At 37.8% G+C, this 57671-nt stretch carries 62 protein-coding genes and 1 other annotated feature (1 of these 63 cut by a window edge); of the genes, 41 read left to right on the plus strand and 21 right to left on the minus strand.

Annotated elements, in window-relative coordinates; translation table 11 throughout:
* Window positions 1–115: 115 nt before the first annotated feature.
* Window positions 116–295 carry a hypothetical protein gene (locus ACLBXA_RS00720; protein ID WP_000424798.1) on the minus strand — a complete coding sequence of 60 codons (180 nt, stop codon included), beginning with the start codon at window positions 293–295 and terminating at the stop codon, window positions 116–118.
* 236 nt (window positions 296–531) lie between these two features.
* Between ACLBXA_RS00720 and ACLBXA_RS00725 the strand changes: the two genes are divergently transcribed.
* Together ACLBXA_RS00725 and ACLBXA_RS00730 are read left to right on the plus strand one after the other, a co-directional pair.
* Complete coding sequence (locus ACLBXA_RS00725) at window positions 532–1041, plus strand: MogA/MoaB family molybdenum cofactor biosynthesis protein (RefSeq protein ID WP_000117130.1); 510 nt, start codon at window positions 532–534, stop codon at window positions 1039–1041.
* On the plus strand, window positions 1038–1640 hold the full coding sequence (locus ACLBXA_RS00730) for a molybdenum cofactor guanylyltransferase (protein WP_000092360.1): 603 nt from the start codon (window positions 1038–1040) through the stop codon (window positions 1638–1640). Before ACLBXA_RS00725 ends, ACLBXA_RS00730 begins: the two co-directional genes overlap by 4 nt.
* Window positions 1641–1918: 278 nt before the next feature.
* Here ACLBXA_RS00730 and ACLBXA_RS00735 read toward each other — a convergent pair whose 3' ends face one another.
* The 3 genes from ACLBXA_RS00735 to ACLBXA_RS00745 form a co-directional block, all read right to left on the minus strand.
* A complete protein-coding gene (locus ACLBXA_RS00735; protein WP_001261652.1) occupies window positions 1919–3061 on the minus strand; it encodes a glycosyltransferase family 4 protein in 1143 nt (380 codons plus the stop codon).
* Window positions 3062–3073: 12 nt separating this feature from the next.
* Window positions 3074–3607 carry a phosphatase PAP2 family protein gene (locus ACLBXA_RS00740; protein WP_000868582.1) on the minus strand — a complete coding sequence of 178 codons (534 nt, stop codon included), beginning with the start codon at window positions 3605–3607 and terminating at the stop codon, window positions 3074–3076.
* A gap of 143 nt (window positions 3608–3750) precedes the next feature.
* On the minus strand, window positions 3751–4263 hold the full coding sequence (locus tag ACLBXA_RS00745) for a gamma carbonic anhydrase (RefSeq protein WP_086403252.1): 513 nt from the start codon (window positions 4261–4263) through the stop codon (window positions 3751–3753).
* Window positions 4264–4337: 74 nt separating this feature from the next.
* Here ACLBXA_RS00745 and ACLBXA_RS00750 point away from each other — a divergent pair, with 74 nt between their 5' ends.
* Window positions 4338–5141 (plus strand): alpha/beta hydrolase, encoded by an 804-nt coding sequence (locus tag ACLBXA_RS00750; RefSeq protein ID WP_063675885.1) that lies wholly within the window; start codon window positions 4338–4340, stop codon window positions 5139–5141.
* Window positions 5142–5181: 40 nt separating this feature from the next.
* On the plus strand, window positions 5182–6246 hold the full coding sequence (locus ACLBXA_RS00755; protein WP_001102476.1) for a tetraprenyl-beta-curcumene synthase family protein: 1065 nt from the start codon (window positions 5182–5184) through the stop codon (window positions 6244–6246).
* Between the two features lie 37 nt (window positions 6247–6283).
* Here ACLBXA_RS00755 and ACLBXA_RS00760 read toward each other — a convergent pair whose 3' ends face one another.
* From ACLBXA_RS00760 to ACLBXA_RS00775, 4 genes are all read right to left on the minus strand, one after another.
* Window positions 6284–7585, minus strand: coding sequence for a PepSY-associated TM helix domain-containing protein (locus ACLBXA_RS00760; protein WP_086403251.1), 1302 nt, complete (start codon window positions 7583–7585; stop codon window positions 6284–6286).
* Window positions 7586–7704: 119 nt separating this feature from the next.
* Window positions 7705–8379 carry an aspartate/glutamate racemase family protein gene (locus ACLBXA_RS00765; RefSeq protein WP_000579346.1) on the minus strand — a complete coding sequence of 225 codons (675 nt, stop codon included), beginning with the start codon at window positions 8377–8379 and terminating at the stop codon, window positions 7705–7707.
* Between the two features lie 354 nt (window positions 8380–8733).
* Window positions 8734–9306, minus strand: a complete 573-nt coding sequence (locus tag ACLBXA_RS00770; protein ID WP_086403250.1) for a class I SAM-dependent methyltransferase — start codon at window positions 9304–9306, stop codon at window positions 8734–8736.
* Window positions 9303–10262 carry a TIGR01212 family radical SAM protein gene (locus ACLBXA_RS00775; protein ID WP_000868035.1) on the minus strand — a complete coding sequence of 320 codons (960 nt, stop codon included), beginning with the start codon at window positions 10260–10262 and terminating at the stop codon, window positions 9303–9305. Before ACLBXA_RS00775 ends, ACLBXA_RS00770 begins: the two co-directional genes overlap by 4 nt.
* A 111-nt stretch (window positions 10263–10373) precedes the next feature.
* On the opposite strand from ACLBXA_RS00775, the gene ACLBXA_RS00780 reads away from it, so the two are divergent.
* The 11 genes from ACLBXA_RS00780 to ACLBXA_RS00830 all read left to right on the plus strand — a co-directional run bounded on the left by ACLBXA_RS00780 (window position 10374) and on the right by ACLBXA_RS00830 (window position 23075).
* Complete coding sequence (locus ACLBXA_RS00780) at window positions 10374–10637, plus strand: YtzC family protein (protein ID WP_000840869.1); 264 nt, start codon at window positions 10374–10376, stop codon at window positions 10635–10637.
* Between the two features lie 15 nt (window positions 10638–10652).
* Window positions 10653–10802: a hypothetical protein gene (locus ACLBXA_RS00785; RefSeq protein ID WP_001129340.1), complete on the plus strand. Its 150-nt coding sequence runs from the start codon at window positions 10653–10655 to the stop codon at window positions 10800–10802.
* Between the two features lie 136 nt (window positions 10803–10938).
* A complete protein-coding gene (locus ACLBXA_RS00790) occupies window positions 10939–11961 on the plus strand; it encodes a DUF418 domain-containing protein (RefSeq protein ID WP_086403249.1) in 1023 nt (340 codons plus the stop codon).
* 232 nt (window positions 11962–12193) lie between these two features.
* A complete protein-coding gene (locus tag ACLBXA_RS00795; protein WP_000165855.1) occupies window positions 12194–12955 on the plus strand; it encodes an ABC transporter ATP-binding protein in 762 nt (253 codons plus the stop codon).
* 16 nt (window positions 12956–12971) lie between these two features.
* A complete protein-coding gene (locus ACLBXA_RS00800; protein ID WP_000897786.1) occupies window positions 12972–14822 on the plus strand; it encodes an FtsX-like permease family protein in 1851 nt (616 codons plus the stop codon).
* 348 nt (window positions 14823–15170) lie between these two features.
* A complete protein-coding gene (locus ACLBXA_RS00805; protein ID WP_000454200.1) occupies window positions 15171–15737 on the plus strand; it encodes a tyrosine-type recombinase/integrase in 567 nt (188 codons plus the stop codon).
* A gap of 34 nt (window positions 15738–15771) precedes the next feature.
* Complete coding sequence (locus ACLBXA_RS00810) at window positions 15772–16269, plus strand: cation:proton antiporter regulatory subunit (RefSeq protein WP_001026053.1); 498 nt, start codon at window positions 15772–15774, stop codon at window positions 16267–16269.
* A gap of 3 nt (window positions 16270–16272) precedes the next feature.
* Window positions 16273–17496, plus strand: coding sequence for a cation:proton antiporter (locus ACLBXA_RS00815; protein ID WP_000380177.1), 1224 nt, complete (start codon window positions 16273–16275; stop codon window positions 17494–17496).
* Window positions 17497–17735: 239 nt separating this feature from the next.
* A complete protein-coding gene (locus tag ACLBXA_RS00820) occupies window positions 17736–18929 on the plus strand; it encodes an MDR family MFS transporter (protein ID WP_001137549.1) in 1194 nt (397 codons plus the stop codon).
* Window positions 18930–19116: 187 nt separating this feature from the next.
* Window positions 19117–19336, plus strand: a binding site (T-box leader).
* A 65-nt stretch (window positions 19337–19401) separates the two neighbouring features.
* On the plus strand, window positions 19402–21810 hold the full coding sequence (gene leuS / locus ACLBXA_RS00825) for a leucine--tRNA ligase (protein WP_000009441.1): 2409 nt from the start codon (window positions 19402–19404) through the stop codon (window positions 21808–21810).
* Window positions 21811–22013: 203 nt separating this feature from the next.
* Window positions 22014–23075, plus strand: a complete 1062-nt coding sequence (locus ACLBXA_RS00830; protein ID WP_447617078.1) for a hypothetical protein — start codon at window positions 22014–22016, stop codon at window positions 23073–23075.
* A gap of 43 nt (window positions 23076–23118) precedes the next feature.
* Here the strand turns inward: ACLBXA_RS00830 and ACLBXA_RS00835 are convergent, their stop codons facing one another.
* The 5 genes from ACLBXA_RS00835 to ACLBXA_RS00855 all read right to left on the minus strand — a co-directional run bounded on the left by ACLBXA_RS00835 (window position 23119) and on the right by ACLBXA_RS00855 (window position 28113).
* Complete coding sequence (locus ACLBXA_RS00835; protein ID WP_001262632.1) at window positions 23119–23541, minus strand: pyrophosphohydrolase domain-containing protein; 423 nt, start codon at window positions 23539–23541, stop codon at window positions 23119–23121.
* Between the two features lie 97 nt (window positions 23542–23638).
* Window positions 23639–23824, minus strand: coding sequence for a hypothetical protein (locus ACLBXA_RS00840; protein ID WP_000038780.1), 186 nt, complete (start codon window positions 23822–23824; stop codon window positions 23639–23641).
* 92 nt (window positions 23825–23916) lie between these two features.
* Complete coding sequence (locus ACLBXA_RS00845) at window positions 23917–24996, minus strand: Ger(x)C family spore germination protein (protein WP_000411348.1); 1080 nt, start codon at window positions 24994–24996, stop codon at window positions 23917–23919.
* Complete coding sequence (locus ACLBXA_RS00850; RefSeq protein WP_000049080.1) at window positions 24972–26066, minus strand: spore germination protein; 1095 nt, start codon at window positions 26064–26066, stop codon at window positions 24972–24974. The genes ACLBXA_RS00845 and ACLBXA_RS00850 overlap by 25 nt, the downstream gene beginning before the upstream one ends.
* 16 nt (window positions 26067–26082) lie before the next feature.
* Entirely contained in the window at window positions 26083–28113 is a 2031-nt protein-coding gene (locus ACLBXA_RS00855; RefSeq protein WP_081252910.1) for a spore germination protein, read from the minus strand.
* A gap of 152 nt (window positions 28114–28265) precedes the next feature.
* On the opposite strand from ACLBXA_RS00855, the gene ACLBXA_RS00860 reads away from it, so the two are divergent.
* Entirely contained in the window at window positions 28266–29390 is a 1125-nt protein-coding gene (locus ACLBXA_RS00860; RefSeq protein WP_081143853.1) for an alpha/beta fold hydrolase, read from the plus strand.
* A 49-nt stretch (window positions 29391–29439) separates the two neighbouring features.
* Here ACLBXA_RS00860 and ACLBXA_RS00865 read toward each other — a convergent pair whose 3' ends face one another.
* A complete protein-coding gene (locus tag ACLBXA_RS00865) occupies window positions 29440–29622 on the minus strand; it encodes a hypothetical protein (RefSeq protein WP_000051780.1) in 183 nt (60 codons plus the stop codon).
* Between the two features lie 197 nt (window positions 29623–29819).
* On the opposite strand from ACLBXA_RS00865, the gene ACLBXA_RS00870 reads away from it, so the two are divergent.
* From ACLBXA_RS00870 to ACLBXA_RS00895, 6 genes are all read left to right on the plus strand, one after another.
* Entirely contained in the window at window positions 29820–30125 is a 306-nt protein-coding gene (locus ACLBXA_RS00870) for a rhodanese-like domain-containing protein (protein ID WP_144514169.1), read from the plus strand.
* Window positions 30126–30203: 78 nt separating this feature from the next.
* On the plus strand, window positions 30204–30428 hold the full coding sequence (locus ACLBXA_RS00875; RefSeq protein WP_086403247.1) for a spore germination protein: 225 nt from the start codon (window positions 30204–30206) through the stop codon (window positions 30426–30428).
* 20 nt (window positions 30429–30448) lie between these two features.
* The gene (locus ACLBXA_RS00880) at window positions 30449–30772 is read left to right on the plus strand and encodes a hypothetical protein (RefSeq protein ID WP_001110864.1); all 324 of its coding nucleotides are present in this window, start codon (window positions 30449–30451) and stop codon (window positions 30770–30772) included.
* A gap of 116 nt (window positions 30773–30888) precedes the next feature.
* Window positions 30889–33744, plus strand: coding sequence for a BclA-related collagen-like exosporium protein (locus ACLBXA_RS00885; RefSeq protein WP_063675872.1), 2856 nt, complete (start codon window positions 30889–30891; stop codon window positions 33742–33744).
* Window positions 33745–33944: 200 nt separating this feature from the next.
* Window positions 33945–34958 carry a GTP 3',8-cyclase MoaA gene (gene moaA / locus ACLBXA_RS00890; RefSeq protein ID WP_001157112.1) on the plus strand — a complete coding sequence of 338 codons (1014 nt, stop codon included), beginning with the start codon at window positions 33945–33947 and terminating at the stop codon, window positions 34956–34958.
* A 16-nt stretch (window positions 34959–34974) separates the two neighbouring features.
* The gene (locus ACLBXA_RS00895) at window positions 34975–35988 is read left to right on the plus strand and encodes a molybdopterin-synthase adenylyltransferase MoeB (RefSeq protein ID WP_001158115.1); all 1014 of its coding nucleotides are present in this window, start codon (window positions 34975–34977) and stop codon (window positions 35986–35988) included.
* A gap of 37 nt (window positions 35989–36025) precedes the next feature.
* Here the strand turns inward: ACLBXA_RS00895 and moaC are convergent, their stop codons facing one another.
* On the minus strand, window positions 36026–36511 hold the full coding sequence (gene moaC / locus ACLBXA_RS00900; RefSeq protein ID WP_000094146.1) for a cyclic pyranopterin monophosphate synthase MoaC: 486 nt from the start codon (window positions 36509–36511) through the stop codon (window positions 36026–36028).
* Window positions 36512–36594: 83 nt separating this feature from the next.
* Between moaC and ACLBXA_RS00905 the strand changes: the two genes are divergently transcribed.
* The 7 genes from ACLBXA_RS00905 to ACLBXA_RS00935 all read left to right on the plus strand — a co-directional run bounded on the left by ACLBXA_RS00905 (window position 36595) and on the right by ACLBXA_RS00935 (window position 41309).
* A complete protein-coding gene (locus tag ACLBXA_RS00905) occupies window positions 36595–37884 on the plus strand; it encodes a molybdopterin molybdotransferase MoeA (RefSeq protein WP_000229703.1) in 1290 nt (429 codons plus the stop codon).
* On the plus strand, window positions 37848–38369 hold the full coding sequence (gene mobB / locus ACLBXA_RS00910; RefSeq protein WP_002081993.1) for a molybdopterin-guanine dinucleotide biosynthesis protein B: 522 nt from the start codon (window positions 37848–37850) through the stop codon (window positions 38367–38369). Before ACLBXA_RS00905 ends, mobB begins: the two co-directional genes overlap by 37 nt.
* Window positions 38366–38830 carry a molybdopterin synthase catalytic subunit MoaE gene (gene moaE, locus ACLBXA_RS00915; protein WP_000185946.1) on the plus strand — a complete coding sequence of 155 codons (465 nt, stop codon included), beginning with the start codon at window positions 38366–38368 and terminating at the stop codon, window positions 38828–38830. The genes mobB and moaE overlap by 4 nt, the downstream gene beginning before the upstream one ends.
* A gap of 2 nt (window positions 38831–38832) precedes the next feature.
* Window positions 38833–39066 carry a molybdopterin converting factor subunit 1 gene (gene moaD / locus ACLBXA_RS00920; RefSeq protein WP_000621773.1) on the plus strand — a complete coding sequence of 78 codons (234 nt, stop codon included), beginning with the start codon at window positions 38833–38835 and terminating at the stop codon, window positions 39064–39066.
* A 93-nt stretch (window positions 39067–39159) separates the two neighbouring features.
* On the plus strand, window positions 39160–39573 hold the full coding sequence (locus ACLBXA_RS00925; RefSeq protein ID WP_000717657.1) for a DUF3888 domain-containing protein: 414 nt from the start codon (window positions 39160–39162) through the stop codon (window positions 39571–39573).
* 79 nt (window positions 39574–39652) lie between these two features.
* Window positions 39653–40510: a glucose uptake protein GlcU gene (gene glcU / locus ACLBXA_RS00930; protein ID WP_000350863.1), complete on the plus strand. Its 858-nt coding sequence runs from the start codon at window positions 39653–39655 to the stop codon at window positions 40508–40510.
* Between the two features lie 13 nt (window positions 40511–40523).
* A complete protein-coding gene (locus ACLBXA_RS00935; protein ID WP_000286680.1) occupies window positions 40524–41309 on the plus strand; it encodes a glucose 1-dehydrogenase in 786 nt (261 codons plus the stop codon).
* Window positions 41310–41379: 70 nt separating this feature from the next.
* On the opposite strand, the gene ACLBXA_RS00940 is transcribed toward ACLBXA_RS00935, so the two are convergent.
* On the minus strand, window positions 41380–41874 hold the full coding sequence (locus ACLBXA_RS00940; protein WP_000451446.1) for a CarD family transcriptional regulator: 495 nt from the start codon (window positions 41872–41874) through the stop codon (window positions 41380–41382).
* A gap of 254 nt (window positions 41875–42128) precedes the next feature.
* Here ACLBXA_RS00940 and ACLBXA_RS00945 point away from each other — a divergent pair, with 254 nt between their 5' ends.
* Together ACLBXA_RS00945 and ACLBXA_RS00950 are read left to right on the plus strand one after the other, a co-directional pair.
* Window positions 42129–42365, plus strand: coding sequence for a DUF2553 family protein (locus tag ACLBXA_RS00945; RefSeq protein ID WP_000533804.1), 237 nt, complete (start codon window positions 42129–42131; stop codon window positions 42363–42365).
* 1 nt (window position 42366) lies between these two features.
* Entirely contained in the window at window positions 42367–42549 is a 183-nt protein-coding gene (locus ACLBXA_RS00950; RefSeq protein WP_000621751.1) for a sporulation protein Cse60, read from the plus strand.
* A gap of 34 nt (window positions 42550–42583) precedes the next feature.
* Here ACLBXA_RS00950 and ACLBXA_RS00955 read toward each other — a convergent pair whose 3' ends face one another.
* Window positions 42584–42811 (minus strand): DUF3973 domain-containing protein, encoded by a 228-nt coding sequence (locus ACLBXA_RS00955; RefSeq protein WP_000498990.1) that lies wholly within the window; start codon window positions 42809–42811, stop codon window positions 42584–42586.
* Window positions 42812–43232: 421 nt separating this feature from the next.
* Between ACLBXA_RS00955 and ACLBXA_RS00960 the strand changes: the two genes are divergently transcribed.
* Entirely contained in the window at window positions 43233–43664 is a 432-nt protein-coding gene (locus ACLBXA_RS00960; protein WP_447617079.1) for an SRPBCC family protein, read from the plus strand.
* A complete protein-coding gene (locus tag ACLBXA_RS00965) occupies window positions 43665–43988 on the plus strand; it encodes an ArsR/SmtB family transcription factor (protein WP_000098837.1) in 324 nt (107 codons plus the stop codon).
* A 38-nt stretch (window positions 43989–44026) separates the two neighbouring features.
* Here the strand turns inward: ACLBXA_RS00965 and ACLBXA_RS00970 are convergent, their stop codons facing one another.
* Both ACLBXA_RS00970 and ACLBXA_RS00975 read right to left on the minus strand, forming a co-directional pair.
* On the minus strand, window positions 44027–45466 hold the full coding sequence (locus ACLBXA_RS00970) for an MDR family MFS transporter (RefSeq protein WP_001228024.1): 1440 nt from the start codon (window positions 45464–45466) through the stop codon (window positions 44027–44029).
* Window positions 45467–45669: 203 nt separating this feature from the next.
* Window positions 45670–46941 (minus strand): BaiN/RdsA family NAD(P)/FAD-dependent oxidoreductase, encoded by a 1272-nt coding sequence (locus ACLBXA_RS00975; protein WP_000558871.1) that lies wholly within the window; start codon window positions 46939–46941, stop codon window positions 45670–45672.
* A 294-nt stretch (window positions 46942–47235) separates the two neighbouring features.
* Here ACLBXA_RS00975 and ACLBXA_RS00980 point away from each other — a divergent pair, with 294 nt between their 5' ends.
* Together ACLBXA_RS00980 and ACLBXA_RS00985 are read left to right on the plus strand one after the other, a co-directional pair.
* On the plus strand, window positions 47236–48888 hold the full coding sequence (locus ACLBXA_RS00980) for a putative polysaccharide biosynthesis protein (protein ID WP_447617080.1): 1653 nt from the start codon (window positions 47236–47238) through the stop codon (window positions 48886–48888).
* A gap of 41 nt (window positions 48889–48929) precedes the next feature.
* A complete protein-coding gene (locus ACLBXA_RS00985; protein WP_001234948.1) occupies window positions 48930–49658 on the plus strand; it encodes a pseudouridine synthase in 729 nt (242 codons plus the stop codon).
* Between the two features lie 79 nt (window positions 49659–49737).
* Here the strand turns inward: ACLBXA_RS00985 and ACLBXA_RS00990 are convergent, their stop codons facing one another.
* Window positions 49738–49959: a DeoR family transcriptional regulator gene (locus ACLBXA_RS00990; RefSeq protein ID WP_000805512.1), complete on the minus strand. Its 222-nt coding sequence runs from the start codon at window positions 49957–49959 to the stop codon at window positions 49738–49740.
* 357 nt (window positions 49960–50316) lie between these two features.
* Here ACLBXA_RS00990 and pepV point away from each other — a divergent pair, with 357 nt between their 5' ends.
* From pepV to ACLBXA_RS01010, 4 genes are all read left to right on the plus strand, one after another.
* The gene (gene pepV / locus ACLBXA_RS00995; RefSeq protein WP_001274235.1) at window positions 50317–51723 is read left to right on the plus strand and encodes a dipeptidase PepV; all 1407 of its coding nucleotides are present in this window, start codon (window positions 50317–50319) and stop codon (window positions 51721–51723) included.
* Window positions 51724–51842: 119 nt separating this feature from the next.
* Window positions 51843–52388: an RNA 2',3'-cyclic phosphodiesterase gene (thpR, locus tag ACLBXA_RS01000; protein WP_000373845.1), complete on the plus strand. Its 546-nt coding sequence runs from the start codon at window positions 51843–51845 to the stop codon at window positions 52386–52388.
* A 211-nt stretch (window positions 52389–52599) separates the two neighbouring features.
* A complete protein-coding gene (gene pulA / locus ACLBXA_RS01005; RefSeq protein WP_000921756.1) occupies window positions 52600–54741 on the plus strand; it encodes a type I pullulanase in 2142 nt (713 codons plus the stop codon).
* A gap of 227 nt (window positions 54742–54968) precedes the next feature.
* Entirely contained in the window at window positions 54969–55766 is a 798-nt protein-coding gene (locus tag ACLBXA_RS01010; protein WP_002081999.1) for a phosphotransferase family protein, read from the plus strand.
* Window positions 55767–55769: 3 nt separating this feature from the next.
* On the opposite strand, the gene ACLBXA_RS01015 is transcribed toward ACLBXA_RS01010, so the two are convergent.
* A complete protein-coding gene (locus ACLBXA_RS01015; RefSeq protein ID WP_001122235.1) occupies window positions 55770–56048 on the minus strand; it encodes a YtzH-like family protein in 279 nt (92 codons plus the stop codon).
* A gap of 229 nt (window positions 56049–56277) precedes the next feature.
* Between ACLBXA_RS01015 and trmB the strand changes: the two genes are divergently transcribed.
* Complete coding sequence (trmB, locus tag ACLBXA_RS01020; RefSeq protein ID WP_001239383.1) at window positions 56278–56931, plus strand: tRNA (guanosine(46)-N7)-methyltransferase TrmB; 654 nt, start codon at window positions 56278–56280, stop codon at window positions 56929–56931.
* Window positions 56932–57000: 69 nt separating this feature from the next.
* Window positions 57001–57671, plus strand: partial view of a YtnP family quorum-quenching lactonase gene (locus ACLBXA_RS01025; protein WP_447617081.1) — the 5' portion only. Its footprint extends 184 nt past the window's final position; the window shows 671 of its 855 coding nt (coding positions 1–671); its start codon is at window positions 57001–57003; its stop codon lies off the right edge, out of view.

The raw sequence follows: 57671 nt of genomic DNA on the forward strand, positions 1-57671 counted from the left end.
TTCATATTAGTCATGCCACTTGCTGGAAAGGGCATATGAATCAAGCCTTTTCATACGTTTGTATTTCCTTTTTACATGATTTACAAAGGGTGGGTTTCTTCTGGAACATATGTAATCAACCGTTCATTTGACGTGCTTTACCTGCGCAAAAGGCACTGCTTAGTAAAAATAGTGTCGCGAATATAATGCTTACTAATGTAGCGTATGGAATTGCGCCTTTTAAGGAAAAGCCGACAGTGATTGAAGCGATGAATAAGAGGATAAATGTTGTTGTTAATTTTTTATATAGTTCCATAATATGTAGACCTCCAATTTATTTTTTAGTACAAGTTTTAAAATTGAATTCTATTATGTAGAAAATATAAGGAGTAGCTAAAGATGTGTAGTCTAGGAGTATAAGAAAGTGCACTTTCCTTTTTGTGGATTAGTATACTTATATTGTATCATGTCGCATGAGTGGCTTCATACATAATTGTGTAAAGATATGTATGATAAAATGAAGAAAAGTCTTTAAGAAAGGAAAGATAAAAAATGAGTGTAACTGAACATAAAAAACAAGCCCCAAAAGAAGTGCGTTGCAAGATTGTTACGATTTCCGATACACGTACGGAAGAAACGGATAAGAGCGGACAACTATTACATGAATTGTTAAAAGAAGCGGGCCATACAGTAACCTCTTATGAAATTGTAAAAGATGATAAAGAAAGTATTCAGCAAGCAGTGTTAGCTGGTTATCATAAGGAAGATGTAGATGTTGTATTAACAAATGGCGGTACTGGTATTACGAAGCGTGATGTAACAATTGAAGCAGTGTCAGCTCTATTAGATAAAGAGATTGTGGGGTTTGGTGAGTTGTTCCGCATGATTAGTTATTTAGAAGATATCGGGAGCAGCGCAATGTTAAGTAGAGCGATTGGGGGTACAATTGGGCGCAAAGTAGTTTTCTCGATGCCAGGATCGAGCGGGGCGGTTCGCCTTGCGATGAATAAATTAATTTTACCGGAATTAGGCCATATTACATTTGAGCTACATCGCCAATGAGTAGGTGGGCTGGAATTGTATTAGCGGGCGGTATGTCGAGTAGATTTGGTGAGCCGAAAGCGTTAGCGAGCTGGCAAGGTAGTACTTTTATTGAGCATATTTTGAAAGAGATGACAAGTGCGCTCCAAGAAGTTGTAGTCATTAGTCATTCTGATATAAAAGAGCGAGTAGAGCAATTCGTACAAGTTCCTGTTATAGAAGATATCCCGCACTATAAAGGGAATGGACCGCTGGCCGGTATTGTATCAGGAATGGAATACATAGAAGCAGATTGGTATGCTATTATGCCTTGCGATGCGCCAAATGTTTCGCATGAATGGTTTACCATTTTACTGGAGCAAACGAGCAATGAATATGATGCAGTTGTACCTATTATTAATGGAAGAAAACAGCCGCTACTTGCAGCGTATCATAACCGCGTGAAAGAAAAGATTTATGCTTTACTTCAGGAAGAGAAAAGAAGTATGGGGCAGCTTTTATCACAATGTAATGTGAAGTATGTTGCTGGAGAAGATGTACAAGCGAATACAGATTGGTTTATAAATGTAAATACAAAAGAAGAATATGTGCAGGCTCAAAAAGACCTTTCAAATGAATGAAAGGTTTTTTGATATACAGAATTGGGGAACAATTGCTGTATAAAGGTATGTGAGTAAGTTGATTTTAAGGGGAATTCTTAAAATCATTATACAGCAAAAACACTGTATAACCATATATTAATTTTTATGGGTTTTTATTACAAGTCTGTTTAGTTATGTTTATTTTTGCTATAATGAATATGGAAATAAATGATATTTCACCTTATGTATCATTCATTCAACTAAAATTTACAAGTGTGTAATAAACTCCCTTCGTTTTTTGAAGGGAGTTTTTCTGTTCAAGCAAGTAACTCTGATGCGGTATGCTGAAGGACTTCTTCATACTGGTTAAGTAAGCCGCGAAAGATCTCATCCCAGCTTTTTGATTTTGCAAAAGATGAAGCTGCTATTCCCATCTGCTCAAGTTTTTCTTCATTTTGCAATAAAGAATAAATGGATGATAGAAATGCATCCTCATTTTTAGGGGGACAAAGAATTCCCGTTTTTCCATCTGTAATAATATTTTTAACCCCGCCACTATTTGCACCAATGACAGGTGTGCCACATGCGAGTGATTCAAGTACGACATTTCCGAATGTTTCAGTAGCTGATGGAAATACCATTATGTTAGAACAAGCATATGCTTCAGCTAAATCTGCACTTTGTAAATAGCCAGTAAAAGTGACATTTGTTTGTGGAACAGCTTCACGCAAATTTGTTGCTAGAGGTCCGTCTCCTGCGATGAGCCAATGAATGTCGTTTCGAGTATGCGATGTTTTAACGATAAGGTTTTGCAACGTATCAATATCTTTTTCAGGAGCAATTCGTCCTACATAGGAAAGAACGTACTTCGCTGTAATATTATATTTTTTTCGGAATAGGTCTGTATTGTAAGCTGGATGAAAGAGTGTGCAATCTACACCACGTCCCCAAATGGAGAGGGCCTGAAAGCCTTTATTTTTTAATTGATGTAATGTTTCAGAGGAGGGAACAAAATTTTTTTGCATATGACTATGAAACCATTTTAAATAGTTCCAAAGCATATTGGAGAGAAATTCAATTTTGTAATAGCGTAAATACGCATCGAAATCAGTATGATAAGAACCGACAACTGGGATGTTTAACTTTTTGGCGTAATACAGTCCACAAAGTCCCATGTTGAAAGGTGTGGCAATGTGAATAATGTCAGGTTTAAAGGAATGAAGTTCCCGTTTAATACGCGGAGTAGGAAAAGAAAAGCGACATTCTGGATATAATATTGTTAACGGGATACTTCTCATCTTGTTCACATTAGCTACGAAATTATCTTCAGCTGTATGCTGAGGGGCGAAAACAGAATAGGCGATCTGTTCTTTCTGAAAGTAACTTGTTAATCGTTCTAACGTTTTCGCAACCCCGTTAACTTGTGGCGTAAAAGTATCGGTAAAAATGGCGACTCTCATCATATCACTCCTTTATGTGAAAAGTGGGATGAATTGATAAAAAGAGATGATGCCAGAGCAAGTGCCAAGGCACATGCCGACGAACACATCTGACGGATAGTGAAGTCCTAAATAAATACGTGAAATACCGACGCATAATGCTAACGGTAATAGGAAAGCAAGTAAGCTTGGATTATAGCAAATAAATGGAATGAAGACAGAGAAAACGGCTGTTGTATGACCAGACGGGAAAGAGTGGTCTTTTAATGGATGGACTGGATATTTCGCATCCTGAATTGTTAAATAAGGACGTTTTCGTGGATACCACCTTTTTAATATTTGTACAGGAATATGGCTAATTGCTAAAGAAATAGCAGTAGCGATTGCTGCTTGGTGTAAAGTCCCTTTTGCAAAAATTAAAAAGAAAAGTGTAAGTGCAATGGAGAAAGTAGCACCACCGATATGGGTAATATTGCTGAAAAAGATGTTTAATGTTTTTTGATCAAAGTAGCGATTAATTCCTTTAAAAATGTAACATTCTATTTTATATAATCCACTGACCTTCATGAAAATTCTCCTCCCTCGTTTACATATATATGGAGATATTAGCTTTTATTTTAATAAGATTTTATTGAGGGAGTAATAATATTTTGTAAAGAAAAAGTTAGATTTTATATAAAAAAAGCTGCCAATCTTATGGCAGCGGAAATTTACTTCTGTAATGATTTATAATATTGACTTTTTTCAACGTATTGCGTACGAATACGCTCCATATCTTTACGGTCTTCTTCTGTTAATTCACGAATGACTTTCGCGGGACGACCGAAAGCTAACGTGTTTGGTGGAATTTTCTTTCCTTGTGAAACGAGGCTTCCGGCACCGATAAAAGCTCCTTCGCCAATTTCAGCACCATCTAATATAATGGATCCCATTCCAATTAAAGCATCCTTTTTAATATGACAGCTATGTAAAATAACTTGATGCCCAACTGTAACATCATCTTCTAAAATAAGAGGATACTGAGGGCTTTGGTGGAGTGTACATTGGTCTTGTACATTTACTCGGTCTCCAATGATTGTTGCTGACACATCACCACGGATGACTGTATTAAACCAAATACTTGATTCCTCGCCAACGGAAACATCGCCTGTAATCGTAACATAGTCAGCGATAAAAGCACTACTCGCAATTTTCGGATTTTTTTCTTTGTAAGGATATATCATGTAAAGTCTTCCTTTCCTAGAGACTAGTTTTAGTGTATCAAATTATGAGAAAGAGTGAAATGGAGGAGGTCCATATGTGGAATTATGAAGCAGAGGAAGCGAAAGCTGTCATTGTTATCGTGCACGGCGCAATGGAATATCACGGACGTTACGAAGCCGTTGCGGAAATGTGGAATCACATCGGCTACCACGTCGTGATGGGGGACCTTCCGTCACATGGAACGACTTCAAGAAATAGAGGACATATTGATTCATTTGATGAATACATAGAGGAAGTTAAATTATGGGTGAAAGAAGCAAGAAAGTATAGGTTACCTATTTTTCTATTCGGTCATAGTATGGGTGGTCTTATCGTCATTCGTATGATGCAAGAAACGAAGAGAGAAGATGTAGAGGGTATTATTTTGAGTTCGCCTTGTTTAGGGGTAGTGACTGGACCCTCTGCTCCGCTTCAATTTGCTGCAAAAATATTAAATGTTGTGGCTCCAAAATTGCAATTTGCAACGAATCTTACGGTGGAAATGTCAACAAGGAATCATGAAGTGAGAGATGCAATGGAGAATGATTCATTGTTCTTGCGCAAAGTATCAGTACGTTGGTATAGTGAATTGATTAAGTCTATCGAAATTGCTCATAAAAAAATAGACGATTTTCCAGACGTTCCGCTCTTGCTAATGCAAGCATGTGAGGATAAACTTGTAGATAAAACACGTGTCCGCATGTGGTTTGATAATGTTAAAATAAGTGATAAGGCATATAAAGAATGGCCGAATTGTTATCATGAGTTATTAAATGAGTATGAGCGTGATGAAATTTTGAATTATATTCAGTCATTTACTGAAATGCATGTCAATAATATAGTAAAAACAAACAAATAAATCATTATTTGTACATTTAATAGAGGAGATGAAGGAAGAAGTGAACGTACCGAGTAATCCCATAACGCTCATGGCGAAAGTATACCGTGATGTGTTTCCGGTTGTACACCATGAGCTAGCGATGTGGAAAGAGCGTGCCTACCATATTCCGAATGATGAGCTTCATAGTCAGGCAATCGCAAGTATTGAGCATAAAACGTTTCATTGTGAGGGTGGTGGCATTTTATCGCTGCTAGCAAATGAACACCGAGAGGAATGTATTCGTTTTATCGTAGCGTATCAAACAATCAGTGACTATTTAGATAATTTATGTGATCGCAGTACATCACTTGATCCGAATGATTTTGCCGCTCTACATGAATCAATGTTAATGGCACTATCACCTGAAGTGGAAGGTGGCGGTAATTATTATCGTTATCGTGATGATCAAGATGATGGTGGTTATTTAGATGAACTTGTTGAAACGTGCCAAGATGTTTTAAAGAAAACAAAGCACTATGAAAAAATTGCTCCTGTTCTGCATGAACTTGCTTGTTATTATTGTGATTTGCAAATTCATAAACACGTGAAGTTAGAAGAAAGAGAGCCGCGCCTGAAAACTTGGTTTGAAGCACATAAAGAAAACTTACCTGAGATGAGTTGGTTTGAGTTTTCAGCATGTGCCGGTTCTACACTTGGAATTTTCTGTCTTGTAGCATATGCATTTCATGATGAATTACATGATGAAGATATTGCGAAAATTAGACAAGGGTACTTCCCTTACGTACAAGGACTTCATATCTTACTTGATTATTTCATCGATCAAGAAGAAGACCGTATAGGCGGGGATTTGAATTTCTGTAGTTATTATGAAAACGAGCAAGCTATATTAGATCGTATGAAACACTTTGTAGAAGAAGCAGAGAAGAGCATTGGTGATTTACCTCATGCGAAGTTTCATCGTCTCATAAGCCGAGGATTACTTGGTATTTATTTATCAGATCAAAAAGTATCAGCACAAAAGAATATGCACAAAATGGCACGGCGCATTGTAAAATACGGAGGCCTCACTTCACGATTCTTCTATTGGAACGGGAAGATGTACCGAAAGAAAATGGCGCAGTGATGAAGAAAACCACTCATGTAGAGTGGTTTTCTTTTTATTATGATCGTATTTTTGAAAATACATATATGAGAAGTTCAATCGCAAAAATAACTAAAACAGATAGTCCGAATAAAGGCATGACAGCGCCTAGTATAATCATCATGATAAAGAAAACGAGTACGCTTTTCTTATCTCTTTGCTTTGGAGGTGCTGCTAATTTTCCTTTTGGCTTTCTTGCTAACCACATTTTTACTCCGTAATAAATAAGAAGTAATAGAGATAATGTCGTTAGTAAGCATAATATTTTATTTGGCCATCCGAATAAATGTCCTTCGTGAAGTGGGATGCCGTAAGTGAACCATTGTGCAAGTAATCCATAATCACGATAGTCCGTTTTTGAAATGAGTTCCCCGCTATATTGATCAAAGTAAGCTGTTATCTCTTCACTTGGTGCAACATGCATACCTGTAATACCAGAACCGCTCGATTTCGAAACAGTGAATACACCTTTCGGATCAGCTGGTAGTGAAATAACATATGGCTTCTTTATTTCAATTCCTTTTTGTAATTCATCGACAGAAATTGCTTTCGGTTCATTTGAATTCGATTCAGGAGGAGCTTCTTTTCTTGTTGCCCACGGCAATTCTTTTACCTTTGATTCAGGCGGTGCCATGTACAATTTTGGATATCCGAGTGATTCATTAGAAGATGCAATTTTATAAATTTGGTTCCCCATAAATCCTGACCATGGCAATCCAGATGCGATTAGCAGAAAGAGAGGAATTGTAAATATAATACCGATAATAGAATGACGTCTTTTTGCCTTTTCTCGCTTATTGGATGATGGTGTGTTTTTGAATTGGCGTATACTCATGTACAATCCGGTTACAATTAAAAAGATTGTCCAGCATGCCGCAAGTTCTACAGTATAGTTGACGACAGTGCCACCAACTAAAAGAGAACTATGTACTTCCCGCATGATATTGGCAAACGTTTCACTTGCGTTTTGATCCCCAACAATTTGATTATTACTATCTAAATACACATATTTTTGTTGCCCAGTATACTCATTTGCAATCGTAAGTCTCGTATTATAATCCCCATTAAACTCACTAATTTTCGCCACGCTATAATGTGGATATTTTTTCTCTGTTAAGGAAATAGAATCAGCCATCGAAATAGATTCTGTTTGAGCGCTCTTTCCAAAATATAAATCTTTATAGATGAAATCTTCAACTTCCTCCCGAAATAAATACCCAATTCCGCTCAGTGACAAAGTAATAAGAAGCGGCGTAATAAAAAGTCCAGCATAAAAATGCCAACGCCAAAAAATGTAATGAAGCGAACGATTTACTTTCATACTTTCAGTTCCCCTAACCTTCCTTATATGAATAACTACTTATTTAATATAGCGAGATTAAGTGTGATTACTTTGAAAGAATTGTGAAGAAAGTTAAAAGTTTTTAGGGGTTTCAACGTTTATAAATGTTTCTTCTTATTTGATAAATACATTTCAACAACAGCATCAGCAAGACATTGAGAGGAATCAACAAAATCCTCACTAGCCACTACATTCAAATCAGTGCATGCGATAATTGCAGTATCTATTTCATCTCTCAGTTGTAAAACGAGCGTATTCCACAATTCGCGAGCTTCTTCAATCTCTCCAGATTTAATGCAAGTAATAATTTGATTAATGCTTTCCTGCCATTTTTCATGATGAATGTATTCTATATTACGCTTTGCAATCCCATCTTGGTAAATCCTAGCTTGAACAGTTGCTTCTGTTGCGAGAAGAGCGACTCTTTTTGTATTTTCAGGAATTGCTTGTAACGTTTCATCGACTATATTTAAAATCGGGATAGAAAGCGAACGCTGTAATTCTTCAAAATAAAGATGCGCCGTATTACACGGCATGGCAATAAAGCTTACGCCAGTACTTTCAAGTTTTTGTGCTCCGTCAATAATCGCTTTTTTCATCGCTCCGTGATCAATAGGGCGATCCATGTAAAACGGTGTTGGACACGAATAAATCATCATATGAGGAAAGTCCATATCATGCTTTGCTCCGTATATTGTTTGGCACCTTGCTACAACTGTATCGACGAATGGTCCAGTTGATTTTGGCCCCATTCCTGCTAGTATTCCGATCATTGGTTTATCTCCTTTAAGATTGTATATATCCATTATATAGGAGAATAAAAAAAGACGTGCAGTGAATGCACGTCTTTTTTTGTTACGTTTTGTCGAACAATCGATATATCCGAGAAATCGTTGATATATTGTAAGTTATGATAGATATATCGAAAAAATCGTTGATATATCCCGAGTTACGATAGATATAATTGAAAAATCGTTGATATATTACCCCGCATTAACGGGCAGTAAAACTCCCACCTTAAAATTCGCCTGGAGCAAAGAGGTTAGGTGGGAGATAAACTGCCCATAAATGCCCGATTGGTTCAACTAATAATCAGTGGGGATGCCCCCACTGATTAAAGTTTCACTTTATCGCTTTTCAATCGCCACAATAAATGGCGGGTTATTTTGCTGGTTAATGAAGCCATATCGTAGTACGTGAGCTTGTTTTTGGTCTAGTTTTTCAGCAAATGTAAGTACAGCGTCGCGTTCTACTTGTCCTTCTGGATGTCCGTGGTAAATGACAAGAACGATGATACCTTCAGGTGCCATTACTTCTAATAGTTGTTCGATCGCTGAGATTGTTGAGTTCGGTTTTGTAACGATATGCTTGTCTCCGCCTGGAAGGTAACCTAAGTTGAAAATTGCGCCTGTTACTTTTCCTTTTTCATTTTCTGGTAATACGGATAGAAGAGTATCGTGACTATCGTGAACTAAAACAGTACGTTCAAAAAGTTCTTTTTCTTTTAGACGAGTTGTTGAGCTTTCGATTGCCTCTTTTTGAATATCAAATCCAAATACTTTTCCGCTATCTCCAACGATTTCAGCTAGGAAGCAAGTGTCATGGCCGTTTCCTAAAGTTGCATCTACAGCGTAATCGCCTTCTTTTACTGCCGTTTGCAGAAGCGAGCGAGCAAACGGTAATACACGTTCTAATTTCATTTTTGTTTCTCCTCATTTGCATATTTTCCTTGCCAGCTTCCGCGGCGTACAAATTCTGCATCGATGGAATTTAATACTTCCCATTTATTTAAGCTCCACATTGGGCCAATCATTAAATCAGGCGGACCGTCACCTGTGATGCGGTGCACAATTACGTCTTCTGGAATCATTTCAAGTTGGTCAACAACGAGACTTACGTAATCTTCAAGAGAAAGGAACTCGAGTTGTCCTTTTTCATATTGCTTCACCATTGGCGTTCCTTTTAATAAGTGAAGTAAATGAATTTTAATTCCTTGTACGTCAAGCTTTGCTACTTCACGAGCTGTTTCCATCATCATGTCGTAATCTTCAAGTGGAAGACCATTAATAATATGAGAGCAAACTCTAATGCCATGCTTACGTAATTTATTTACACCTTCCACGTAAGATGGGTAATCATGAGCGCGATTAATAAGGTTTGCAGTTCGTTCGTGAACAGTTTGTAAACCGAGTTCAACCCAAAGGTATGTGCGTTTATTTAAGTCCGCTAAATATTCAACGACATCGTCTGGTAAGCAATCTGGACGAGTCGCGATAGAAAGACCGACAACGTCTTTTTCTGCTAGAAGCGGTTCGAATTTTTCTTTTAAAACTTCAAGTGGTGCATGTGTATTTGTGTACGCTTGGAAATAAGCAATACATTTTCCGTCTTTCCACTTTGAGCGCATTTTTTCTTTCATTTCATGATATTGCGTTATAACATCATCGCGGCGATCACCAGCGAAGTCACCAGATCCGGCAGCACTGCAAAATGTACAACCGCCGTAAGCAACTGTACCGTCCCGGTTCGGGCAATCGAAGCCAGCATCTAATGAAACTTTAAAGATTTTTTCACCAAATTCATTTCGTAAATGGTAATTCCATGTATGATAACGTTTATTGTCGTTTGTATATGGAAAAGGGTTTTGAACCTTCATTACTTTCCCTCCTAAGCCGAGTCAAAATGAAACAAAATCCATTATAACATACTCATAAGGTAGAGATGGAAGGGACACACTAAAGGGGAATTGAAGCAAGGAGGGACAATTATGGCAGAGCGTCAATCACTTGAATCGTATATTACACAAGCGGAACAAGCGGTGGAATATGCGAAAGAACAATTAGACCAAGGTATGAGACAAGAGCATTACAATACGATGGAGTATTCGGATGCGCAGTTACAATTAGAACAAGCATATAACGATTTACAAACGATGCAACAACATGCGAATGATGAGCAACGTGAGCAGTTAAATAGAGCACGTATGGCAATTCGCCAATTGCAACATCAAATGATTATTACACCGCACTAATAAGGAGTGAATGTAATGGCGAAACGTTCAGATCAAAATAATCCAGAGCAAAAAACGCAAAATGGACATAACGCTGAATTTTCGAATGAGCTTGATCCGATTGTTCAAGTAAAACAGCGTAATAGTAAAAAAGGACAACCGCAAAAATCGAAACAATCAGAGTAAACCAGGTCGAAATATGACCTGGTTTTATTTTGTTATATGACAATAATGTAAGATTACTGTAAGGTTTGTCGATAGTTGTGAGCAACTTTCTCCAGTAGAGTAAGGAAGGATTAAATTTTATACAAGGAGTTGCTTTATGGGGAACAATATTACAAACAAGCGAATTGATGAGTTAGATTACATTCGTGGCTTTGCACTACTAGGGATTATTTTAGTAAATATTCTCGCACTACTTAACATTAAAATTCCAGATCCTAATACAGTGGATGCTAGCTATCAAAGATTTTTATATTTATTTGTAGAAGGTCGTTTCTTCTCAATCTTCTCATTCTTATTTGGAGTGGGATTCTATATCTTTATTTCAAGAGCGATTGCGAAAGGGAAAAATGGCTATGTTTTATTTTTACGTCGCTTAGTAGCATTATTTATTTTTGGTTTAATTCATCACATGTTTCAGCCTGGAGAAGCATTAGCGTTATACGCAATTTGCGGGTTAATCGTTTTACCGTTTTATAAAGCGAAAAAAGAAGTGAACTTAGTACTAGGACTTATTTTGACAATTGCCTTCAGTGTAATGGGAGTTAAAGAGTTATTACCACTTGGCTTAATTTTATTAGGGCTTGCTGCAGGACAATATCGTGTATTTGAAAATCTCACGCAAAATATAAAGAAAGTCGCTATTTTTACAGGTGTTATGTTTGTTTTAAGTGTCGTAGCTGTATGGTATCAATACGGGCACGTTCCTGCTGAACCATTTATAAATATGATACTTGAGAATGATGATGGAACAATGAATGCTGCAGGCCAATTTTTAAAAATTGGTGTTACAGTAGGACCTATTATTTCAGCTTTCTATGTTGGAGCTTTAATTTTATTACTTCAATTAAAATCGGTTCAAACATTGTTAGCACCACTGAAATATTATGGACGAATGGCTTTAACAAATTATATTGGACAAACTGCAATGATTTTAATTGCGGGCAGTGTATTTAACTTTGCAGAAAACTTAACGTACATGCAGACGTTATATGTGTGTATTGCAATTTATGCAATTCAAATTTTGTTTAGCGTAATTTGGATGAAGGTCTTTAAAATGGGTCCACTAGAATGGATTTGGCGAGTTGTTACTTACTGGACGGTAACACCTTTAAAGAAATAAAGAGAGAAGTGGGTTGTTCCTTTTGTGGAACAGCCCATTTTTATTGTCATCTTTTTCGGTAAGTCGATATTACTTGTCGAATCGCTAATAAAATTTTCATTTATCAACGAACCTTACACACTCATCTTTTTTATATTACAAAAGTGTAAGGTAAATGTAATGTTAACAAATAGCAGTTCACTTCCAAAAAGCGCAAAATAGGTAATGGAAAAACAAGCGTAGGAGGATATATATGACGAAACCAGTTGTAGACGTGAAAAACGTCCAAAAAGTGTACGGTAAAAAAGGTGAGAACCAATCACATGCGTTAAAAGGTGTTTCATTCTCAATTCAAGAGGGTGAGTTTGTTGGAATTATGGGGCCATCTGGTTCTGGTAAAACGACATTGTTAAATGTAATTTCAACGCTTGATAAAGCAACGGGCGGCGTTGTTGAAATTGCAGGTACGGACATTACGAAAATGAAGCAAGGTGAACTTTCTGATTTTCGTTCACAAAAGTTAGGATTCATTTTTCAAGACTTCAACTTATTAGAGAACTTATCTATTTATGAAAACATTGCACTTCCACTTTCTCTTCAAGGTGTTTCATCACGTAACATTGGACCAAAAGTAGAAAAAGTAGCGGGTATGCTAGGGATTACAGAAATTCTTCAAAAGTATCCATCTGAAGTATCTGGTGGGCAGAAACAACGTTCAGCAGCAGCGCGCGCACTTGTGCATGAGCCAGCAATTATTTTAGGGGACGAGCCAACAGGAGCACTTGATTCTAAAAATGCAGCGAGTTTACTTGATGCGATGACAAACTTAAATGAAGAACAAGGCGTATCTATTATGATGGTTACACATGATCCGTATAGTGCAAGTTATTGTCAGCGAATTTTATTCATTCAAGATGGTGAGCTGTATAAAGAAATTCATCGCGGTGGTACGCGTGAAGAGTTCTACAAAGAAATTTTAGATGTACTTGCAGATTTAGGTACACAAAAAGCGTAAGAAAGGAGGTTCCAGTATGTTATTTAAACTTTCCATGTCGGGGCTGAAAAGTAAGCTGAAAGATTATATCGTCTTACTTGTCGGTCTTGTCATGTCGATTTCAATTTTTTACATGTTCCAAACGTTAGCGCTGAATAAAGCGTTTATCGAATCTAACTCAGTTATTCAATCAATTGGATTCGTATTCCAAGCAGGTTCATTTTTACTAGCTATTATAACGTTCTTCTATATTTTATATGCGAACTCTTTCTTATTATCTCTTCGTCAAAAAGAGTTCGGTATGTATATGATGCTAGGAGCAAAAAAGCATAAAGTTACATTACTTATGTTTATTGAAACGATCGTATTAGGCGCTGCGTCTCTTGCCATTGGTATTACAGTTGGTGTAGGACTTGCAGAGGGTATCGGACAATTATTAATGAAACAATTAGAATTTGCTGGTGAAGGCTATAAAGCATTTTACCTGCCATCTATGACTGTTACTTGCATCTTCTTCTTTGCGCTATTTGTATTATCAGCAATTATGAACAGTATTAAATTATCACGTATTTCTGTACTGCAACTTGTACATGCAGATGCACAAACAGAACGTGTTGTGGTAAAAGGAAAAATGACAGGTTTAGTTGCATTCCTAGCGGTTATTTTATTAGGTATTGGTTATGCAGCTATGATTAATATGGAAACATTAAGAGAAATGGGAATCCTTATTGCATTAGTTACAACAACAGCAGGTACTTATATGCTATTTGGATCACTCCTTCCAGTTATTATTAAAAAGTTAAAGAGTAATAAAAAGCGTAGTGAAAAAGGACTTAATGCTTTTACATTTGCACAATTAAATTTCCGTATTAATAGCTTAACAAAGGTACTTGCAACAGTAGCGATGTTAGTTGCTCTTGGAGCTGGTGCAATTTCAGGTGGTATGGCATTTAAAAATAACGTTATAAAAACGGTTGATGGATTTGAAATTTACGATTCAATTGTTCATAATCCTACAGCTGAAGAGAAGAAAATTTTAGATGGTATATCATTTAAAAATAAAGCTGAGTACCGTTATAAAGTAGACGACAAATATATTTATTATGTAAAAGAAGATTTAGAGAAACATAAGCCATTTATTCGAGATGGTGTAGGTAAAGAAAGTTTCGGTAAATATAAAGAAGTTTCAGGAGAAGCTCCAGTAGGTACAGTAGCAGGAGTGAGGTCAGAACAAGATAAAAATGAAAAAACAATGCCGGAAGAATGGGATGAGGCATTTAGAACAATCCAACCATATTATATATACCAAGATCGTGCCATTAAAGTTGTAGATCAAAAAATGTATGATACTGTAAATGGTAAAGAAGGAATCGTATTTACTGGAAAAACAGACGATTTCGTAGCATACACAAAAGAATGGAAAAAAATTGACGAGTTGCAGCTAGCTAAATATAAAAATGTAAAAGCTGAGCAAATGAGTAGTAAATATCAAGTGTATGACATGTTCTACGGTGTTGCGAGCGGAACAGTGTTTATGGGCTTCTTCCTTGGAATTGCTTTCTTAGCAATGATGGCAAGCTGTCTTATGTTCAAAATTCTTTCTGGTGCATCAAAAGATATTACGCGTTATCAAATGCTTCGTAAAATCGGTGTACGCCGTGAATTATTAACGAAATCAATTTATAAAGAGTTATTCTTAGTATTCTTATTCCCAGCAATTGTGGGTATCGCTCACGTATTAGTTGGTATGAATATTTTCGGATTTATTTTAGTCGATCCGTACTTCCGTATTTGGATACCAATCGTAATTTTCGTAGTTATTTACACGATTTATTACCTTATTACAGTTCAATTGTATAAAGGAATTGTTCTTCCGAAAGAAGATTAATAAAAAACCGAGCGAAATTGCTCGGTTTTTATTATTTTCAGAAAAAATACTTTAATGTTACTGAAATATATAATATAATGTAAATAAGTAACGTAATATAAAAGTAGAAGCAGCTGGATAAGGAAAGGAGGAATCCAATCTATAGAAAGAAGCTGAACTTTTATCCCCTATTTCTTTTCTAACCACAACGTATTTGTACAATCGTAAATTTCCAAATTGAAAATTGCTTGGATCACAAAAGTATATTGTGAAAATAATGGATAATACATGGAAATCTCATAGCATGATAAGGTAAAATGGACAACATGATGAGAAAATTACCGTTCATAAGATGAGGAGAATACATGTATGGAAGTTGTAGAGGCATTAAAAGATATAAGCCAAATTGAGGCTATGAAAAAATATTTAAAAGAGCACTCCCAGCGAGACTATCTTTTATTTGTTATTGGAATTAACACAGGATTAAAAATTACAGAACTACTTGGCATGAAATTTGAAGATGTATTAAATGAAGACGGGACTGTTAAAGAGTTTTATTCTCTTCCTGTGAAAGATGAAAAATTTAAACAAGATATTTATTTAAATACAAAAGTAAAAGAAGCGCTTTTAGATTACGTACAATCTATTGGCGTTAAAAGAGAAAATTACGTATTTCAATCTAATAAAACGCCAAATTCAATTACGCGCCAACAAGCGTATCGTGTAATTCATAATGCTGCAGAAGCAGTTGGAGTTGTTGGTAAGATCGGAACGAATTCAATGCGAAAAACGTTTGGATTTCATGCGTACAAAAGAGGGATAGCGATTGCGCTATTGCAAAAACATTTTCATCACGCGACTCCATCAGAGACGCTAAAGTATTTAGGTATCTCAAAGGATGAGACCTTTAAAACGGAGATTGATGTCGATTTATAAAAGCCGTAACTAAAAAAATTAGGAGGCGGAAAATATGAATATTAGAGAGAGTGAACTGCCAGGTATTGGATGTAAGTTTGAAGTGATTACAAAAGGTAATGAAAAGATGGTTATCGTTATTCATGATGATGGCCGAAGAGAAATGTACCATTTTGATGCTGATCATGAGGAGAGTATTTCAAGCGTCTCTCTTCGTGATTCTGAAGCGAGACAAATTGCAGCTATATTGGGCGGAATGGTGTATAGGCCACAAGCTTTAGATACGATTGAAATGGCCTTTGAAGGATTATCAATTGAGTGGTTTAAGGTGGAAAATAATGCACCAGTCGTACAAAAAACAATTGGTAGTTTACATGTCCGAAACACATATAATGTAACGATTATTGCCATTTTGAAAAAGAATATGAAGAAGTTCTTTAATCCAGGCCCAGATTCTATCATTGAAGCTGGCGATATGCTTGTATTATCAGGTGAAAGACATGAAGTAAAAAGAATTATTAATGAGTTGCTTTCAGTAGGAGGGGATTCATAATCGATGGATACTTTAATCTTTGAAGTTGGGACTGCGTTAGTATTAGTCGCTTTTGCAGCTATTCTCGCTGCAAAGTTAAAGTTCTCGATTATTCCGTTTCTCATTATACTCGGTATGCTAGTGGGGCCTCATGCCCCAGATTTAGGGCTTATCGATTTAAGATTTATTGAAAGCGGAGAAGTTATTTCCTTCCTTGGCCGTGTTGGCGTTATATTCCTCTTATTCTATTTAGGCTTAGAATTCTCAATTAAAAAATTAATTAAATCAGGAAAATCAATTGCTTTTGGGGGAACTGTTCATATATCGCTTAATTTTATATTAGGTTTACTTTACGGATATATAATGGGTTTCCCCTTATTAGAAACATTAATTATTGCTGGGATCATAACAATTTCATCGAGTGCAATTGTTGCGAAAGTAATTGTTGATTTAAGAAGATCTGGTAATAAAGAGACGGAACTAATTTTAGGAATCATTATGTTTGACGATATCTTTTTAGCGGTATATTTATCAGTCGTTTCAGGATTAGTACTCGGAGGGGCAACGTCATTTGTAGGTGCTCTCACATCCATTTTAATCGCAGTAGGGTATATGTTACTATTCTTTGTAGTTGCTAGAAAAGCTACAAGGTTTTTAAATAAAATGTTAGATATTTCGTCCAATGAAATTTTTATTATTGTAATATTCGCTATTTTGTTCTTTGTAGCAGGATTTTCAGAAACGATTCATGTTGCAGAGGCGATTGGAGCATTATTACTAGGACTCGTCTTTTCAGAAACGGAGCATAGTGATCGAATTGAACAGCTCGTTGTTCCGTTTCGTGATTTCTTTGGAGCTATATTCTTTTTCAGCTTCGGTTTAAGTATAGATCCATTTTCACTTGGAGGAGCAGTGTGGTTGGCATTAGGAGCAGTTTTTATTACTCTTATCGGTAATTTTACCGCTGGAATGGTTGCGGGGCGTAAAGCGGGATTATCGCATAAGGCTTCTACGAATATTGGTTTAACACTTGTATCACGCGGAGAGTTTTCCATTATCGTCGCGAATATTGGAATTGCGGGCGGCTTAATGGCAACGATTAAACCATTCTCAGCCCTGTATGTTTTAATATTGGCATCGTTAGGACCTTTGTTAACGAAAGAATCTGGGAGAATATATTCCGTATTAGATAAAATATTTAAATGGAGCGCTAAAGAACGTGCGAAGCGAGAAAAAGAAGTTGGATAATATAAATAAGGGGAGACTGTATGAAGTTCATACAGTCTCCCCTTATTTATATATTGTTACTGATGTCGTTTTTGTCGGTAAGTCAATATATTTTCAAACAGGGATCAGTATAATTTCATTTACCGATGAACCATTATCTGAATTTCATCAACTATTAATCAGTTGCCTTCCTATTTAAAAACGACTACAATTTTACTGTTATATATATGAACGAAAAAAATAGAATAGGAGGGGAAACTATGCCAAGGAAAGTATGGCTATTAGTAGCTGGGATGATTATTAATGTCACGGGTGCTTCTTTTTTATGGCCTTTTAATACAATTTATTTGCATGATCACCTAGGAAAATCTTTATCTGTGGCCGGAATGGTATTAATGATCAACTCGCTTACTGGTGTAATCGGAAACTTGCTCGGCGGTGTTTTATTTGATAAATGGGGCGGTTATAAATCAACTTTAGTAGGAATTGTTATTACACTTGTATCAATTTTAGGTCTTGTGTTCTTCCACGGTTGGCCGTTATATGTTGTGTGGCTAGCGTTAATCGGCTTCGGTTCTGGAATGGTCTTCCCATCGATGTATGCGATGGTTGGTACGGTTTGGCCAGAGGGCGGAAGACGGGCATTTAATGCGATGTACGTTGGACAAAATGTTGGTATTGCGATTGGAACAGCGTGTGGTGGATTAGTTGCATCATATCGTTTTGATTATATTTTCTTAGCGAATTTTATTTTATATTTTGTTTTCTTCTTAATTGCTTTTATTGGATTCCGTGGTATGGAAGACAAGAAAGAGCCAGGAGTGCAAAAGGAAATCGAAACGAAAAAAGGTTGGTCACTTACACCTGGATTTAAAGCACTTCTGATCGTGTGTGTAGCATATGCTTTATGCTGGGTTACATACGTACAGTGGCAAGGAGCGATTGCAACACATATGCAAGAATTGAATATTAGCCTTCGTCATTATAGTTTATTATGGACGATAAATGGAGCTATGATTGTTTGTGCGCAGCCACTTGTTAGTATGCTAATTCGCTGGATGAAGCGTTCTTTAAAACAGCAAATTATGATTGGAATCTTCATTTTTGCGGCGTCATTCATTGTGTTAAGTCAAGCGCAGCAATTTACGATGTTCCTCGTTGCGATGGTAACATTAACAATCGGTGAATTATTTGTGTGGCCAGCAGTTCCGACGATTGCAAATATACTTGCACCAAAAGATAAACTAGGTTTTTATCAAGGTGTTGTAAATAGCGCGGCGACTGTAGGGAAAATGTTCGGGCCGGTCGTTGGCGGAGCGATTGTTGATTTATACAATATGGAAGTATTGTTTATAGCAATCATGGTAATGCTTGTAGTAGCGCTTATAGCAACGAGCATGTATGATAAACGAGTAAAAGTAGAAGAAACAGTTGAAGAAAAAATTGCAGTTTAGTTTGACGGAACATGTAACATGTTTTAGAATATATTTAAATAAAACAACCTTTAGAACAAGGGAGATAGCTCGGCTGTCTTAAGACGAATTCGTTAGTTATTAAAAGTAACGATTAACCGAGAAGCCCCGCTTTAAGTAAGCTTTTTAGAGATACTAAGTGGAGGGTAGTTCACATTAACTCATATGTGTAATAACAGTGAGAAGGAGTAGTAGTAATAGAAGCTGGTTTAGAGAGTTGACGGTCGGTGCAAGTCAATCCACGTTTCGTTATGAACTCGCCTTTGAGTTGCAGTTGTGAAACTAATAGTAGCAATTGCCGTTAATCCACGTTACGGATCTAAGCGAATGTATATTTTTACATTAATTTAGGGTGGTACCGCGGGAATCTATAACCTCTCGTCCCTTTCTAGGGATGAGAGGTTTTTTGTATTTTGGGCGGTGAAAATAAATAGAATTTCAAGGAGGGTATCTCATGAGCTTTAATCATCAAGATATTGAGAAGAAGTGGCAAGGGTACTGGGAAGAGAATAAAACATTCCGTACGCCAGATGAGACAGAAAAACCAAAATTTTATGCACTAGATATGTTCCCATATCCATCAGGTGCAGGCCTACACGTAGGACATCCAGAAGGTTATACAGCGACAGATATTTTATCTCGTATGAAGCGTATGCAAGGGTATAACGTTCTTCATCCAATGGGATGGGATGCATTTGGTCTTCCAGCAGAGCAATATGCACTTGATACTGGAAATAGCCCAGCTGAATTTACAGAGCATAATATTAATACGTTCCGTAACCAAATTAAATCACTAGGTTTCTCTTATGATTGGGACCGTGAAGTAAATACAACAGATCCAAACTACTATAAGTGGACACAATGGATCTTCTTAAAACTATTTGAAAAAGGCTTAGCTTACGTTGATGAAGTACCTGTAAACTGGTGTCCAGCACTTGGTACAGTACTTGCAAATGAAGAAATCATTGACGGTAAGAGTGAGCGTGGTGGACATCCAGTTGAGCGTCGTCCGATGAGACAGTGGATGTTAAAAATTACAGCTTACGGAGATCGTCTATTAGAAGATCTAGATGAGCTTGATTGGCCAGAAAGCTTAAAAGATATGCAACGTAACTGGATCGGTCGTTCTGAAGGTGCAGAAGTACACTTCAATATCGATGGTACAGACGAGAAGTTCACAGTATTCACAACGCGCCCTGATACACTATTTGGTGCAACATACTGTGTACTAGCTCCGGAACATGCACTTGTTGCAGAAATTACAACAGCAGAACAAAAAGAAGCGGTAGAAGCTTACATTAACGCTGTAAAAATGAAGAGTGACCTAGAGCGTACAGAACTTGCGAAAGAGAAAACTGGTGTATTCACTGGTGCTTACGCAGTTAACCCAGTAAACGGTGAGAAATTACCAATCTGGATTGCTGACTATGTTCTTGCAACTTACGGAACAGGTGCCGTAATGGCAGTTCCAGCTCATGATGAGCGTGACTATGAATTCGCATCAGTATTCAATCTTCCGATGAAGGAAGTTGTAAAAGGCGGAGATATTACGAAAGAAGTGTACACAGGTGATGGTGCACACGTAAACTCAGCATTCCTTGATGGATTAAATAAAGAAGAAGCAATCGCAAAAATGATTGAATGGCTTGAAGTAACGAGCGCAGGAAATCAAAAAGTAACGTACCGTCTGCGTGACTGGTTATTCAGCCGTCAACGTTACTGGGGTGAGCCAATTCCGGTAATTCACTGGGAAGATGGGACAATGACAGCTGTGAAGGAAGAAGAATTACCATTAGTTCTTCCGAAAACAGAAAACATCCGTCCTTCAGGTACAGGTGAATCACCACTTGCTAACATTGACGAGTGGGTAAATGTTGTTGATCCTGAGACTGGTAAAAAAGGTCGTCGTGAAACAAATACAATGCCACAATGGGCTGGTAGCTGCTGGTATTACCTACGTTACATCGATCCAAACAATAGCGAAGCACTTGTAGATCCTGAAAAAGTAAAACAATGGCTTCCAGTTGATATTTATATCGGCGGAGCAGAGCATGCTGTACTTCACCTACTATATGCTCGTTTCTGGCATAAAGTATTATACGATATCGGGGTAGTTCCAACGAAAGAGCCGTTCCAACAATTATTCAACCAAGGTATGATTTTAGGTGAAAACAACGAGAAAATGAGTAAATCAAAAGGTAACGTTGTAAACCCTGATGATATCGTAGCAAGCCACGGTGCAGATACACTTCGTCTATACGAAATGTTCATGGGACCATTAGATGCTTCAATCGCTTGGTCTGAAAATGGTCTTGACGGAGCTCGTCGTTTCCTAGACCGCGTATGGCGTCTATTCGTTCAAGATAACGGTGAATTAAGTGAGAAAATTACTGACGCACCAAATAAAGAGCTTGAAAAAGCTTACCACCAAACAGTGAAGAAAGTAACAGAAGACTATGCAGAGCTTCGCTTCAACACAGCGATTTCTCAAATGATGGTATTCATCAATGATGCATACAAAGCTGAAACACTTCCGAAAGAATATGTAGAAGGTTTCGTAAAAATGATCGCACCAGTTGCACCTCACATCGGGGAAGAGCTATGGAGCAAACTTGGATATAATGAAACAATCACATATGCAAGCTGGCCAATATTTGATGAGTCTAAACTTGTAGAAGATGAAGTTGAAATCGTTGTTCAAGTTATGGGTAAAGTTCGCGCAAAACTAACAATGAGTAAAGACGCATCAAAAGAAGAAATGGAACAACTTGCACTTGAAGCAATTCAAGACCAAATTGAAGGGAAAACAGTTCGTAAAGTAATTGTTGTTCCTGGAAAACTTGTTAACGTTGTTGCAAACTAATTCATTCTAAATAAAAGCTCAGAGCATTTATGCTCTGAGCTTTTTTGTGTAGAAAATAATCTCTGAATCACTTTAGTCTAAGTTTTCAATTATTCCACTACGTATAAATAAAAGAGCGGAATTCCCATACAGACAAACACCTATTTTTCTATAGGAAATATGATAAAAAAGGTAGGCTAAATTGAGTAGAAGAGGTGAAAGGAATGAAAGGGATGGACAATAATGCACCACATGGCTTCTTCGGAGGTGAATCGGATAGTTATGAACAAATGATGTTAATGGGAGGGGCTGGCCAACAAGGAGACGGTGGAATTCCGAGCTGGATGGGTGGAGCAGCAGGAGGGTTCCAAACATCGGTAGCTGGCATGCAAACTGGAATGCCTACATCAATGGGGGGCTTTTCGACATCAGGGGGTGGAATGCCTACAGTAACAGGAGGATTTCCGACATCAGTAGCTGGCGTACAGACAGGATTTCCAGTAGGAGCACCAACTACATTTCCTTCTTTCGTTGGAGGAGTGCAGACAGGATTCCCGGTACCGGGAGTGGGTGTTGTAGCTGGAGGAATAGGTGGGTATCCGCAAGTTGTTCACGGTCATCATGGACATCACCATCATCAAGGCCAACATGGTCATCATGGACACCATCATCACCAAGGTCACCACGGTCATCATGGACATCATCATCACCAAGGTCACCACGGTCATCATGGACATCATCATCACCAAGGTCACCACGGTCATCATGGACACCATCATGACCAAGGTCACCACGGTCATCAACAACAAGTACATCACCACGGTCACCACCACATTCATCCGCAAGCTGTTCTTTATCAAACTCACCAAGGCCATCAAGGCCATCAAGGCCATCAAGGCCATCAAGGCCATCAAGGCCATCAAGGCCATCAAGGCCATCAAGGCCATCAAGGCCATCAAGGCCATCACGGCCACCAAGGCCACCAAGGCCACCAAGGTCACCAAGGTCACCAAGGTCACCAAGGTCACCAAGGTCACCAAGGTCACCAAGGTCACCAAGGTCACCAAGGTCACCAAGGTCACCAAGGTCACCACGGTCATCAAGGCCAACATGGTCAACAGCACCAACAGCACCAACAGCACCAACAGCACCAACAATACCAACAATATCAACAGCAACAATCTTCTCCTTGGGCAGGTGGAATTGGAGCAGGAGCAGCAGGGGCAGCGGCAGGAGCAGCTAGCATTAGTGGAGCAGCAGGACACGCGGGACACGTGGGTCATTAATGAATTGCAGAAAAAAGACATAATAAAAAACTGCTAGGAAATCCTAGCAGTTTTTTTCAGCTTCTTTGCGCTGACGTTCGATTTCAGCACGAAGTTGTGGTTCTGGTGCTTGCCAGCCTTCTGGTTTTAGAATTTTGCCATCGCCTTCACGGAATCGGGGTTTTCCATCAGGGAATAGTTTTGCCATGTTTGCGTTATTTACAATTTCAAATCCTTTATCAGGACGTACGCCCATTTCGGCAAACGTTCCGAATGCAAAGTAAATAAGGTCAATCAGTGCATCGTATTGATCTTCAACAGTCGTTGCTTCTAGAAATTCTTCTAGCTCTTCTTGCATAAAACTTGCACGAATTTTTGCACGCTCTTCTGTTAGTTTTGTTGGAGTATTTTTCACAGGATGTCCGAACTCTTCATGCATTTTTGCAACAAGTTCGAATCCTTTATCTAAACCTTTTTCGTTTGCCATGTTGTTTCATCCTTTCTCGTTTTCTGCCGAATTTCATTGTAACATAAGGTGATTATGAAATGAAAAGAACATCTTATCGAAATAAGATGTTCGCTTGTTATTCTTCTTTTTTTATTAAAAGGGATAAAATAAGATCGATGCCAAAAATACCGACGAGTAACATTGGTATAACGACAAGTAAATAACGTGTGAAGGAAACATTTTTTAAGTATGTATGAGCAAATAAAAAGACGCCGAGAAATAAAATACCATTTAAAATAGGCTTTACTAATTTTTTAGACATAAGCTCCCCCATAAATATCTTCTCTCTCTATTTGATAATAAAAAACTCCTCTCTCCGTTGTATCATGCTGGAGAGAGGAGTTCAATCATTTCTCATTCAATTACACCAGAATTTGTAATGTCTACGGTGTATTTTATAGTAACTGGAACATCTTTGTACATTTGTTTCCACTCCTCTAATTTGAATGGGCGATAATGTTGCTTATATTTAGCTCCTAGCCCAAGAGGATCGACATCTAAAGATTTAAACTGCTTAATTAATTTCTTACCTTGTGTCTCCAATTGTTTTTGAACGACCTTCTCAATCTTTTTTGTGTTCTTAGCATTCTCTAAGTTAATCTGTTTCGATACTTCTTGAATACGAGCCTCAAGTTTAACATGAATGGAAAAGGAAGGCTTACCATTTTTTATTTTTATATCGTATGTTGGAATAGAACGAATATTATTAATCATTACGTACCCAGGATCTGCTTTAAATTCATGTGAATCTAACTTATGTTTTTCTAAAAGTCCTTTGAATATAAACATATCTTTTTCCGCGATTTTACCAACATATTTATCCTTTTTAAAAAGACCAATTCCCGTGATTTTTATTTTATCACCATGTTTCTTTAAAATTGGAATATAGTAGTCTTGCCCTTCTTGATAATAACGGAAAGCTCCTACATGCAGATTATCTGTTGGTAAAGGACCGGTCTCCATATTATGTTCTAGCATTTTTTTTATATAAATTGCAACGTTGGATGAAGTCGTGTACTTTCCTTTTAAGAGTTCAGTACCATTACCTTCAAGTAAAGCAACATATAAGGCATTCCCAATGTTTACATCACGAATTAATGTATCGAAGGAAGCAACCATTCCTTTCTTAGCAATTCGGGTGGTAAATAGAGCAACCCGCATTTGTCCGCTCGCAAATGGTTGAGAAGACTCTAAAGATGTGTCAGCTTTTACTTGTTTTACCGCATTTGCTGTTCCTTCAAAAACTTGAACTTTGTTCCCTTTTTGCTGAATAGGACAAACAAATGTTACCTTTATTTTATTATCTTTTGCTACATCGAAGACAGTTCCTTGGATAAGGTGTACGTCATCGATAATATTTTTTTGTAAACATCCAGTTAGACTAAAGAGTGTTATACAAGAGATAAGTATTAATTTATTTTTGATTTTTTCCATTTTCTTTTCACCCACACAATAATAAATAGAATTGGGATGTATACATAAATGAGCCAAAAGCTTCCTTTTGATGCATTACTAATAAAATTATTAATATCGTGTCTGTTTGTTAAAAGTTGTGAAACAATGAGGGTGATAAACATAAAAGCGATTAAAACACCTCTTTGTTTTACACGGAATATTTCGTGCGTTGCTCTCGTTGCCGCCCACAAAGGTAGAATGAAACTTGTAATAATAACGAGGGCATAAGCTGAAATTGCGATATATTCTAGCCTTTCTATGAATGGTAATTGAATAACTTGGGTCATAGAAAGTTGGGCCCATATCGTTTTTAATAATTGTTTTTCACTAAAAAACGAAAAGGCTAAAAGGGTGCTAAATAAATATAGAAGGTTTGAAAATAGTGCCCCATATTGAGCAAATTTATGAGATTGTTTAGGGTTTTTCACAAATGGATAAACCATGAGGTAAATCTCAAAACCAGTCATACTGTAGATTGACAGTTGAGCGGATTTTAAAATATCTGAAAAAGAATGTGTGAAAATAGGTAGTAAATTCTCCCAATGTGAGTATTTCAAAACAAATAAGCTTAGAAATAAATACCCTAGCGTACCACCAACAGAGATGACGCAAATGCCAGTAATGACACGAAATCCAGAAGAAATGATGTAATAGCTAACTAGGCATAAAAAGAGTGTTAACATAAAGGTGGAGGCAGTTGGGAACATCCATACTTGAATAATTTCAACGTATGTTCGAATAACCGAAATACTGACGATTAAAAAATAAGTTGCAAAGATGATATTAAAGACGTTTCCTATCCACTTTCCAAAGGTTTGTCGTTGTAAATCAATTAAATTCCCGTTTGTTTCTTTTAATAAAAAATACATCATCCATATAAGAATTTGGATACAGAGTCCTGTGATTAGAACGCCCATCCAGCCGTCGTATCCAGCGGCCTTTGCGGTGATTCGAGCAAATCCGAGAACGCCAGCTCCAAACTGTGCACCGTGAATTAAGAAGAAAACAAAGGTAGGAGATATTTGATATTTTTCTTGAACTTTACTCATCAATGCACCTCATCTCTTAATCATCAAAGTCTGATCTATGTTTTGTTGAAATTCCTTTAGCAGCTTTTTTTACATGTTGTGGTCTTGCCTGCACATCTCTTGTATCAATCATTGTTAATGGGAAACGAATCCAAGAATCTTTAACCGATTGTTGTCTTGTCGGATAAAACAAAGCGTACGGCTTGCGTAAGGAAGTAAGTCTAAATAGATGAGTGAATAAAAAGATAAATCCAAGAGAAATACCGAAAAGTCCACCTATTTCTGCAAATATGAGAAACGGGAAGCGTAGTAATCGAACAGCATTCCCCATTTTATAAATAGGTGTAATAAAGGAAGCAAGTGCTGATAAGGCAACGATAATTAATAAAATGTTACTCGTTAAACCAGCTTGTACAGATGCTTGTCCGATTACGATACCGCCTACAATACCGAGCGTTTGACCAACTTTCATCGGTAACCTCGCGCCAGCCTCTCTTAATAAATCGATTGCGAGTTCTAAAAAGAGTGCTTCAATTAAAGGTGGGAATGGTACTTGCGCCCTTGATAAAATCAAAGTTTCAAGTAAATCACTTGGAATAAGTTCATAATGATAATTTAAAACTGCAACGTATAACGGTGTAGCACAGATAGAAAATAGAACAGCGATAAGGCGTAAAATGCGTGAAAATGTAGCGTATAACCAAGAGACGTTATAGTCTTCTGGTGAAATGAAAAAATCGAAATAGGATACAGGTGTTAGTAAAACACTTGGAGAACCATCCACAAAAATAGCAATTTTCCCATCAATGAGTGCTTTTGTCACCCTATCAGTACGTTCTGTATTGATATAGAGAGGGAAAATCGACTTTTCACCCATAAGTTCTTGTATATAAGCGCTATCATTAATTTGATCATATTCAAGAGCACGTAATGACTCCTCGAGAAAATCTATATTATCTTTTTCGGCGAGGTTGTCTAAATACATCATGACAACTTTCGTTTTGGAAAATTCGCCGACAATCATTTCTTTTGTTTGTAAATCTAAAACAGGAAGGCGTTTTCGTACTAAATTAATATTCGTATCAATAGCTTCTACAAAGCCTTCTTGTGGACCGATAACTGTTGATTCATTTAATGGAGGGCTTGGTGCCCGGTAAGTATCAATTGCAATGTTTGCAAGCATACACTTTTGATCTTGCTGATTCAATTGAATAATCGCATGTCCCTTTAAAACCATGTCCTCAATTTTTTGTAAGTCGTTCGTAATTGTAATGCCGCTCATCGGAATATGTTCTTTTAGTTGTTCTAGAGAAGCACAGGGTTTCTCTAAAAGAGTGGGCATTAAATATTTCTGTAATTTCTCTCCATCAAGTGAAGGGCGATAGTAAGAAATCCAATAAGGCATCGTTTCATCGTCAGATGTATGGTAATTAATAAAATCACTAGACTTTTTAAGTTTCTCTATTAAATCTTGTAGAGAATGAATACGGTCTTTTTCTGGTTTGGTAAAGTCATAAATACTATTACCTCCAGAGCTTTGTTGCTTACTTTGAGAAGAATCACCTTGTTTAGCACTTTGTTGCTTATCCCGAGAAGAATCATCTTGCTTAGAGTTTTGTTGTTTCTCTTGAGAAGAGTCATCTTGCTTAGAGTTTTGCTGTTTCTCTTGAGAAGAGTCATCTTGCTTAGAGTTTTGCTGTTTCTCTTGAGAAGAGTCATCTTGTTTAGAGTTTTGCTGTTTCTCTTGAGAAGAGTCATCTTGCTTAGAGTTTTGTTGTTTCTCCTGAGAAGAGTCATCTTGCTTAGAGTTTTGCTGTTTCTCTTGAGAAGAGTCATCTTGCTTAGAGTTTTGCTGTTTCTCTTGAGAAGAGTCATCTTGCTTAGAGTTTTGCTGTTTCTCTTGAGAAGAGTCATCTTGCTCGTTATTTTTACCTTTAGTATGTTTCATACTTCTAGTCTGTTCTTTGTTATCGTCATCTGGATTGTTAGACTGCTGCTCCCAGTTATCGGCTTCTTTTGCCTCTGTTGTATTTGATTTTTTTTTCTTACGAAACCAATTCCAAATCATATGTATGCCCTCTTTAATTGTGTAATATAGTGCTATTTTGTGGCTAATTTTGTATATTATTCATTTATTTATGAAAAGAAGGAGGAGATTGGTTTACATAGAAAAAAACCTTTAGTAAGCATTTCATACTATAACGGGGAGAGGGAGAGTCTGTGCAAATTGTAAAAAAGGAGAAGTTTGTTTTAAAAGAATTTACGTTTGAAAATGGTAGGGAAATTCCTGTTCAAATGGGGTACGAGACATATGGTACGTTAAATAGAGAAAGGTCAAATGCAATTTTGATTTGTCATTACTTTAGTGCAACAAGTCACGCAGCGGGGAAATATACAGTGCATGATGAGGAGCTTGGTTGGTGGGATGGGCTCATCGGACCTGGAAAAGCAATTGATACAAATAAGTATTTTGTTATATGTACAGATAATCTTTGTAATGTGCAGGTGAAGAATCCATATGTGATTACAACGGGACCGAAATCAATTAATACAGAAACTGGAGAAGAATATGCAATGGATTTTCCGGTTTTTACATTTCTTGATGTAGCTCGTATGCAATATGAGTTAATAAAAGATATGGGAATCGTAAGGCTACACGCTGTAATGGGACCTTCAGCAGGAGGAATGATTGCGCAGCAATGGGCTATTCACTATCCTCATATGGTAGAGCGGATGATTGGTGTTATTACGAATCCACAAAATCCAATTATCACCTCAGTAAATGTAGCGCAAAATGCGATTGAAGCAATTCAACTAGATCCAAGTTGGAAAGATGGAAAATATGGAGAAGAGCAGCCGATAAAGGGGCTTTATTTAGCAAATAGAATGATGTTTATGAACGCGTTTGATGAGCATTTTTATGAAATGACATTTCCTCGTAATAGTATAGAGATAGAACCTTATGAAAAGTTTTCTACATTAACATCATTTGAAAAAGAGATAAATAAAGCGACATATAGAAGTATAGAGTTAGTAGATGCAAATTCATGGATGTATACTGCGAAGGCAGTTTTATTGCATGATATTGCACATGGGTTTTCTTCACTAGAAGAATCTCTTTCTAACATAGAAGCGAATGTACTTATGATTCCGTGCAAACAAGATTTGCTTCAGCCGCCACGTTATAATTATAAAATGGTAGACATTTTGCAAAAACAAGGAAAATATGCGGAAGTGTATGAGATAGAAAGTATAAATGGGCATATGGCAGGAGCATTTGATATTCATTTATTTGAAAAGAAAGTTTATGAATTTTTAAATCGGAAAGTATCTAGTTTTGTGTAGGAAATAAATTATGTGAAAAAGGTGCAATATGTGTAGTAGGCACCTTTTTTTACATGATTTGTAGACGGAATATATATGTAGCGATTGCTATGCCGAAGAACGCTATACTAAGTAATAGAAATAAGAATGACATTTCTTGGGGAGATTTTATCTTTTTATTATTTTGCATACTAAGTGCAATAATTGCAGCGATTAAGAACACAATGCCCATAATGAAAAGAAAAAGCGACATTTTAATCGACTCCTTTCATAAAACAAGTATATTGAGGATACAATGTGCTAGTTATGTTTGTAAAGAATAAGTTTTGCGAGAAAATTGAGAAATAGCTTTTCGATTCTTTGCGTTCTTTATTTTGCATGCTAAAATTGGTAGAGAATGTTTGTGGAAAAGAAACTAAAGGTTTTATTGTATATAAGGAGGAACTACATATGACAGAAGTTAAAATAATTACTACAGAAGAGGTACAAGTGCGTTTAGAAAATGGAGAAACGTTATTTCTAGTAGACGTAAGAGAAGATGAAGAAGTAGCGGCAGGAAAGATTCCAGAAGCTGTACATATTAAAATGGGCGATATCCCACATAAAGTAGACTTCTTTAATAAAGAGAATGAATATATCTTTATTTGTCGTTCAGGAATGCGCAGTGAAAATGTATGTCATTATTTAAATGAGCAAGGATTTAAAACAGTGAACATGGTTGGCGGTATGCTTCAATATGAAGGTGAAACGAAATAGTTAATAGTTAAAAACTTGAAACGAGTCTGTTTCAAGTTTTTTTCTTTTGCATACAGTATAAAAAAGGAGGAGGGGTAAATGGGGGTTAATTTGCGTAAAGTAAAAATTATTAATAATACAGGAGCTGTTAATGTTGGTGACTGTTATGATATCTCGCCTTTAGCTGTGGTGAAAGTATATGCAGGAGCTGGAGGATCGAGTGCGGCTATTTTTTTAAATGGAAAAAGACAGCCAGAAGCGGTGATTAGAACATCGGTATTTCTTCCGCCTTTGGCAACGAGTACACGTACGTTAGGTTCATAAAGGAAAGGTAGAGTGTAATTATGCCTGCGCATATAAAAGAGTTTGTTATTGTTAATAATACTGGGAATATATTTACAGGTGATAATTTGAGTGATACTTCATTTACTGCTACGAAATCGTATAGTGGTTCAATGGGGTGTACTTGGATTGATGTTGTTACAGTAATAGGGACAGAAACGAAGCTTTGTTTACAGCCGGGAGATTCGGTGACGACGACATATACAAGGGGCACCCCTGCTGGTACTGTAACAGGAACAAATATGGGGCAAAGTGTAAATACATCGGGTATAGCGCAAGCTGTCCCTAATACAGATAATATGGATTCAATTGCAGGACTCCCTTAAGGAATTAAGGGAGTTTTATTTATTTGAAATAAAAATAGTCTTGGAGATTATTTTTGTAAATAGATTAAGAAGAGGTTTATTTATTATGAAAAAGACGGTTTGTAGGTGGTGAAAGTGTGAAGAATCGTGATAATAAAGGGAAACAACAATCTAATTTTAGAATTCCACCAGAACTTATTGGTCCTACTTTTCCTCCTGTTCCAACTGGATTTACGGGTATAGGGATTACTGGTCCAACAGGTCCACAAGGTCCGACTGGACCGCAAGGACCGAGAGGATTTCAAGGTCCAATGGGAGAGATGGGTCCGACTGGACCTCAAGGTGTTCAAGGGATTCAAGGTCCAGTTGGACCAATAGGTGCAACTGGACCAGAAGGGCAGCAGGGAGCACAAGGATTGAGAGGACCACAAGGAGAAACTGGAGCGACAGGACCTCAAGGTGTGCAAGGGTTACAAGGTCCGATTGGTCCAACGGGAGCGACTGGGGCACAAGGTATACAAGGGATACAGGGATTGCAAGGGCCAATTGGAGCGACAGGACCTGAGGGACCTCAAGGAATTCAAGGCGTCCAAGGGTTACCGGGTGCAACTGGTCCACAAGGAATACAAGGAGCACAAGGGATACAAGGAACACAAGGACCGAGTGGAAATACAGGTGCAACCGGAGCAACGGGTCAGGGGCTAACAGGTCCGACTGGAATAACAGGCCCAACTGGGATAACTGGACCATCTGGAGGACCTCCTGGCCCGACGGGGCCAACTGGTGCGACAGGTCCGGGTGGCGGACCGAGTGGGAGTACAGGTGCGACTGGAGCAACGGGGGATACTGGGACTACAGGAAGTACAGGTGTAACAGGAGCAACGGGAACTACAGGTCCGACTGGAAGTACGGGAGCACAGGGCTTGCAAGGAATACAAGGTATTCAAGGGCCAATTGGCCCAACAGGTCCAGAAGGACCGCAGGGGATTCAAGGTATTCCTGGTCCGACAGGAATAACTGGTGAACAAGGAATCCAAGGGGTTCAGGGGATTCAAGGAGTAACAGGAGCAACAGGAGATCAAGGTCCACAAGGTATACAGGGGACTATAGGACCTCAAGGAGCGACAGGGGCAACAGGAGATCAAGGTCCACAAGGTATTCAAGGAGTACCAGGTCCATCAGGAGCAACAGGACCACAAGGTGTTCAAGGGATACAAGGTCCGATGGGTGATATAGGACCAACAGGTCCAGAAGGCCCAGAGGGACTTCAGGGCCCGCAAGGAATACAAGGAGTGCCAGGACCAGTTGGAGCAACGGGTCCAGAGGGTCCTCAGGGGATACAAGGTATTCAAGGACCGGTAGGAACAACAGGCCCACAAGGTCCACAAGGAATACAGGGAATACAAGGTGTGCAAGGGATAACGGGAGCAACTGGAGTACAAGGAGCAACTGGAATTCAAGGGATACAAGGGGAAATAGGAGCAACGGGTCCAGAGGGTCCCCAAGGAGTGCAAGGTGCTCAAGGGGAGATTGGTCCAACAGGTCCGATGGGTCCCCAAGGTGTGCAAGGAGTACAAGGAATTCAAGGAGCGACGGGCGCACAAGGAGTGCAAGGTCCACAGGGAATTCAAGGAATCCAAGGTCCGACGGGGGCAACAGGAGATACAGGAGCAACAGGTGCGACAGGGGAAGGAACTACAGGCCCAACTGGAATAACGGGAGCAACAGGGGTAACGGGACCTTCTGGAGGACCAGCAGGACCGTCCGGCCCAACAGGGCCATCAGGTCCGACGGGAGTAACTGGTCCATCGGGTGGACCACCTGGCCCGACAGGAGCAACTGGTGCGACAGGAGTAACAGGGGATACTGGTGCGACAGGCTCAACTGGAGTGACAGGAGCGACAGGAGAAACGGGAGCAACCGGAGTGACAGGGTTACAAGGTCCTCAAGGAATACAAGGTGTGCAAGGAGATATTGGTCCAACTGGTCCGCAAGGGATACAAGGTCCGCAAGGGATACAAGGAGTAACTGGTGCGACAGGAGATCAAGGACCACAGGGAATCCAAGGCCCGCAAGGAATCCAAGGTCCAACCGGTCCCCAAGGAATTCAAGGGGAACAAGGCCCTCAAGGGATTCAAGGAGCAACCGGAGCCACGGGAGCACAAGGCCCACAGGGGATTCAAGGAATTCAAGGGATCCAAGGTCCGACCGGTCCTCAAGGCCCAACAGGAATACAAGGGGTACAAGGAGAGATAGGTCCAACCGGTCCTCAAGGTGTGCAAGGATTGCAAGGTCCCCAAGGTCCTACAGGGGACACAGGGGCAACGGGAGCGCAAGGTCCCCAAGGAGTTCAAGGGATACAAGGCCCAACGGGAGCTACAGGAGCAACAGGAGCGACAGGTCCACAAGGAATTCAAGGCCCGCAAGGAATCCAAGGCCCAACAGGGGCTACAGGAGCAACAGGTTCCCAAGGACCAACTGGAAATACAGGTCCAACAGGTTCACAAGGAATACAAGGTCCAACTGGTCCAACAGGAGCTGGAGCAACCGGAGCAACAGGAGCGACCGGGGCGACTGGAGTCAGTACAACTGCAACATATGCATTTGCGAATAATACATCAGGAAGTATTATTTCTGTTTTGTTAGGTGGCACGAATATTCCGTTACCAAACAATCAAAATATTGGACCAGGAATAACCGTTAGTGGTGGAAATACTGTATTTACAGTTGCGAATGCAGGAAACTATTATATAGCCTATACAATTAATTTAACGGCAGGATTACTTGTAAGTTCCCGTATAACTGTAAATGGCAGTCCGCTTGCGGGAACGATAAACTCTCCGGCAGTGGCTGCAGGTTCATTTAGTGCAACAATAATCGCTAACTTGCCTGCTGGAGCTGCAGTTAGTTTACAATTATTTGGAGTAATTGCGTTGGCTACATTATCTACGGCAACGCCAGGGGCTACTCTAACGATTATTAGATTAAGTTAATAAGCAGAAAACCTTGAAACTTTTATGTTTCAAGGTTTTTTTATCCTTGTATCTGGAAGTAAACCTCATTAACCAGGGGGAGTGGATACCCTCTAATTATTTAAAGTTTCACTTTATTCACTTGGGCAAAAACATCGCAGTCCGAAAATATATTATAATAGAATGAAAAGAAAGAAATTTGGCAGAAAGGGAGGGTGGCGATGCAGGAGATGGTTAAAGATTTTTTTGGACGCCCACTTCAAGATTTACGTATATCTGTCATTGATCGTTGCAATTTTAGATGTACATATTGTATGCCGGCGGAAATATTTGGGCCAGATTATGCTTTTTTGAAAGATGAGTTTTTACTAACTTTTGATGAAATTGAGCGTTTGGCAAAATTATTTGTTAACATCGGTGTACGAAAAATTAGAATTACTGGCGGTGAGCCACTGCTTCGTAAAGATTTAACAAAACTGATTGCACGTCTCGTGAAAATTGATGGGCTAATAGATATAGGGTTAACGACAAATGCTATCCATTTAACGAAACAAGCGAAGGCATTAAAAGAAGCTGGATTACATAGAGTGAATGTTAGTTTAGATGCGATAGATGACGACATATTTAGGAATATTAATGGTCGAAATATTAATACGAAACCGGTGATTAAGGGAATTATAGCAGCTAAAGAGGCGGGGCTGGAAGTAAAGGTAAATATGGTTGTGAAAAAAGGGATGAACGATCATCAAGTACTTCCGATGGCTGCGTATTTTAAAGAGCAAGGAATCACGCTTAGGTTTATTGAGTTTATGGATGTTGGTAGTACAAATGGGTGGAATTTTGATCAAGTGGTTACAAAACGAGAATTGATTGAGATGATTCATAAGGTGTATCCGCTTGAGCCAGCTGAAGTCCATTACTTTGGTGAAGTTGCGAAGCGATATCGGTACGTTGGAACAAATGTTGAAGTTGGTTTTATTACATCTGTTTCTGAGTCATTTTGTGCCTCTTGTACGAGGGCAAGAATTTCGGCAGATGGAAAGTTTTATACGTGCTTATTTGCGACAGAGGGTTTGAATGTAAGAGAACTTCTTAGAGGAAATCTTTCGGATGAGGAGTTATTAAGTGTTATACAAGATGTATGGATGAATAGAAAAGATAGGTATTCGGATGAACGGACAGAAGAAAGTGCAAAAAATCGTCCGAAAATCGAAATGTCTTATATAGGAGGATAAGAAAGGGGGCTATCGCATGCAGGAGCGATATTCAAGACAAATATTATTTTCTGGTGTTAGAGAAGAAGGACAGAGAAAAATAAGAGAGAAGCATGTGCTTATTATTGGTGCTGGTGCTCTCGGTGCGGCAAATGCAGAAGCGATTGTTAGAGCAGGTGTTGGAAAAGTAACGATTGCTGATCGTGATTATGTAGAATGGAGTAATTTACAAAGACAACAACTATATACGGAAGAAGATGCAAAGCAGTATAAACCGAAGGCGATAGCGGCTGCAGAACATTTACAAGCGATTAATTCTGAGGTGGAAATAAATCCAGTTGTGACGGATGTAACGGTGCAAGAAATGGAAGAGCTAGTGCGTGATGTAGATTTAATATTAGATGCGACAGATAATTTTGAAACGCGTCTTCTTATTAATGATATTTCACAAAAGTATAATATTCCGTGGATATATGGTGGGTGTGTCGGAAGTTACGGAGTAACGTATACAATTTTACCAGGGAAAACACCGTGTTTTCGCTGTTTAATGGAGCATCCGGCGAGCGGAGCAACATGTGACACAGCTGGTATTATACAACCGGCAGTACAATTAGTAGTTGCGCATCAAATTACGGAAGCGCTGAAAATATTAGTAGAAGACTTTGGGGCGCTTCGTGAAACGATGTTATCATTTGATCTTTGGAATAATCAACAGATGGCATTTAAAGTGAATAGGCAGAAAAAAGATACTTGTTTATCTTGCGGAAGGTTACGTACATATCCGAGTTTAACATTTGAAGCACAAACAAAAACAGAAGTGTTATGTGGGCGAAATACAGTACAAATTCGCCCGGGTGTGCGGAAGAATTTTAATTTAGAAGAAATTAAAAAGCGCTTACAAAGAAGTGTAGAGATAAAGGCGACACCTTATCTATTATCATTTCCAGTAGAAGAATATCGTTTTGTTTTATTTACAGATGGCAGGGCGTTCATTCATGGGACGAATGATATGAATGTAGCGAAAAGTTTATATGCAAGATATATAGGTTGAACCTAAAGGAAATCCTTTAGGTTCAACGGAGAGAGGATTATGAATTTCTCGTATAATCTCCACTTTTTCCACCTGTTTTTTCAAGTAAGTATGTTTCGCCGATAATCATACCTTTATCGACAGCTTTACACATATCATACACAGTAAGAGCGGTAGCGGAAGCAGCTGTTAAAGCTTCCATTTCAACACCGGTGCTACCTTCTGTTTTAACTTTTACTTCAATGAGTAAACGATATTGTTCTTCTGATTGTTTCCAATCAAAAGAAACGTCAACACCTTTTAATAATAAAGGATGGCACATTGGGATAATATCAGAAGTTCGTTTCGCAGCCATAATGCCTGCGATTTGCGCAACTGCTAATACGTCACCTTTCCCAATTTCATTGTGAGAGATTTTATCGTAAATTTCTTTCGTAACGACAATGCTAGAGCACGCAATTGCTGTTCGAACGGTTGCTTTTTTGTCGCTTATATCAACCATTTTTGCGCGTCCTTGGTCATTAAAATGTGTAAATGAAGACATGGAATTCCTCCTTGAAGTAATTTCTATTGAATACATAAAGTTTAATCGAGATAAAAAAAATTGCAAATATGAGGTGAGAAACGATGGTAGAAAAACGAATTCCAATTCAAGTTGCTGAAGCAGTAGAACGGGTAATGAAATATGCGAAGCATGGTGAAGTAGAAGAAATTTCTATTACGGAAAGTTACGGGAGAATTCTCGGGGAAGATGTTGTCTCAGATCATGACGTTCCTCATTTTGATCGTTCCCCTTACGACGGTTTCGCCATTCGAGCAGAAGATACGAAAGGAGCAACCCAAGAGAATCCAGTTGAATTTGAAGTAATAGGAGAGATCGGGGCGGGTTCTGTTTTTTTAGAAGAAGTAGGAGATTTTGAAGCGATTCGAATTATGACAGGAGCAGCTATTCCAGAAGATTGCAATGCAGTTGTAATGCTAGAGCTGACAGAAGGATTTGAGAAGAACGGAAAAACATATATGAAGTTAAAACGCCCTTTTAATAACGGTGACAATGTGTCGTTTAAAGGAGAAGATATAAAACAAAATCAAGTTCTCGTTAAGAAAGGTGTGGCAATTAATCCAGGAGTTGCGGCCTTACTAGCAACGTTTGGATATAGCACTGTGAAAGTTATAAAACAGCCTGTTGTCGGTATTGTAACGACAGGGAGTGAATTATTAGAAGTACATGAGCCGTTAGAACCGGGGAAAATTAGAAATAGTAACTCGTATATGATCGCAGCTCAAATTATGAAAGCTGGCGGGAAAGTTCGTTATTATGGTCAACTCGCGGATGAGTTAGATGCATGTTTTACAGCTATTCAATTAGCGATGGATGAGGTCGACATTTTAATTACAACTGGCGGTGTATCGGTAGGAGATTATGACTACTTACCAGCTATTTATGAAAGGTTACAGGCGAATGTACTCTTTAATAAAATAGCCATGAGACCTGGAAGTGTAACGACAGTAGCTGAATTTGATGGGAAGTTACTTTTCGGTTTATCAGGAAATCCGTCTGCTTGTTATGTAGGCTTTGAATTATTTGTGCAACCAATTATAAAAACGTATTTGTATGCGAAGGAACCTCACGTATATAGAGCGGATGCTATTTTACAAAAAGATTTTCCAAAGCCAAATCCATTTACTCGTTTCGTAAGAGCAAACGTAACGATTGTGGACGGGGCGTTACAAGCGATGCCGGTCGGTTTAGATAAATCGAGTGCAGTATCTTCACTTGCAGATGCGAATGCTTTTATTGTGTTACCTGGAGGAACGAGAGGATTTGAGACCGGGATGAAAGTATCTGTATTATTGTTAGAGCACTCTGAGGGATGTGATTGGCCATGGGCAAAGCCACTTCAATCTTACAAATAGTAGGATATCAAAATAGCGGAAAAACAACGCTTGTGGAGAAAATAGTGCATGCATTAGCTGAACGGGAAATGAAGGTTGCTACCATTAAACATCACGGGCACGGAGGTTTTCCAGAAGTAGCGCAAAAAGATAGCGAAAGACACCGTAAAGCTGGTGCTGTCGTAAGTAGTGTAGAAGGTGCTGGATTGCTTTCACTTTCTTCACTAAGAAAGAAATGGTCCTTGCAAGAAATTATTCGCTTATATGAGTTTTTTGAAGTGGATACAATTTTAATAGAGGGCTATAAAAAAGAGAACTACCCGAAAGTAGTGTTACTTCGTTCTGCGGAAGACGTTGAGCTTTTACATAAAGTAGAAAATATAGTAGCGATTATTACGTGGTATGATGCCCCGGCAAATATACGAGAAGAATATAAAGTATTTCATATAACAGAAGAAGAGTTGTACATAGACTGGTTTTTACAAACGGTTAGGAGTGCGAAATGACAAATACATATTATGAAGTAATTAATACAGAAATCTTGATTGAAGAGGTAACGAAGAAAGTGATTCGACGTGAATGCGGTGCTGTTACAACATTTATTGGAACCGTTAGAGAGTTTACGAAAGGGCGTCGTACATTATACTTAGAGTATGTTGCTTATAAGACGATGGCAGAAAAGATGCTAGAGAAAATTGGCCTGGAAGTGAAAGAGAAATGGCCGGATACATATGTTGCGATTACACATCGCATCGGTACGTTGCAAATTTCTGATATAGCGGTTGTTGTTGCTGTTTCAACACCACACCGTAAAGCGGCTTATGAAGCGAACGAATATATTATGGAACGCATAAAACAAATTGTTCCGATTTGGAAAAAGGAGTTTTGGGAAGATGGTGACTCATGGATTGGTGATCAATTAGAAAAAACACCATATCCGGCGGGAGAGCCTGGGAAGGAGCTATAAGTATGATTCGAGTATTGTTATTTGCGCACTTGCAAGAAGAAGCAGGGACAAGTGAATTACAAATAGAGAAAGAAAATATTACGGTTGCAGAGTTAAAAGATGTTGTTGCGAAAGAATATAATGTACCAGTTTCAGAGCCAATTATGGTTGCGATTAATGAAGAATACGCAAATGAAGATGACAGGGTCCAATCTGGTGATGTTGTTGCACTAATTCCACCAGTGAGTGGTGGTTAATATTGGATTCATTAAAACGACTTTCCTAAGTAGGGGAAGTCGTTTTTTTATGGCGTTTTTGAGAACACTAACTTATAGGATAAGGAGGACGTTATGAAAAAAATATGTGTAATTATTACAGTGATATGTTCTATCTTTTTCTCTTCTCCAAGTGATTCTTTCGCGAAAGAATCAAGGGAACAGCTTTTAGAGAGTGCTTTATTGAATAGGTACTATTCGGTTATTAGACAAGTGACAAAAGATCAATATGAATGTGATTCAGTTATAAATATAAAGCGTCTCGGCAGGAAAGATGAATTTGTTCCTAGATTTGAAGTGACGCTACAATTTCTTACTTTTCAAGGGGCGCATAATCCCCCAAATGACAAAGTTACACTTACTTTGGAGGATTATTTAGATCATATAAAGGTAAAAAATGTGGAGCGAGAAAAGAATGTTTCTAATGATGTTGTAGAAAAGATTTGTGCTCGCAAAAAAGAAAAAATGAAAGCTCATTCTAATGATTGAGAGTGGTAACTTATTCCGCTATTTTGCGGGATGATTAAAGTTTCAATTTATGACATTTTACAGAGAAAGGTAATGGGCGATGGATATATTTTTAGCAATTTTACCAGCTATATTTTGGGGAAGTATTGTGCTATTTAATGTAAAACTGGGCGGGGGACCGTATAGTCAAACGCTCGGAACAACGTTTGGAGCACTTATTTTCTCAATTGTTGTTTATATTTTTATGAAGCCAGTATTAACACCTACCGTTATTGGAGTTGGAGTTGTTTCAGGTTTATTTTGGGCGCTTGGTCAGGCGAATCAATTAAAAAGTATTGATTTAATGGGTGTTTCGAGGACGATGCCAATTTCAACAGGACTTCAATTAGTTGCGACGACTTTATTTGGCGTTATCGTATTTCATGAATGGTCCACGACAATATCGGTCGTCCTTGGGATTTTAGCGCTCGTTTGTATTATTATCGGTGTTATTTTAACATCGCTTCAAAGTGAAGAAGAAAAAAATGCAGAGCAAGCAGCAAACTTTAAAAGAGGTATCGTAATTTTATTAATTTCAACAGTCGGTTATTTAGTTTACGTTGTAGTGATTAGACTATTTAACGTAGATGGTTGGTCAGCTTTGTTGCCACAAGCAGTTGGTATGGTGTTAGGTGGGATTTTGCTTACCTTTAAACATCAGCCATTTAATAAATATGCAATCCGAAATATTATTCCAGGATTAATTTGGGCAGCTGGAAATATGTTTTTATTCATTTCGCAGCCGCGTGTTGGAGTCGCAACAAGTTTCTCGCTATCGCAAATGGGAATTATTATTTCCACGCTTGGTGGGATTCTTATATTAGGTGAAAAGAAAACGAAACGCCAATTAACGGGTATCGTTGTCGGTATCGTTTTTATTATTGCAGCCGGAATTATGTTAGGTATAGCCAAAAGTTAAAGGAGGTATAGAAATGTATAGTGATTTAGCAGGGAAAGTTGTCGTTATTACAGGATCAGCAACTGGTCTCGGAAGAGCGATGGGAGTGAGGTTTGCTAAGGAAAAAGCGAAAGTGGTTATTAATTATCGCTCACGAGAATCAGAAGCAAATGGTGTGTTAGAAGAAATTAAAAAGGTAGGCGGCGAAGCGATTGCTGTAAAAGGTGATGTAACGGTCGAATCAGATGTTGTGAATCTCATTCAATCTGCTGTGAAAGAGTTTGGTACGCTTGACGTTATGATTAATAATGCAGGGATAGAAAACGCGGTACCGTCGCATGAAATGCCGCTTGAAGATTGGAATAGGGTAATTAATACAAATTTAACAGGTGCTTTTTTAGGAAGTCGTGAAGCGATTAAATATTTTGTAGAACATGATATTAAAGGGTCTGTCATTAATATGTCTAGTGTTCATGAGAAAATTCCGTGGCCACTATTTGTGCACTATGCAGCAAGTAAGGGTGGTATTAAACTGATGACAGAAACGTTAGCGCTAGAATATGCGTCAAAAGGTATTCGAGTAAATAATATTGGGCCAGGTGCAATTAATACGCCGATAAATGCAGAAAAATTTGCTGATCCAAAGCAGCGTGCTGACGTAGAAAGTATGATACCGATGGGCTATATTGGAAAACCTGAAGAAATTGCAGCGGTAGCAACTTGGCTTGCTTCTTCAGAGGCGAGTTATGTAACGGGAATTACGCTATTTGCAGATGGTGGAATGACGTTATATCCATCGTTTCAAGCTGGGCGTGGGTAATATGAAAAGGACAAAGAGTTTTATCTCTTTGTCCTTTTTACAAAAAAAATAGCGTTCAGCTATTTTAAATTTAATGATTAATTGTATCTTGAAGAAATTCTGTTGCTTGATGTTCAGTAACATTTTGTACGAGCGCGACTTCGCTAATCATCATTTTTCGGGCATTATCTAGCATTTGTTTTTCGCTCGCATTTAATGTTCTCTCTTTATTACGGCGAAGTAAATCCCGAACCACTTCTGCGCTATCTTGTAAATTGCCATTTTTCATTTTTTCCATATTCATTGTATATCTTTGTTTCCATGAGAGTGATGGGTCTGACTCCCCGTTTTGAAATTCAAGAAGTATATCATCTAACGTACCTCGATCAACGATATAACGAATACCTGATTTTTTTAATTGTTCCATCGGAAGCATTACTTGCATATCTTTACTAATGATGCGTATCACACAATATTGACGTGAAGTACCTAATATTTCTTTCTCTTCAATTGCTTCGATAATTCCTGCACCGTGCATTGGATAAACGATTTTATCACCAATTTGAAACAAATCATCCACCTCCATATGTGGTAACCACTTTTAATGATAGCATACGTATGTAAAAATGTCAAATTTTATATAATAACATAATATTTATATTCGAGTCAATAAGGTAAAGTGCTTTTTTTATGTTTTTTTGGGGATTTTATTTATAGTGATTTTTTTAGAAAAATAGTACAGGTGAAGAAAGAAGGCATATCCACTTATTTTTAAGCATAAAATGTAAAAGCGCTAATACAATATACCTAAATCCGTTCTTTGCAAAGGAGGGAGAGAAGGTGGGGCGCACAATAAAAATTGATATTACAAATAAAGTTGTAGCTAAATTTAGACCAAATTATTTGGAATTATATACGAGTAAATTTATGATAGGTAAGTTTTATGTCTATACTGAAGATAAAAAATATGTGTTAGAAGACGGATATATATATGAGAATGGAAAGTTTTATCGCATCATAGATACGCACCGTGGCAATAATCAAGCGGCGGAGGGCTGCGATCTAGGATGGTGTTAACATGATTCGTGTGAAAGTGTTTGATGAAAGTCACGAAAAAGACTTAGAAGACGCTGTGAATGTTTTTTTGAAAAAGATTGATGATAGCAACTTTGTAGATATTAAGTACCAAGTTGGTGTTTCCATTAACGACGATGAAAACCAAATTTATTGTTTTTCAGCAATGATCGTTTATAAAGCATAAAAAAGAGCTGGCTCATCCAGCTCTTTTTTATGTTTTATGTTGGGACAACATGTGTCGGTAATACGTTCATAATAGATTGGGTTGTGCCTGATTTCTTTGTCGTTAAAAGAGGCTCCCCTGTTTCATGGTTTTGGGCATCTTTACACATACCAAGGTGATAACGATCACCTAAAAATGGATCAATATAAAAACCGTTTTTGAATACTTTATCATTCGGATGTTTTTCATGATGAATATCAGAGCAGTTAATGCAATAGAACATAGCGTTCAACCCCTTTTTATTTTGTTTGAAAAAAGTGAGTCGGTAGTCATTTCGCTCCTAAGGAAATGTTGAGGAGAAGAGAAATAACTACCTACTCAAATGGTGGGCATATTCCTTCTGATTTGTCATATCTCGCGTATTGTCCCTGAGGGAAGGAGGAGAGACGAAGTACGCATGATATAAGTAAGGCACTTCTTTCAATATGAATGATGGAGTTTCATGTTGAGAGAAGTTTTTATTTTGTATTGCCTTTGTGAGTATATTATGAGGAAATGCTAAGAGGGTGTTTGTCCTGTTGAAAAAATGTTGAGAATTTCTCAACAGTAAAAGAATTAGCGTTGACATGAAACCAAAAGGTGTTATATCATCAAAGTACAACCAAAAGGTGTTATGTTATAACGCGGAGTAAAGGAGAATGAAAATGGAACAAAAAAATACATTAAATGATATTAAACAAACAATCGTTTTTAACGCGTCTATTCAAAAGGTATGGAGTGTAGTATCAACTGCAGAAGGGATTGCGTCATGGTTTATGCCAAATGATTTTGTATTAGAGGTAGGACATGAATTTCATGTGCAATCACCATTTGGGCCATCACCATGTAAAGTGTTAGAAATTGATGAGCCGAACCATTTATCTTTCTCATGGGATACAGATGGCTGGATTGTTTCATTTAATTTGAAAGACTTAGGAGATAACAAAACAGAATTTACGTTAATTCACGGCGGCTGGAAACATCCTGATGAAATTCTTCCGAAAGCAAATGCGAAGAGCTCTATTATTCGCGATAGAATGAGCGGTGGTTGGGTAGCGATTGTAAATGAAAAACTGAAAAAGGTTGTCGAAGGCTAAGTGTCCTCGTCAGCAGCGAAATATGATGTATTTCAAGCAATTGCTGATCCAACCCGCCGAGAAGTAATACGGTTATTAAGTGACAAAGAGTTACCGATTTCCAAAATAACGGATCATTTCCCGATGAGTCGTACTGCGGTTGTAAAGCACCTTCATATTCTTTCGGAAGCGAATTTAGTAAGTGGAAGAAAAAGCGGAAGAGAGAAGATATATCGTTTGCATCCAGAACCATTAGAAGAATTACAACAGTGGCTCTCGTATTATGAGCGTTTTTGGGATAATAAATTATCCATGCTGAAACATATTGTGGAGAATGAAGAGTAGATGTTATGTAAAAAGGATGACCAAAATGGTCATCCTTTTTATTGTTGCTCACTTGTTTGTGTAGCTGGCTTTAATAAAATCCAAGCGATAATTAATGTACATACTGCTAATACGAAAGTGCTCATATAAATGACGTGTACGCTTGATGCTAATGCGGATTGTGATTCGGTTACTACGTTTGCTGTAGTACCGCCATGTCCACCAGATACAAGATCAAGATTTTTAATACCACGTGCGTGAATCATCGTATTGAAGATTGTACCGAATATTGCAGCACCTAACGTTTGACTAAATGTATTAATAAATGTGTTTAAACCAACAGCTGTTCCGCGTGTATGAGCTGGGACTGCTGCTTGAATTGTTACCATATAAATCGGTGTCACAAGCCCCATTCCTAAGCCGAATAATCCAACTGCTACATAAATAAGGAACGATGGTGAATTGGTTGATAGTGTAAATAATAAGAACGTAGCGACTGATAAAATGCTAGCCCCAAGTAAAATGATTTGTTTCGTTTTTAATTTGCCTACTAAGTTACCAGAGAAAATAGCGCCAAATGTCCACATAACAGGGATTGGCATTAAAATAAGTCCAGCTTCTGTAGCGTTTTTTCCTAATACACCTTGGCTCCAGATTGGTAGGTACATTGTAATACTAATAATCATTGCGCCAGCAATAAGAGTTAATATATTTATCGTAGATAATGTACGGTTAGAGAAAAGTGTTAAAGGAATTAATGGTTCCGGAGATTTTTTCTCGATGAACAAGAAAATAATGAATGAAATAGCGGCAAAGATTAATAGGCCGATAATTGTCATGTCTCCCCAGTTTTGCTTACTGCTACCTGTTAATAATGCATATAGTAGAGCGATTGTACTTAATGAAAAAACTGTTGCACCAAGATAATCGATATGGTGTTTAGCGGGCTTAATAGATTCTTTGTAGTAAATTGCAATCATTAAGCAAGCGATAATTCCAAATGGAACGTTTAAGAAGAAAATATAGCGCCAAGAAAGGGAATCAACTAAAAATCCACCTACTAACGGTCCGATAACACCGGATACACCCCAAACGGCACTCATCCAACCTTGTGCTTTCGCGCGGTCTTTCGCTTCGCTATATAAGTCTCCAATTATCGTCATTGTGATTGGCATAACAGCACCAGCACCGATACCTTGAAGAGCGCGGAAGAAAATTAATTGTTCCATCGATGTAACGACTCCGCAAAGTGCAGAACCGACTAAAAAGATTGTAGCTCCGATCAGTAAAACTTTTTTACGGCCGAATAAATCAGCGAGCTTTCCGTATATTGGAGTCGAAACAGCTGTTGCAAGCATATAAATTGCATATACCCAACTAACAAGTTCGACGCCTGACAAATCACTCGTTATACGAGGGATTGCTGTACTAACAATCGTTCCTTCTACCGCAGAAAGAAACGTCATTAACATTAAAGACATCATGACTTTTTTTCTCATTTGTTTTCCCCTTACCCTTTTTTAAATATTCAACAATATAAAATATAAAGGTACTAAGGTATATAAAGCAACAAAAAAGCAATGGAAAGTTACATGGAGCAGATGTTTGTCGCTTCTTGTCGGTAAGTCGATATATTTGAGAAATCGCCGATAATGATTTCATGGCAATATTAAAAAAAGAAACAGGAATCCCTGTTTCTTTTTTAATATTGCATTTTCGCGTTTTCTCCAGCTGTCGTTCCAGCAATTCTACCAGTAACGAGGGCTGATGTAATATTATAACCACCAGTATAACCGTGAATATCAAGAACTTCTCCACAGAAATATAAGCCGTTCGTGAATTTAGAAGACATTTCTTTCGGATTAATTTCTTTCACGGATACACCTCCGCCAGTAACGAATGCTTTTTCAATTGATTGCGTACCATTTACATTCACAGTAAACTCTTTAAAGTCTTTCACAAGTGCACGAATCTTTTCGTGAGAAACTTGTCCAGCTTGTTCACTACCGTCAATTTCATTTTTTTCTAATAAGAATAGGAAGTAACGTTCAGGGACATAACCTTTTAAAACGTTTTTAATTCCTTTTTTCGGATCTTCTTTCATTTGTTTCAGCATGCGCTGAAATAGTTGCTCACTATTTTCCTCTGGCAATGCATCAATACTCATTTGTATTGTGTTCGTTTTAAACTTTTTCAGTGCTTTCACGACGAATTGACTACAGCGAAGAGCAGCAGGACCAGATAGGCCGAAATGAGTGAAGAGCATGTCCATTTTGTGAGAAATGATAGCTTTTCCTTTCGGGTTTAATACGCTTAAGTTTATATCACGTAAAGCAAGACCTTGTAATGAGCGATCACGTATAAACGGCTCGTTTGACAGGATAGGTACTTCTGTTGGGAATAATTCTGTAATTGTATGACCTGCTTTTTCAGCCCAAGCGTATCCGTCTCCAGTGGAACCAGTTTGAGGAACGGATTTTCCGCCAACAGCGATAACGACATGATTTGTTTCTAACACTTCGCCTGTTTGCAGTACAACTGCCTTCGTTTGACCATTTTCATATTCAATCGTTTCAACAGGCGTATTTGTACGGATTTTTACACCTAAGTCTTTTAATCGTGTTAAAAGTGCATCTACAACAGATTGCGCTTTGTTTGACACGGGGAACATGCGACCGTGGTCTTCTTCTTTCAATTTAACACCAAGATTTTCGAAGAATGTAATAATATCTTCATTATTAAAAAGAGAAAAAGCGCTGTATAAGAAGCGACCGTTTCCTGGTATATGTTTAACAATTTCATCAAGTGGTAGACGGTTCGTTACGTTACAGCGTCCGCCACCAGAAATTGCAAGTTTACGCCCAAGTTTATTTCCTTTATCAAGAAGCAAGACATTTGCGCCTTCTTCTGCAGCACCAATTGCAGCCATTAGCCCAGAAGGACCGCCGCCGATGACAATAACATCATAATGCATAATATATCGACCTCATTTTCTACATTTCCTGCCTAAAAGAATAGCATGTTTTCCGTTAAAAGAAAAATAGAGTGAAGTACTGCTTAATGAGAGAATTGTGGTACAATACAAAAGTTAGAGTTCAGCACTATCCTGCTATTTGTAGGCGATAAGACTAAAACCTCAAGATTTAGGAGAAGTAAATAGGGAGTCTGTTAGCCTGTAAATGCTCGAATGGTTCAACTAATAAGGAGTAGGAGAGAAGTCTCCAACTAATTATAGTTTCACTTTATGTAGATGTAGGAGGATTTTTGTATGTCCGATTCGAAATTTCTGCGCGGAACGCTTATTGTTACGCTAGGGACATTTTTAGTAAAGTTCTTAGGCATGATTTACGTCTTTCCGTTTCATGCATTAGTAGGCACAGAAGGCGGAACGCTCTATACATATGGATACATTCCATATACGATCTTTTTAAGTATCGCAACGGCAGGTGTGCCGCTTGCTGTTTCAAAATTTGTTTCCAAATATAATGCGCTTGGCGATTATAAAACGAGCCGGAGAATGTTCCGCTCGGGAATGGTTATGATGATAGTAACAGGAGTTCTTTCGTTCCTAGTACTGTACATGACGGCGCCACTGTTTGCAGAAGCGATGCTTGGTAAACAAAGTATACACAATAATGTAGCAGAAGTTACGACGATCATTCGTCTTGTAAGTTTCGCACTTATTGTTGTACCAGCAGCGAGTTTAATTCGTGGTTATTTCCAAGGTCACCAGTCTATGGGACCAACTACCGTTTCACAAATTATTGAACAAATTATTCGTATCGTCTTTTTATTAGCTGGTAGTTTTATCGTTATTAAAGTACTTGGCGGTACAGTTGCAACAGCAGTTGGAGTAGCGACATTTGCTGCGTTCGTTTCAGCGGTTGGAGCACTCGGTGTGTTAATTTGGTACTGGTTAAAACGTAAAAAATATTTGGATCAATATTTAATTGAACAAACTGTACCAGAATCAACAGTAAGTACTGTTCAATTGTTTAAAGAGTTATTCGCATATGCGATTCCTTACGTTGTAATTGGGTTAACAATTCCTTTATATCAACAAATTGATACATTGACATTTAACTCAATTATGCAGGCGATTGGTCAAGGTGATATCGCAGAGCGAGCGCTGGGTATTTTCACAATGTGGACGCATAAGTTAATTATGATTCCTGTATCACTTGCAACAGCGTTTAGTTTAACGCTTGTACCAGCAATTACAAAATCATTTACTGAAAAACAATACCGCTATTTGAAATTACAAATTACACAAACATTCCAGGCAAATATGTTTTTAACATTGCCAGCAGTTATCGGTATTTCAACACTTGCATATCCAATTTACACGGCTTTCTATGACTCAGATCCATTAGGTGGACAAGTATTAATGTGGTATGCACCAGTTGCATTGTTATTTGCTTTATTTACAGTAACAGCGGCAATTCTTCAAGGGATTAATCAGCAAAAGCATGCGATTGTCGCGCTTATTATGGGTGTTATTTTGAAATTTGTATGTAACGTAATCTTTATTCGTTATTTCGGTACAGTAGGAGCAATTCTAGCGACCGCAGTTGGTTTCTTAGCTTCTGTTTGGTATACAAATCGACAAATTAAAAAATACGCACACTATTCATTCGGTGTTGTATATAAAAGAACATTCCAAATTGCAGTACTGACACTTATAATGGTCGTTGCTGTAAAACTATCACAATGGCTTCTATCCTTCATGATTTCGCCTGATGGCCGTATTGGTGCTCTTATAACAGTTGCGATTTGTACAGGTATTGGCGGTCTTGTTTACGGATTGTTAGCAATTCGCACAGGAGTACTTGAAAGAGTATTTGGCGGAGAAGCATTAGATAAAATTCAACGTAAACTTGGTAGTAGATTTAAAATAAAGTTGAAATCAAGAGGGGCGTAATTACGTCCCCTTTTCTATGATAAATAAAGAAGGTGAAAAACGTGAGATTAGATAAATTATTAGCGAATATGGGATATGGAAGTAGAAAAGAAGTAAAGAAATTATTGAAAGATGGCGTTGTGAAAATTGATGGAACGCCAGTAAAAGATGCGAAAGTTCATGTAAATGTAGAAGAGCAAGAAGTTATGATTCACGGTGAAGTTGTGGAATACAAAGAGTTTGTTTACTTAATGATGCATAAACCACAAGGTGTTATTTCAGCGACGGAAGATGATAATCATGAAACAGTAATAGATTTATTAGAATTAGAAGATGCAATCTTTGATCCGTTCCCAGTTGGACGACTTGATATCGATACGGAAGGTTTCTTATTGATAACAAATGATGGGAAGTTATCACATCAATTATTATCTCCGAAAAAGCATGTGCCGAAAAAATATTATGCACACGTTGCAGGAGTAGTAACAGAAGAGGATGTAAAAGAGTTTGCTAAAGGTGTTATTTTAGACGATGGCTATGAAACAAAGCCAGGTGCGCTTACAATATTGAAAAGCGATGATATTTCTGAAATTGAGCTTGTGATTACGGAAGGGAAATTCCATCAAGTGAAGCGTATGTTTGAAGCGGTAGGGAAAAAAGTAGTCTACCTAAAGAGAACAGAGATGGGTCCGTTAGTATTAGATGAAGAACTAGAACTTGGACAATACCGAGAGCTAACAGATGAAGAAGTAGAAATGTTAAGAACATATCAAGTAGATACTGAAAAGTAGTACCTTTATAGGTACAGAAAAAACCCCTTTCTAATAGTTAGAAAGGGGTATGTATTTATTTACATACAATTATTTTTCGTTATGAGGTCATTCTCACTTTCTTTCCTGTTGTTGTCCACTTACCGCGGCAAGGGCTATACACGAGTTCATTAAACTGCAACACATTTAGATCACGTTGTATCGTTCGCGGTGTGATCCCGAACTCATCTACAAGGTCTTTCGTCGTTACCGTTCCGTTTTCATTGATGTACATATAAATTGATTTAATGCGTGTTAGCATACGAGTAGTTGTAGGTTTCAAGAGAAAACCACTCCTCTACTAGTTTTTTTGACCCCATTCAGGAAAGAAGGTCGTTACTACCATTGTACTCTACATGATAAAATTCATGCTTTAATCTACTTAAATTTTACAAAAGTTTAACAAAAATTCATATAGAAAAATATTGGTAGTTGACATTGTATATATGGTCAGTCAACTAACACATAAAATTCTACGTAAAACGCCAAATTCCTGCAAATTTTTTTGAAAAAATAAAAGAAAAACTAATAAGAAATGTCTGAAATATTACAATTGTTCGGTATTTAGTTTTCGTGTATGGCATAAGGGATTTCGGTTTGCTATGATGAAAGAGATAATATAGTGAAGGATGGATGCGTGATGTCAGCGATTAATTGGACAGAAGAAGTTGCAAAACGAAAAGATGATTTAATTCGTGATACACAACAATTTTTACAAATTAAAAGTGTATGGGAAGAAGAATCGGCGAAAGAGGGCGCACCATTCGGTGAAGGGGTAGAAAAAGCGCTATCTTTCATGTTACATAAAGGAGAAGCTGAAGGTTTTGCTTCTAAAAATTTAGAAGGATATGCAGGTCATCTTGAAATGGGACAAGGAGAAGAATTAGTAGGTATTCTTTGTCACGTTGATGTTGTACCAGAAGGAGATGGCTGGACGACTCCCGCATATAGTGCGGATATTCGCGATGGAAAGATTTTTGCACGTGGTGCAATTGACGATAAAGGCCCAACGATGGCAGCATATTATGCGATGAAAATTGTGAAAGAATTAGGCTTACCTCTTTCAAAACGTGTTCGTATGATTATAGGAACAGATGAAGAAAGCAATTGGAAATGTGTAGATCACTACTTTAAAAACGAAGAAATGCCAACAATCGGTTTTGCACCAGATGCAGATTTTCCAATTATTAATGCAGAAAAAGGAATTTCTGATATACAAGTTGTGCAAAATGGTAGTGAAGAGAAAAAAGGTACATATGAACTTGTTTCATTTGATTCAGGGCGACGTTTAAATATGGTTCCTGATTTTGCAGAAGCGGTTATTACAGGAGAAGATGTAAATGCACTTACAGTAGCATATGAAGAGTATTTACAAACTGCTAAAAAAATAGGGGAATCGACCATAGAAGGTAATACAGTGACGTTGCAAATAAAAGGAATTTCAGCGCACGGATCTACTCCTGAAAAAGGAGAAAATGCAGGTTTATTATTAGCAAACTTCTTGACTACAGTTTCACTTGATGGAAAAGCAACTGCATTTGCGACATTTGCAACAGAAACATTTACTGGTGATATTTTGGGTGAAAAAGCTACTATTGCTTATAAAGATGAAATTAGCGGTCCGTTAACAGTGAATGTTGGTCGCCTTTCTTATACGAAAGAAAACGGTGGTAACTTAGGGCTAAACGTACGTTACCCAGTTACAACTAACTTTGAAGAAACAATTGCGAAGTTGAAAGAGTATGTTGGTACGCATGGATTTGAAGTAGCTGACTATTCTAATTCACGCCCGCATCACGTTGATAAAGACCACGTATTAATTCGTACGTTACAACGTGTATATGAAGAACAAACAGGTGAAAAAGCAGAACTATTAGCAATTGGCGGAGGTACTTATGCTCGTTCATTAAAAGCTGGTGTGGCATTTGGACCGCTATTCCCTGGAAAGGAAGAACTTGCGCATCAAAAAGATGAGTACATTGAAATTGAAGACTTATTAAAAGCAACAGCAATTTATGCGCAAGCAATTCATGAATTAGCGAAGTAAAGTGAAACTTTAATCGCCGATATATGAATAATGACCGCTCTCTACTTTAGAGGGCGGCTTCTTTTTAATTGAATGAGATAAGAAAGAAAAGCAACAATAGAAAGAAGGAGACGGTGTACATGGATAGGCATTATTTTGTCGCAATTACGTTACCAAATCATATAAAAGAAGTGCTGTCTAACTATAAAGAGGATACGAATGAGAAATTACCATTTCGCTCGTGGGTACATAAGGAAGATTATCATATTACCCTTTCCTTTTTAGGAGGTGCGACAGAAGAACAGTTAAAAGGGATAAAGAATGGATTACAAACACTTATAAAAACAAAAGAACTATCGTTCACGTTACAAGGTTTTTCAACGTTTGGTAGGGAAGATCAGCCCCGTATTCTTTGGGCGAAGGTAAGTGAGAATCATGATTTGTTTCAGTTACAAAAGCAAGTACATGCCATTTGTGAAGAAAATGGTTTTTCTCTAGAAACACGCCCGTATCATCCGCATATTACTGTTGCTCGTAAATGGATAGGAGAAGAAAAGTTTCATTTAGAAAGTATAAAAGAAGTGCCTGAAATATCATTTCAAGCAGATACAATTACTTTATACGAATCCCACGTGAAAGAAACCCCGAAGTATAAATCGATTGCTGAAATAAAATTACAAAAATAGAATGTTGAAAACGTTTTTTATGCAGGTGAATATACTATAGAGAAGAATGGAGTTACTGTATAGAGTCTTGTTGATAAGAAAAGCCTTATCATTTGCAGCTCATTTTATCTCGCCTGATTGGTGAAGGCTAATAATAAGTGAGGATGGGAAAATTTTCTCGCTCATTAAAGTTTCACTTTATTTTAACTTTGAGAATGATGGTGATTTTTTTATGTTGAAAGTAAAACGTCCATTTGATGCCTATTTAGATGAAATGAATAAAATTACAATTTTGCTCCCACATGCGTATGGAACAAGTCGGACATTTCGTTTGCAAGAAGGAAGTAATGTGAAAGATTTACCGATTGCTCATACTATTGCACTTCCAGATGCAACGAAGTATGAGTGCTTTATAGAAGAGCCGCTAGATGTGGGGAAGTATTATACAGTACGAGATGAACGGAATGAAGAAACGGATTTACAAATAGGTGCTGTTATTCGAACAACAATTTTCGATGAAAAGCATTATTACGAAGGTACAGATTTAGGTGCTGTGTATCAAAAAGAAGAAACGACATTTAAAGTATGGGCTCCAACCGCAAGGCTTGCGAAAGTAAGAATTTATAAGAGTGATAAAGAATATACCGATCATGAAATGTACAGAGAAGAAAACGGAGTTTGGATTCAAACATTACAAGGGGATTTAGACGGAGCATGCTATACATTTCTTGTTTGTATTAATTTAATATGGAACGAAGCTGTGGATCCTTATGCAAAGTCGGTGACGGTAAACGGCAAACACGGTGTTGTTATCGATTTAGAAAAAACGAGTGTAACAAGACGAGAGGGATTACCACCATTACAATCAATGACAGATGCCATATTGTATGAACTGCATATTCGTGATGCGACTATACATCAAAATAGTGGAGTGAGTCAAAAGGGAACATATAAAGGATTGATGGAAGAGGGAACAACGGGACGGAACGGGACGTTAACAGGGTTGTCTCATATAAAAGATTTAGGTGTTACACATGTTGAACTATTACCTTTATATTGTTTCGGTGGTGTAGATGAGGCGAATCCTTCGTCCGCCTATAATTGGGGGTATAATCCATTATATTACAATGCACCAACAGGATTTTATGCTACAAATCCCTCTGATCCGTATAACAGGATAGTTGAGTGCAAACAACTAATTGAAACATTTCATGAACAAGGTATTAGGGTGATCATAGACGTTGTATATAATCATGTTTATGAAAGAGAGCTATCATCATTTGAAAAGCTTGTTCCAGGCTATTATTTTCGTCATGGTGAAGATGGTATGCCTTCTAATGGGACGGGAGTCGGAAATGATATAGCGTCTGAACGGAAAATGATGAGGAAATTCATTGTAGAGTCTATTTTATATTGGCTTACTGAATACAATGTCGATGGATTCCGATTCGACTTAATGGGAATTTTAGATGTTGATACAATGAATGTGATAGAAAAAGAAGTACGAAACATAAAACGAGATGCTTTATTATTAGGAGAAGGATGGGATTTACAAACACCACTTCCTGCCAAAGAAAAAGCAACGTTAAATAATGCGAAGAACATGCCGCATATTGCGCAGTTTAATGATCAATTTCGTGATGGGATAAAAGGGAGTACATTTCATATAAACAAGCGTGGTTTTGCATTTGGTGGGTCTGTAGACTGTAATCATTTGCAGTATATTGCAGCAGGAAGTCTTTTAAGTATGAAAGAAACAGGGCTGTTTCTAGAGCCGGCGCAAAGCATTAATTATGTAGAATGTCATGATAATATGACGATGTGGGATAAACTAGTGCGCAGTAATGAAGAATCAGAAGCGATTTTGAAAAAACGTCACCTGCTAGCGAGCGCAATGGTTATTCTTTCACAAGGCATTCCTTTCTTACATGCAGGACAAGAGTTTTATCGTACGAAGAAAGGAAATGAAAATAGTTATAATGCAAATGATGAGATTAATCAATTAGATTGGGATCAAAAAGAGAAAGAGATAGAGACTGTTAACTATATAAAAGGTTTAATTGCGATTCGTAAAGAGCATGGGGCATTCCGATTACAAAACGCAGACCTTATAAAAAAACATATGACTTTTTTACAAACATCTACAGAAGTACTTGCATACCACCTGCAAAATGTAAAATCGTTTGGACCGTGGAAAGAGATTGTCGTTTTATTTAATAGCGGTTTAGAAGCTAAAACGGTGCAACTTCCGAAAGAAGAAACGTGGCATGTGTTAGTAAACGAAAACGAAGCGAAAATAGATCCAATTTCTTCATTTAGAGGAAAGGAACTTAGGCTCGCTCCAATTAGCACGTATATATTGACGATAATGTGACAAATCGCTACTTGACGATGAGAATGTAATAAATGTAGAATTGACAAAGGTGACGATTTTGATAAGTTGTCATTCTATGACAGGTTTTGTAAAATAAAATAGAGGATTTTTGGCCTAGGCTAATTTTTCTTTTCATTTACAGTAAAATATATGAATCCACAACATGTGTAGAAATGTTGCGGTTTTTCTTTTCATAACTATAAAAGATAAGGATTTGTTAACGGGTAATGAATATGGAATGGTTGGAACAATTATTAGGAAAAGAGTGGAGTCTTGTACCGGCTGGTGGAGTAACGGGCGATGCATATATTGCGCAAAACGGACAACAGAAGTTATTTTTAAAGCGGAATACATCGCCCTTTTTAGCGGTATTGTCAGCAGAAGGAATTGTTCCAAAATTACTTTGGACAAGAAGGGTAACGAATGGTGATGTAATTTCTGCTCAAAAATGGCTTCCGGGACAGAAGCTAGAGCCAGAGGATATGAAACTAGAACGTGTTGCGAAACTTTTGAAGAAAATACACTCCTCTAAAGCGCTTGTACAGATGATTCAAAGACTTGGGAAGCAGCCGCTTCACGCACAAGAGTTATTACAACAACTGCAACTCGTTTTAAGAGGAGATATAAGGGATGATGAAACAATTCAGCAAGGCCTTCAATATTTAATGGGTTCATTAAAAGCTATTGAATACAATGAATTTGTTGTATGCCATTGTGATGTAAACCATAACAATTGGATATTGTCGGATGAAGATGAGTTGTTTCTAATTGATTGGGATGGAGCTGTAATTGCTGACCCGGCTCTAGACCTTGGTATGTTATTATATTGGTACATTCCGCGCCAGGAGTGGAGTGAGTGGCTCGGTTTTTATGATATTGAAATGGATGAATCGCTGCTTAGGCGTATGAGATGGTATGTGATAGCACAAACGATTTTGTCTATTCAATGGCATACAACAAAAAAACAGCAAGCAGAAGCTGAATATTGGCATCAATATTTACAGCAACTACTTGCTTCAGAATAATACTTAAGAAAAATTGTCCATTCCAGCAATCCACTGAGTAAGTTGTTCTTGATTATTGGAAATATGGTTGTCCAAATTAGAGGAAGATTTACCCGATTGACTATAAGAATATACATCGTTTAGCATTGTTTTAGCGTCACTACTTATATTATCGTTTGCGAGTAACGATTGAATGAGGCGCTCTAATTGCTCGCATTCTGAAACTGTCCCGCAGCAATCACTTTGGTGGTTGACTAAAATATCTTTCAGCACTTCTAATTGATGTTGTTGATTAATTGGCATGAACGGATCATCCTTTCGATTGTTTTTCTCTTCAAATGTAAGAGAAAAAGCTGTTTCGTCATGGAATGTTTAATGCTGTATGTAGTTTTTATCAAAATGGTACATCTTATACTTGAAAGAAACGGACCGAGTGCTCGTACGTACTTGGTTTTTTGTTTGGTAGATTGATTAAAAAAAGAAAGAAGGAATTATTCCTTTAAAATAGTTTTGTAAAGAGAGGGAGACATCTATGCGTTTAAGACATAAACCATATGCAATGGATCGAATTAACGAGTATTCACATATCGTAATCGGAAACCCAGAGGAGCGCGCTGGTAACTGGAAAGAAGTATTTGGAAATGAACAACCAATTCATATTGAAGTAGGTACAGGTCGTGGCCGCTTTATGTATGATATGGCAAAAGCGAATCCACATATTAATTATATTGGAATTGAAAAATTCACAAGTGTTGTTGTAGATGCACTTGATAAATTAATTGAAGAAGAAGTGCCGAACTTAAAGTTAATTAATAAAGATGCTGAAGATTTAACAGTTTTCTTTGCAAAAGGTGAGATTGATCGCGTTTATTTAAACTTCTCAGATCCATGGCCAAAGAAGCGTCATACGAAGCGTCGTTTAACGTATAAAACGTTTTTACGTAATTATGAAGAAGTGTTAGTAGAAGGGGGAGAAATTCATTTTAAAACAGATAACCAAGGTTTATTTGAATATTCTCTTATGAGTATGGCTGAGTATGGTATGTTACTAACGTACTTAAGCTTAGATCTTCATAACAGCGACTTTGAAGGTAACATCATGACTGAATACGAAGAGAAATTCTCTAGTAAGGGTCATCGTATTTACCGAGTTGAAGCAAAATATCGTACAGAGCCTATGCAGTAATGCATAGGTTTTTTTATGCCTAAAATAATCAGAATTTTATGTTAAGATTAATTAAAAGGGGGATGTGTAATGGAACAGTTACAAATTGGAGATATAAAAGTAACGTGGTTAAAAGGCGGGAATACACATTTAGATGGAGGGGCAATGTTTGGTGTTGTGCCGAAAGTACTTTGGTCACGTAAATATACACATAATGACACAAATCATATTTACTTACGAACAGATCCGTTACTATTACAAACGAAAGATGGAAATATGCTCATTGATTCAGGAATAGGAAACGGTAAGTTGAATGAGAAGATGAAACGAAATCAAGGTGTAACAGAAGAATCATCGGTTTATGAATCGTTAGAAAAACAGGGATTAAAGCCTGAAGATATTCAATATATTTTAATGACACACCTTCATTTTGATCATGCATCTGGTCTAACAAAATGGGAAGATGATCACCTTGTACCGGCATTTCCAAATGCGAAAGTTTACGTAAGTGAAACAGAGTGGAATGAAATGAGGAATCCAAACATTAGATCACGTAATACATATTGGAAGGAAAATTGGGAGCCAATTGTAGATCAAGTTGTTACGTTCCAGCAAGAAATAGAAATTACAGATGAAATCAAGATGACGCATACCGGTGGTCATAGCGATGGACATGCAGTTATCGCTTTGGAGAGTCAAGGAGAAACGATGCTACATTTAGCAGACCTATTGCCGACACACGCGCATCAAAATGTATTATG

The organism is Bacillus sp. D48C (assembly GCF_053345735.1).

Bases quoted from the DNA above. Each gene is read 5' to 3' on its own strand.
- ACLBXA_RS00720 (WP_000424798.1), bottom strand. From the start codon at position 295: ATGGAACTATATAAAAAATTAACAACAACATTTATCCTCTTATTCATC.
- ACLBXA_RS00725 (WP_000117130.1), top strand. From the start codon at position 532: ATGAGTGTAACTGAACATAAAAAACAAGCCCCAAAAGAAGTGCGTTGC.
- ACLBXA_RS00730 (WP_000092360.1), top strand. From the start codon at position 1,038: ATGAGTAGGTGGGCTGGAATTGTATTAGCGGGCGGTATGTCGAGTAGA.
- ACLBXA_RS00735 (WP_001261652.1), bottom strand. From the start codon at position 3,061: ATGAGAGTCGCCATTTTTACCGATACTTTTACGCCACAAGTTAACGGG.
- ACLBXA_RS00740 (WP_000868582.1), bottom strand. From the start codon at position 3,607: ATGAAGGTCAGTGGATTATATAAAATAGAATGTTACATTTTTAAAGGA.
- ACLBXA_RS00745 (WP_086403252.1), bottom strand. From the start codon at position 4,263: ATGATATATCCTTACAAAGAAAAAAATCCGAAAATTGCGAGTAGTGCT.
- ACLBXA_RS00750 (WP_063675885.1), top strand. From the start codon at position 4,338: ATGTGGAATTATGAAGCAGAGGAAGCGAAAGCTGTCATTGTTATCGTG.
- ACLBXA_RS00760 (WP_086403251.1), bottom strand. From the start codon at position 7,585: ATGAAAGTAAATCGTTCGCTTCATTACATTTTTTGGCGTTGGCATTTT.
- ACLBXA_RS00765 (WP_000579346.1), bottom strand. From the start codon at position 8,379: ATGATCGGAATACTAGCAGGAATGGGGCCAAAATCAACTGGACCATTC.
- ACLBXA_RS00770 (WP_086403250.1), bottom strand. From the start codon at position 9,306: ATGAAATTAGAACGTGTATTACCGTTTGCTCGCTCGCTTCTGCAAACG.
- ACLBXA_RS00775 (WP_000868035.1), bottom strand. From the start codon at position 10,262: ATGAAGGTTCAAAACCCTTTTCCATATACAAACGACAATAAACGTTAT.
- ACLBXA_RS00780 (WP_000840869.1), top strand. From the start codon at position 10,374: ATGGCAGAGCGTCAATCACTTGAATCGTATATTACACAAGCGGAACAA.
- ACLBXA_RS00785 (WP_001129340.1), top strand. From the start codon at position 10,653: ATGGCGAAACGTTCAGATCAAAATAATCCAGAGCAAAAAACGCAAAAT.
- ACLBXA_RS00790 (WP_086403249.1), top strand. From the start codon at position 10,939: ATGGGGAACAATATTACAAACAAGCGAATTGATGAGTTAGATTACATT.
- ACLBXA_RS00795 (WP_000165855.1), top strand. From the start codon at position 12,194: ATGACGAAACCAGTTGTAGACGTGAAAAACGTCCAAAAAGTGTACGGT.
- ACLBXA_RS00800 (WP_000897786.1), top strand. From the start codon at position 12,972: ATGTTATTTAAACTTTCCATGTCGGGGCTGAAAAGTAAGCTGAAAGAT.
- ACLBXA_RS00805 (WP_000454200.1), top strand. From the start codon at position 15,171: ATGGAAGTTGTAGAGGCATTAAAAGATATAAGCCAAATTGAGGCTATG.
- ACLBXA_RS00810 (WP_001026053.1), top strand. From the start codon at position 15,772: ATGAATATTAGAGAGAGTGAACTGCCAGGTATTGGATGTAAGTTTGAA.
- ACLBXA_RS00815 (WP_000380177.1), top strand. From the start codon at position 16,273: ATGGATACTTTAATCTTTGAAGTTGGGACTGCGTTAGTATTAGTCGCT.
- ACLBXA_RS00820 (WP_001137549.1), top strand. From the start codon at position 17,736: ATGCCAAGGAAAGTATGGCTATTAGTAGCTGGGATGATTATTAATGTC.
- leuS (WP_000009441.1), top strand. From the start codon at position 19,402: ATGAGCTTTAATCATCAAGATATTGAGAAGAAGTGGCAAGGGTACTGG.
- ACLBXA_RS00830 (WP_447617078.1), top strand. From the start codon at position 22,014: ATGAAAGGGATGGACAATAATGCACCACATGGCTTCTTCGGAGGTGAA.
- ACLBXA_RS00835 (WP_001262632.1), bottom strand. From the start codon at position 23,541: ATGGCAAACGAAAAAGGTTTAGATAAAGGATTCGAACTTGTTGCAAAA.
- ACLBXA_RS00840 (WP_000038780.1), bottom strand. From the start codon at position 23,824: ATGTCTAAAAAATTAGTAAAGCCTATTTTAAATGGTATTTTATTTCTC.
- ACLBXA_RS00845 (WP_000411348.1), bottom strand. From the start codon at position 24,996: ATGGAAAAAATCAAAAATAAATTAATACTTATCTCTTGTATAACACTC.
- ACLBXA_RS00850 (WP_000049080.1), bottom strand. From the start codon at position 26,066: ATGAGTAAAGTTCAAGAAAAATATCAAATATCTCCTACCTTTGTTTTC.
- ACLBXA_RS00855 (WP_081252910.1), bottom strand. From the start codon at position 28,113: ATGATTTGGAATTGGTTTCGTAAGAAAAAAAAATCAAATACAACAGAG.
- ACLBXA_RS00865 (WP_000051780.1), bottom strand. From the start codon at position 29,622: ATGTCGCTTTTTCTTTTCATTATGGGCATTGTGTTCTTAATCGCTGCA.
- ACLBXA_RS00870 (WP_144514169.1), top strand. From the start codon at position 29,820: ATGACAGAAGTTAAAATAATTACTACAGAAGAGGTACAAGTGCGTTTA.
- ACLBXA_RS00875 (WP_086403247.1), top strand. From the start codon at position 30,204: ATGGGGGTTAATTTGCGTAAAGTAAAAATTATTAATAATACAGGAGCT.
- ACLBXA_RS00880 (WP_001110864.1), top strand. From the start codon at position 30,449: ATGCCTGCGCATATAAAAGAGTTTGTTATTGTTAATAATACTGGGAAT.
- moaA (WP_001157112.1), top strand. From the start codon at position 33,945: ATGCAGGAGATGGTTAAAGATTTTTTTGGACGCCCACTTCAAGATTTA.
- ACLBXA_RS00895 (WP_001158115.1), top strand. From the start codon at position 34,975: ATGCAGGAGCGATATTCAAGACAAATATTATTTTCTGGTGTTAGAGAA.
- moaC (WP_000094146.1), bottom strand. From the start codon at position 36,511: ATGTCTTCATTTACACATTTTAATGACCAAGGACGCGCAAAAATGGTT.
- ACLBXA_RS00905 (WP_000229703.1), top strand. From the start codon at position 36,595: ATGGTAGAAAAACGAATTCCAATTCAAGTTGCTGAAGCAGTAGAACGG.
- moaE (WP_000185946.1), top strand. From the start codon at position 38,366: ATGACAAATACATATTATGAAGTAATTAATACAGAAATCTTGATTGAA.
- moaD (WP_000621773.1), top strand. From the start codon at position 38,833: ATGATTCGAGTATTGTTATTTGCGCACTTGCAAGAAGAAGCAGGGACA.
- ACLBXA_RS00925 (WP_000717657.1), top strand. From the start codon at position 39,160: ATGAAAAAAATATGTGTAATTATTACAGTGATATGTTCTATCTTTTTC.
- glcU (WP_000350863.1), top strand. From the start codon at position 39,653: ATGGATATATTTTTAGCAATTTTACCAGCTATATTTTGGGGAAGTATT.
- ACLBXA_RS00935 (WP_000286680.1), top strand. From the start codon at position 40,524: ATGTATAGTGATTTAGCAGGGAAAGTTGTCGTTATTACAGGATCAGCA.
- ACLBXA_RS00940 (WP_000451446.1), bottom strand. From the start codon at position 41,874: ATGGAGGTGGATGATTTGTTTCAAATTGGTGATAAAATCGTTTATCCA.
- ACLBXA_RS00950 (WP_000621751.1), top strand. From the start codon at position 42,367: ATGATTCGTGTGAAAGTGTTTGATGAAAGTCACGAAAAAGACTTAGAA.
- ACLBXA_RS00955 (WP_000498990.1), bottom strand. From the start codon at position 42,811: ATGTTCTATTGCATTAACTGCTCTGATATTCATCATGAAAAACATCCG.
- ACLBXA_RS00960 (WP_447617079.1), top strand. From the start codon at position 43,233: ATGGAACAAAAAAATACATTAAATGATATTAAACAAACAATCGTTTTT.
- ACLBXA_RS00970 (WP_001228024.1), bottom strand. From the start codon at position 45,466: ATGAGAAAAAAAGTCATGATGTCTTTAATGTTAATGACGTTTCTTTCT.
- ACLBXA_RS00975 (WP_000558871.1), bottom strand. From the start codon at position 46,941: ATGCATTATGATGTTATTGTCATCGGCGGCGGTCCTTCTGGGCTAATG.
- ACLBXA_RS00980 (WP_447617080.1), top strand. From the start codon at position 47,236: ATGTCCGATTCGAAATTTCTGCGCGGAACGCTTATTGTTACGCTAGGG.
- pepV (WP_001274235.1), top strand. From the start codon at position 50,317: ATGTCAGCGATTAATTGGACAGAAGAAGTTGCAAAACGAAAAGATGAT.
- thpR (WP_000373845.1), top strand. From the start codon at position 51,843: ATGGATAGGCATTATTTTGTCGCAATTACGTTACCAAATCATATAAAA.
- pulA (WP_000921756.1), top strand. From the start codon at position 52,600: ATGTTGAAAGTAAAACGTCCATTTGATGCCTATTTAGATGAAATGAAT.
- ACLBXA_RS01010 (WP_002081999.1), top strand. From the start codon at position 54,969: ATGAATATGGAATGGTTGGAACAATTATTAGGAAAAGAGTGGAGTCTT.
- ACLBXA_RS01015 (WP_001122235.1), bottom strand. From the start codon at position 56,048: ATGCCAATTAATCAACAACATCAATTAGAAGTGCTGAAAGATATTTTA.
- trmB (WP_001239383.1), top strand. From the start codon at position 56,278: ATGCGTTTAAGACATAAACCATATGCAATGGATCGAATTAACGAGTAT.